The sequence below is a fragment of the uncultured Jatrophihabitans sp. genome, from assembly GCF_964252635.1.
Classification (GTDB): Bacteria; Actinomycetota; Actinomycetes; order Mycobacteriales; family Jatrophihabitantaceae; genus Jatrophihabitans.
The window spans coordinates 3617-60410 of sequence record NZ_CAXUNP010000017.1 but is presented as its reverse complement, the minus strand read 5'-3'; the positions used below and the strand labels follow the sequence as shown (position 1 = coordinate 60410).

At 70.3% G+C, this 56794-nt stretch carries 51 protein-coding genes and 4 tRNA genes (1 of these 55 only partly in view); 41 read left to right on the top strand and 14 right to left on the bottom strand.

From position 1 onward, the window contains the following. The 3 genes from ACFFCA_RS10125 to ACFFCA_RS10115 form a co-directional block, all read right to left on the bottom strand. Positions 1 to 665: the 5' portion of a UDP-glucose dehydrogenase family protein gene (locus ACFFCA_RS10125; RefSeq protein ID WP_375484353.1), read on the bottom strand. The gene continues 649 nt to the left of window position 1, outside the view; the window shows 665 of its 1314 coding nt (coding positions 1–665); its start codon is at positions 663 to 665; the stop codon falls past the left edge of the window. A gap of 98 nt (positions 666 to 763) precedes the next feature. Further along, a complete protein-coding gene (locus tag ACFFCA_RS10120) occupies positions 764 to 2278 on the bottom strand; it encodes an MFS transporter (protein ID WP_375484351.1) in 1515 nt (504 codons plus the stop codon). Positions 2279 to 2385: 107 nt separating this feature from the next. Continuing rightward, a complete protein-coding gene (locus ACFFCA_RS10115) occupies positions 2386 to 3456 on the bottom strand; it encodes a hypothetical protein (protein WP_375484349.1) in 1071 nt (356 codons plus the stop codon). Between the two features lie 1096 nt (positions 3457 to 4552). On the opposite strand from ACFFCA_RS10115, the gene ACFFCA_RS10110 reads away from it, so the two are divergent. From ACFFCA_RS10110 to ACFFCA_RS10085, 6 genes are read left to right on the top strand one after another with little or no spacing between them, the layout of a single operon-like run. After that, a complete protein-coding gene (locus ACFFCA_RS10110) occupies positions 4553 to 5380 on the top strand; it encodes a glycosyltransferase family 2 protein (RefSeq protein ID WP_375484347.1) in 828 nt (275 codons plus the stop codon). Positions 5381 to 5415: 35 nt separating this feature from the next. Then, a complete protein-coding gene (locus ACFFCA_RS10105; RefSeq protein WP_375484345.1) occupies positions 5416 to 6885 on the top strand; it encodes a lipopolysaccharide biosynthesis protein in 1470 nt (489 codons plus the stop codon). Further along, positions 6882 to 8786: a hypothetical protein gene (locus tag ACFFCA_RS10100; RefSeq protein WP_375484344.1), complete on the top strand. Its 1905-nt coding sequence runs from the start codon at positions 6882 to 6884 to the stop codon at positions 8784 to 8786. The genes ACFFCA_RS10105 and ACFFCA_RS10100 overlap by 4 nt, the downstream gene beginning before the upstream one ends. Further along, entirely contained in the window at positions 8776 to 9534 is a 759-nt protein-coding gene (locus ACFFCA_RS10095) for a hypothetical protein (protein ID WP_375484342.1), read from the top strand. Before ACFFCA_RS10100 ends, ACFFCA_RS10095 begins: the two co-directional genes overlap by 11 nt. Beyond that, positions 9531 to 10649 carry a glycosyltransferase family 4 protein gene (locus ACFFCA_RS10090; protein ID WP_375484340.1) on the top strand — a complete coding sequence of 373 codons (1119 nt, stop codon included), beginning with the start codon at positions 9531 to 9533 and terminating at the stop codon, positions 10647 to 10649. Before ACFFCA_RS10095 ends, ACFFCA_RS10090 begins: the two co-directional genes overlap by 4 nt. Beyond that, complete coding sequence (locus ACFFCA_RS10085) at positions 10646 to 11875, top strand: glycosyltransferase (RefSeq protein ID WP_375484339.1); 1230 nt, start codon at positions 10646 to 10648, stop codon at positions 11873 to 11875. The genes ACFFCA_RS10090 and ACFFCA_RS10085 overlap by 4 nt, the downstream gene beginning before the upstream one ends. Here ACFFCA_RS10085 and ACFFCA_RS10080 read toward each other — a convergent pair. From ACFFCA_RS10080 to ACFFCA_RS10070, 3 genes are all read right to left on the bottom strand, one after another. After that, complete coding sequence (locus ACFFCA_RS10080; RefSeq protein WP_375484337.1) at positions 11790 to 12941, bottom strand: glycosyltransferase family 4 protein; 1152 nt, start codon at positions 12939 to 12941, stop codon at positions 11790 to 11792. The genes ACFFCA_RS10085 and ACFFCA_RS10080 overlap by 86 nt on opposite strands. After that, positions 12941 to 14032 (bottom strand): glycosyltransferase, encoded by a 1092-nt coding sequence (locus ACFFCA_RS10075; protein ID WP_375484335.1) that lies wholly within the window; start codon positions 14030 to 14032, stop codon positions 12941 to 12943. Before ACFFCA_RS10075 ends, ACFFCA_RS10080 begins: the two co-directional genes overlap by 1 nt. 98 nt (positions 14033 to 14130) lie before the next feature. Continuing rightward, positions 14131 to 15348 carry a hypothetical protein gene (locus ACFFCA_RS10070; protein ID WP_375484333.1) on the bottom strand — a complete coding sequence of 406 codons (1218 nt, stop codon included), beginning with the start codon at positions 15346 to 15348 and terminating at the stop codon, positions 14131 to 14133. Between the two features lie 86 nt (positions 15349 to 15434). On the opposite strand from ACFFCA_RS10070, the gene ACFFCA_RS10065 reads away from it, so the two are divergent. Both ACFFCA_RS10065 and ACFFCA_RS10060 read left to right on the top strand, forming a co-directional pair. Further along, the gene (locus ACFFCA_RS10065; protein WP_375484331.1) at positions 15435 to 16583 is read left to right on the top strand and encodes a DUF2235 domain-containing protein; all 1149 of its coding nucleotides are present in this window, start codon (positions 15435 to 15437) and stop codon (positions 16581 to 16583) included. 189 nt (positions 16584 to 16772) lie between these two features. Next, the gene (locus ACFFCA_RS10060) at positions 16773 to 19889 is read left to right on the top strand and encodes a carboxypeptidase regulatory-like domain-containing protein (protein ID WP_375484323.1); all 3117 of its coding nucleotides are present in this window, start codon (positions 16773 to 16775) and stop codon (positions 19887 to 19889) included. Between the two features lie 267 nt (positions 19890 to 20156). Here ACFFCA_RS10060 and ACFFCA_RS10055 read toward each other — a convergent pair whose 3' ends face one another. The 3 genes from ACFFCA_RS10055 to ACFFCA_RS10045 form a co-directional block, all read right to left on the bottom strand. Beyond that, the gene (locus ACFFCA_RS10055; RefSeq protein WP_375484310.1) at positions 20157 to 21320 is read right to left on the bottom strand and encodes a GGDEF domain-containing protein; all 1164 of its coding nucleotides are present in this window, start codon (positions 21318 to 21320) and stop codon (positions 20157 to 20159) included. Between the two features lie 320 nt (positions 21321 to 21640). Continuing rightward, positions 21641 to 22702, bottom strand: a complete 1062-nt coding sequence (locus ACFFCA_RS10050) for a 2-oxoacid:ferredoxin oxidoreductase subunit beta (protein WP_375484308.1) — start codon at positions 22700 to 22702, stop codon at positions 21641 to 21643. 3 nt (positions 22703 to 22705) lie between these two features. Beyond that, positions 22706 to 24574 carry a 2-oxoacid:acceptor oxidoreductase subunit alpha gene (locus ACFFCA_RS10045; protein ID WP_375484306.1) on the bottom strand — a complete coding sequence of 623 codons (1869 nt, stop codon included), beginning with the start codon at positions 24572 to 24574 and terminating at the stop codon, positions 22706 to 22708. 291 nt (positions 24575 to 24865) lie between these two features. On the opposite strand from ACFFCA_RS10045, the gene ACFFCA_RS10040 reads away from it, so the two are divergent. Continuing rightward, positions 24866 to 25276, top strand: coding sequence for a hypothetical protein (locus tag ACFFCA_RS10040; protein WP_375484304.1), 411 nt, complete (start codon positions 24866 to 24868; stop codon positions 25274 to 25276). Positions 25277 to 25304: 28 nt separating this feature from the next. On the opposite strand, the gene ACFFCA_RS10035 is transcribed toward ACFFCA_RS10040, so the two are convergent. Further along, on the bottom strand, positions 25305 to 25793 hold the full coding sequence (locus ACFFCA_RS10035; RefSeq protein ID WP_375484302.1) for a beta-class carbonic anhydrase: 489 nt from the start codon (positions 25791 to 25793) through the stop codon (positions 25305 to 25307). Between the two features lie 66 nt (positions 25794 to 25859). On the opposite strand from ACFFCA_RS10035, the gene htpX reads away from it, so the two are divergent. Continuing rightward, complete coding sequence (gene htpX / locus ACFFCA_RS10030) at positions 25860 to 26720, top strand: zinc metalloprotease HtpX (RefSeq protein WP_375484300.1); 861 nt, start codon at positions 25860 to 25862, stop codon at positions 26718 to 26720. A 390-nt stretch (positions 26721 to 27110) separates the two neighbouring features. After that, positions 27111 to 28025, top strand: a complete 915-nt coding sequence (rarD, locus tag ACFFCA_RS10025; protein WP_375484298.1) for an EamA family transporter RarD — start codon at positions 27111 to 27113, stop codon at positions 28023 to 28025. Positions 28026 to 28078: 53 nt separating this feature from the next. On the opposite strand, the gene ACFFCA_RS10020 is transcribed toward rarD, so the two are convergent. After that, a complete protein-coding gene (locus ACFFCA_RS10020) occupies positions 28079 to 28570 on the bottom strand; it encodes a YajQ family cyclic di-GMP-binding protein (protein ID WP_375484296.1) in 492 nt (163 codons plus the stop codon). A gap of 110 nt (positions 28571 to 28680) precedes the next feature. On the opposite strand from ACFFCA_RS10020, the gene ACFFCA_RS10015 reads away from it, so the two are divergent. From ACFFCA_RS10015 to rplA, 15 genes are all read left to right on the top strand, one after another. Beyond that, positions 28681 to 28765: transfer RNA gene (locus tag ACFFCA_RS10015), tRNA-Tyr, on the top strand. 336 nt (positions 28766 to 29101) lie between these two features. After that, positions 29102 to 29174 (top strand) — tRNA-Thr (locus ACFFCA_RS10010). Between the two features lie 44 nt (positions 29175 to 29218). Next, a tRNA-Met gene (locus ACFFCA_RS10005) sits at positions 29219 to 29292 on the top strand. A gap of 23 nt (positions 29293 to 29315) precedes the next feature. Further along, entirely contained in the window at positions 29316 to 29495 is a 180-nt protein-coding gene (gene rpmG, locus ACFFCA_RS10000) for a 50S ribosomal protein L33 (RefSeq protein WP_375484294.1), read from the top strand. A 219-nt stretch (positions 29496 to 29714) separates the two neighbouring features. Beyond that, positions 29715 to 30425: a TetR family transcriptional regulator gene (locus ACFFCA_RS09995; protein WP_375484292.1), complete on the top strand. Its 711-nt coding sequence runs from the start codon at positions 29715 to 29717 to the stop codon at positions 30423 to 30425. Beyond that, positions 30422 to 30799, top strand: coding sequence for a DUF4873 domain-containing protein (locus ACFFCA_RS09990; RefSeq protein ID WP_375484290.1), 378 nt, complete (start codon positions 30422 to 30424; stop codon positions 30797 to 30799). The genes ACFFCA_RS09995 and ACFFCA_RS09990 overlap by 4 nt, the downstream gene beginning before the upstream one ends. 37 nt (positions 30800 to 30836) lie before the next feature. After that, positions 30837 to 31286, top strand: coding sequence for a MaoC family dehydratase N-terminal domain-containing protein (locus ACFFCA_RS09985; RefSeq protein WP_375484288.1), 450 nt, complete (start codon positions 30837 to 30839; stop codon positions 31284 to 31286). Further along, positions 31283 to 31714 (top strand): MaoC/PaaZ C-terminal domain-containing protein, encoded by a 432-nt coding sequence (locus ACFFCA_RS09980; RefSeq protein ID WP_375484286.1) that lies wholly within the window; start codon positions 31283 to 31285, stop codon positions 31712 to 31714. Before ACFFCA_RS09985 ends, ACFFCA_RS09980 begins: the two co-directional genes overlap by 4 nt. Then, entirely contained in the window at positions 31711 to 32217 is a 507-nt protein-coding gene (locus ACFFCA_RS09975; RefSeq protein ID WP_375484284.1) for a DUF2505 domain-containing protein, read from the top strand. Before ACFFCA_RS09980 ends, ACFFCA_RS09975 begins: the two co-directional genes overlap by 4 nt. Beyond that, positions 32196 to 33686 carry a peptidase M1 gene (locus ACFFCA_RS09970; protein ID WP_375484282.1) on the top strand — a complete coding sequence of 497 codons (1491 nt, stop codon included), beginning with the start codon at positions 32196 to 32198 and terminating at the stop codon, positions 33684 to 33686. The genes ACFFCA_RS09975 and ACFFCA_RS09970 overlap by 22 nt, the downstream gene beginning before the upstream one ends. 224 nt (positions 33687 to 33910) lie before the next feature. Next, positions 33911 to 33983: transfer RNA gene (locus tag ACFFCA_RS09965), tRNA-Trp, on the top strand. 111 nt (positions 33984 to 34094) lie between these two features. Further along, positions 34095 to 34328: a preprotein translocase subunit SecE gene (secE, locus tag ACFFCA_RS09960; RefSeq protein ID WP_375484280.1), complete on the top strand. Its 234-nt coding sequence runs from the start codon at positions 34095 to 34097 to the stop codon at positions 34326 to 34328. Positions 34329 to 34499: 171 nt separating this feature from the next. Continuing rightward, positions 34500 to 35438 carry a transcription termination/antitermination protein NusG gene (gene nusG, locus ACFFCA_RS09955; protein ID WP_375484365.1) on the top strand — a complete coding sequence of 313 codons (939 nt, stop codon included), beginning with the start codon at positions 34500 to 34502 and terminating at the stop codon, positions 35436 to 35438. Positions 35439 to 35474: 36 nt separating this feature from the next. Further along, the gene (gene rplK / locus ACFFCA_RS09950) at positions 35475 to 35906 is read left to right on the top strand and encodes a 50S ribosomal protein L11 (RefSeq protein WP_375484278.1); all 432 of its coding nucleotides are present in this window, start codon (positions 35475 to 35477) and stop codon (positions 35904 to 35906) included. Between the two features lie 79 nt (positions 35907 to 35985). Beyond that, the gene (rplA, locus tag ACFFCA_RS09945) at positions 35986 to 36708 is read left to right on the top strand and encodes a 50S ribosomal protein L1 (RefSeq protein ID WP_375484276.1); all 723 of its coding nucleotides are present in this window, start codon (positions 35986 to 35988) and stop codon (positions 36706 to 36708) included. A gap of 190 nt (positions 36709 to 36898) precedes the next feature. On the opposite strand, the gene ACFFCA_RS09940 is transcribed toward rplA, so the two are convergent. Next, positions 36899 to 37807 (bottom strand): T3SS effector HopA1 family protein, encoded by a 909-nt coding sequence (locus tag ACFFCA_RS09940; protein WP_375484274.1) that lies wholly within the window; start codon positions 37805 to 37807, stop codon positions 36899 to 36901. A 310-nt stretch (positions 37808 to 38117) separates the two neighbouring features. Here ACFFCA_RS09940 and ACFFCA_RS09935 point away from each other — a divergent pair, with 310 nt between their 5' ends. Together ACFFCA_RS09935 and ACFFCA_RS09930 are read left to right on the top strand one after the other, a co-directional pair. Beyond that, positions 38118 to 38747, top strand: coding sequence for an RNA polymerase sigma factor (locus ACFFCA_RS09935; protein ID WP_375484272.1), 630 nt, complete (start codon positions 38118 to 38120; stop codon positions 38745 to 38747). Further along, complete coding sequence (locus ACFFCA_RS09930; RefSeq protein ID WP_375484270.1) at positions 38744 to 39202, top strand: hypothetical protein; 459 nt, start codon at positions 38744 to 38746, stop codon at positions 39200 to 39202. Before ACFFCA_RS09935 ends, ACFFCA_RS09930 begins: the two co-directional genes overlap by 4 nt. 3 nt (positions 39203 to 39205) lie before the next feature. Here ACFFCA_RS09930 and ACFFCA_RS09925 read toward each other — a convergent pair whose 3' ends face one another. Continuing rightward, the gene (locus tag ACFFCA_RS09925) at positions 39206 to 40540 is read right to left on the bottom strand and encodes a S8 family serine peptidase (RefSeq protein ID WP_375484269.1); all 1335 of its coding nucleotides are present in this window, start codon (positions 40538 to 40540) and stop codon (positions 39206 to 39208) included. Positions 40541 to 40584: 44 nt separating this feature from the next. Here ACFFCA_RS09925 and ACFFCA_RS09920 point away from each other — a divergent pair, with 44 nt between their 5' ends. The 3 genes from ACFFCA_RS09920 to rplL all read left to right on the top strand — a co-directional run bounded on the left by ACFFCA_RS09920 (position 40585) and on the right by rplL (position 44538). Then, on the top strand, positions 40585 to 43215 hold the full coding sequence (locus ACFFCA_RS09920; protein WP_375484267.1) for a CHAT domain-containing protein: 2631 nt from the start codon (positions 40585 to 40587) through the stop codon (positions 43213 to 43215). Positions 43216 to 43441: 226 nt separating this feature from the next. After that, positions 43442 to 44086: a 50S ribosomal protein L10 gene (rplJ, locus tag ACFFCA_RS09915; RefSeq protein ID WP_375484265.1), complete on the top strand. Its 645-nt coding sequence runs from the start codon at positions 43442 to 43444 to the stop codon at positions 44084 to 44086. A 65-nt stretch (positions 44087 to 44151) separates the two neighbouring features. Further along, positions 44152 to 44538 (top strand): 50S ribosomal protein L7/L12, encoded by a 387-nt coding sequence (gene rplL, locus ACFFCA_RS09910; protein WP_375484263.1) that lies wholly within the window; start codon positions 44152 to 44154, stop codon positions 44536 to 44538. Between the two features lie 144 nt (positions 44539 to 44682). Here the strand turns inward: rplL and ACFFCA_RS09905 are convergent, their stop codons facing one another. Next, on the bottom strand, positions 44683 to 45651 hold the full coding sequence (locus tag ACFFCA_RS09905) for an asparaginase (protein WP_375484262.1): 969 nt from the start codon (positions 45649 to 45651) through the stop codon (positions 44683 to 44685). A gap of 313 nt (positions 45652 to 45964) precedes the next feature. Between ACFFCA_RS09905 and ACFFCA_RS09900 the strand changes: the two genes are divergently transcribed. The 10 genes from ACFFCA_RS09900 (at position 45965) to ACFFCA_RS09855 (ending at position 56512) form a co-directional block, all read left to right on the top strand. Then, positions 45965 to 47077, top strand: coding sequence for an ABC transporter ATP-binding protein (locus tag ACFFCA_RS09900; protein WP_375484260.1), 1113 nt, complete (start codon positions 45965 to 45967; stop codon positions 47075 to 47077). Between the two features lie 2 nt (positions 47078 to 47079). Further along, positions 47080 to 47853, top strand: a complete 774-nt coding sequence (locus ACFFCA_RS09895; protein ID WP_375484258.1) for an MlaE family ABC transporter permease — start codon at positions 47080 to 47082, stop codon at positions 47851 to 47853. Position 47854: 1 nt separating this feature from the next. Next, entirely contained in the window at positions 47855 to 48697 is an 843-nt protein-coding gene (locus tag ACFFCA_RS09890) for an MlaE family ABC transporter permease (protein ID WP_375484256.1), read from the top strand. A 1-nt stretch (position 48698) separates the two neighbouring features. Then, positions 48699 to 50000, top strand: a complete 1302-nt coding sequence (locus tag ACFFCA_RS09885; protein WP_375484254.1) for an MCE family protein — start codon at positions 48699 to 48701, stop codon at positions 49998 to 50000. Continuing rightward, complete coding sequence (locus ACFFCA_RS09880; RefSeq protein WP_375484252.1) at positions 49997 to 51046, top strand: MCE family protein; 1050 nt, start codon at positions 49997 to 49999, stop codon at positions 51044 to 51046. The genes ACFFCA_RS09885 and ACFFCA_RS09880 overlap by 4 nt, the downstream gene beginning before the upstream one ends. Further along, positions 51046 to 52110, top strand: coding sequence for an MCE family protein (locus ACFFCA_RS09875; protein ID WP_375484250.1), 1065 nt, complete (start codon positions 51046 to 51048; stop codon positions 52108 to 52110). The genes ACFFCA_RS09880 and ACFFCA_RS09875 overlap by 1 nt, the downstream gene beginning before the upstream one ends. Next, positions 52107 to 53360 (top strand): MCE family protein, encoded by a 1254-nt coding sequence (locus tag ACFFCA_RS09870; RefSeq protein WP_375484248.1) that lies wholly within the window; start codon positions 52107 to 52109, stop codon positions 53358 to 53360. The genes ACFFCA_RS09875 and ACFFCA_RS09870 overlap by 4 nt, the downstream gene beginning before the upstream one ends. Next, complete coding sequence (locus tag ACFFCA_RS09865) at positions 53357 to 54541, top strand: MCE family protein (RefSeq protein ID WP_375484246.1); 1185 nt, start codon at positions 53357 to 53359, stop codon at positions 54539 to 54541. The genes ACFFCA_RS09870 and ACFFCA_RS09865 overlap by 4 nt, the downstream gene beginning before the upstream one ends. 7 nt (positions 54542 to 54548) lie before the next feature. After that, positions 54549 to 55862 carry an MCE family protein gene (locus ACFFCA_RS09860; RefSeq protein WP_375484244.1) on the top strand — a complete coding sequence of 438 codons (1314 nt, stop codon included), beginning with the start codon at positions 54549 to 54551 and terminating at the stop codon, positions 55860 to 55862. A 122-nt stretch (positions 55863 to 55984) separates the two neighbouring features. Continuing rightward, positions 55985 to 56512 carry a hypothetical protein gene (locus ACFFCA_RS09855; protein WP_375484242.1) on the top strand — a complete coding sequence of 176 codons (528 nt, stop codon included), beginning with the start codon at positions 55985 to 55987 and terminating at the stop codon, positions 56510 to 56512. Positions 56513 to 56794 lie beyond the last annotated feature (282 nt).

Here is a 56794-nt window from a genome sequence, read left to right as displayed (position 1 = left end):
TCGGCCATCGCGTTGATAAAACTGATCTTGGTAGCGAGGAACGAGTTCGCCGCAACCTTGACCAGCTCCGCGGTGGCGTAGTCGGTGATGATGAGCGGGGTGTCGGCCGCGAAGATGGTCGCGTACGCCTCACGCATGGCCGCCAGCCCGCGCTCGCCCTGGATGCCGAGTACGACCCGATCAGGGGTGAGCGTGTCCTGCACCGCGAGGCCTTCGCGCAGAAACTCTGGGTTCCATACCAGCTCGCCGCCGACCGCCTCGACCTGCTCTGCCAGCCGGGCTGCAGTTCCGGCGGGCACCGTCGACTTGCCGACCAATACCGCGCCCGGATTGACGTGTGCGCACAGCTCGGTGAACGCGGCGTCGACGAAACTGATGTCCGCGGCGAACTCACCCTTCGTCTGCGGCGTACCGACGCAGACGTAATGCAAGTCGGCGAACTCGGCGGCCTCCTTCACCGACGTTGTGAAGCGCAAGCGGCCGCTGTCGACGTGCTTGGAGAGCAGCTCCGATAACCCCGGTTCGAAAAACGGCACCTCACCCTTGGAGAGCCGGGCGACCTTTGACTCGTCGACGTCGACGCCCACAACCTCATGACCCATCTCGGCCATGGCGGCGGCGTGCGTCGCCCCGAGGTAACCCGTCCCGATCACCGACATGCGCATGGTGCTGGTGTGCTCCCGATTCGCTGGCTGGCTTGAGCGCACCTACCGTACGCAATTCCATGCTTCGCGCATGTTGCAGGTAGTCGTCCGGCGACGGCCTACCCCTGCGACGCGACGACCTGGTCTTCGCGGAGCTCGTCGGTGATCGGTTCGACCCGGCTGCGTCGCAGCCGGTCGAACAACAGCGGTGACGGCCACGCGGGTGCGGCGCCGTTGAGGAAGGCGTCCATGTTCGGCGTGCTGGGGCGCGCGCCACCGGCGACGTAGAACAGGCCCGCCAGCGCTGTGCCACCCACGACGATGGCGAGGCTGATCCACAGTGCGTCCCGGGTCCCGGCTGCGGTCGAGCCGCCCACTGTCGCGGCGAGATGGACGAAGATCGGCGCGACCATGAAGGCCGCCACGGCGCGCAGCAGCTCGACCATCGCGAAGACCCGCTGGAGGCTCGGTGCCGGCAGCGAGAACCCGGCACCGAACAACGCCGGCGCCACCGTCGCACCCAGGCCCACACCGGTGAGCCCGGAGCCGACCAGGGCGATGGTCGGGTCGGCCGGGACCTTGACGAGAAACACCAGGATGCCCGCGGCGAGGAAGACCATGCCCACCGGCGGCAGATACTGCAGCCAGCGAGTCTCAATAACCCGGCCGAGCGCGAACGCGGTGAGCAGGGCCCCGCCGAGCTCGGGCAGGTACAGCAGGCCCGCGTGAAGCGCACCGCGCTGCTCGGCGACGAGAGTCAGAGTCAGGTCGCTGACCGATACCGACGCCGCCGCGGCGCACAACGCGATCGTGATGCCGGAGACCGGGATGGTGCTGCGCAGCAGCGGCCCCAGCGGCAGCAACGGGTTGCGGCTCCTGGTCTGGTAGACGATGAGGGCGAGGATGACGACGATCCCAGCAACCAGGGGGAGCACGGTCACCGTGGACAGGAAGTCGTGCGAGGTCAGCTCGGACACCCCGAAGAAGGCGGCGATCGAGCCGATAGCGGCCAACGAGATGGCGAGCGGGTCCTTGGGCACGTTGCGGTTGGCCGGCGGCGTGTGGTCGTAGGTGAGGACGGTCAGCAGCAGGGCCAGCACGGCGACGCCGGCCACGATCCACAGCAGCGGGCGCCACTGGTGGGCGTTGGTCTGGATGCCGCCGATGGTGGGTCCGAGCGCGACGGCGCCGAAGATGCACATGCTCATCGTCACCGACGTGTACCGCAGCTTCTCGGCGCCGAAGCCCAACGCCAGCGGGGGAACCGCGGCGATGAGGAGCAGGCTCGTGCATAGGCCCTGCAGGACGTGGCCGATGATGAACATGGCCGGGTCCTGGGCGGCGGCCAGCAACACCGAACCGACCACCGAGATGGCCGCGTAGGTCACAAGCATGATGCGCTGCGGCAGGTGCTGGGCGAACACCACCGCGAGCACGGTGCCCAGCGCGTAACCCGCGTTCGCCATCCCCAGACCGAGCGACAGGGTCTGCGGCCCCATGTGCAGGTCGGCGCTGATCAACGGTGTCAGGGGCGCCAACGCCGAGGACAGGGCGAGGTAGGGCACCAACGCCAGCAGTGCCATGGCGGCCACCGCCGGGTAGCGACCCGCGAGCGGCCCGGAAGGAATGTGCACGGCACCTTCTTCAACTGCGTGACAAGAGTGAACGCCTCACGCTGTCACACCTCAGCGGCCGGTAGGAGTCGACTAGGTGATTCGTCAGCCACTTCACACGCCGCGACTCAGTTCGTTCCGGCCACTTGCTTGGCGTAGGCCTGCAGGCGGGTAACGGCCGAGCGCTCGGTGGCGTTGGCGCCGGGGTAGTGGAACGTGTACCCGTCGTCGTGCTGTTCGGGTTGCGTTGCGCTTAGCCAGGGAAACAGCGACCACGCCAGGCCGCCGGCGACGTCGCGGTCGGTGGCCAGCGCCGTCGTCCACGACGAGTCGGTCTGGGTGGTGAGCGGGAACTCGCCCACCATGTAGGCCTTGCCGTGCGCCGCGGTGAACCGTGCGTCCGAGGTCATGGTGGCGACGCTGGTCGGGTAGAAGTGCGCGTCGATGAGGTCGACGTGCGGCGCTGCGTAGGCGGTCTCGCTGATCGCCTTGCCGGTGGCGGCGCTGCCGTCGGCCACGAGCGCGTGCGGCGCCAACGACTTGATATAGGCGGCGGTCTGCTCGGTCCAGGCCGTCGGCGCGTCCCACACCTCGTTGCCCGTCTCCCAGATGGCGATCGTCGGGTCGCTGCCCAGGCGCAGCCCGGTGTACGGGTTGACGTGGTTCAGGAGGTGCGCGACGTAGGCGTGGAAGGCGGCCACGATGCGCGGGTCGGTGTAGAACTCGGCCTCGCGCTGCCGCTGCCCGGCGTCGGTGACGCAGTTCTGGCCCGGCGCGTCGGGGTAGCCGAGCCAGTTCGTGAACGTGTGCTTGCCGCCGTGGTAGTAGTGCCACTCGTCGGTCAGCGGGATCATCAGTCGCACCCCGTACCGCCGGGCGTCGGCCACGGCGTAGTCGATGCTCGCGAAGGCCGCGTCGTTGAAGTGGCCCAGCGTCGGCTCGAGCGAGCGGGGCGATCCGACACTGACGCCGAGCGAGATCGAGCGCACGAGCCCCGCCCCGAGCGACCGGGCCGCCGAGAACCCGTTGTCGACTGCCGCATGCGTCGGGTAGGTCGGGCCCGCGGCGTCGGTGACGTTTTCGTCCAGGCCCAGCCAGTACATGTTCACCCCAGCGAAGCGCCACGGCTTGCCCGCCAGCTGCAGCTGGGAGCCCGAGCGGGTGACCCAGGCGGTAGCGGTCGACGGCGTAGCGGTCAAGGACGCCTTCGTCGGGGTGGCTGTGGTGGGGGCGACCCTGGGCGGGGCCGGCCTGACCGAGGTTGCCTTCCCAGCGGTCGCCTTGGGAGTGGGGTGCTTGGGCGGCTTGTGCTTGAGGGCGTGGCGCTTCTTCAGGTGGTGCTTCTGTGCGTGGTGTGAGTGGTTGCGGTGCGTCACGGGGTGGTGAGCTGCGGTCTTGGCCGAGGCCGACACCGCCGACGCGCCAGTCAGAGCGCAGAGAGTGATCAGGCTCACTAGGCCAATTTGACGGGAGGTTTGCCTACAAAACGGGCGCGAATGACGACACATGCTGGAAACCTTCGAGGGCGACGAGGCCGCCGAGGAGTCCGGACGGCGCGCGTGGGTGGAGGGGTGCCCCCGCACCGACGTCCGTGTCGTTCACCACCGAACGTACCCAATACTTCACACGAAGAGAACACGATCAACGCGATCAATGTTCGTTCGACCTCAAAACAAGTTCAGCGAGCGTCACGCCTCGCGCGCCACCGAGGGGTCGCCGCCGGCGTCCGGCCCGTCCGTCGGGTGATCGTCCGACCGAATGCGCAGCACCGCGCCGGGCGCTCCGTTGACATGTCGTTGCGGCCGCAACCTGTTCAAGATCACCGAGAAGCTGGAGGTCAGCGACCGATTCGGGCGGAAGCGGCCGCACTCGTCGGGCGCGCAGAGCGAGCACTCGGACCCGGGCCGATAGTGCTCGTGCGCGGTGCGGGAATGACCGCACCGGCACTGCTTCGCGTCCACCCTGGCTGCCCGCCTCGTTGTGTACCGACCCACAAGCGTGTTAGTGGGCCCAACTGTAGTTACCGACGGGTGCGCAGCACAACGTGACCACCGGGCGGGGTCGGCCTCTGTGAGACGCACGTCTTAACCGCTACATCGGAATGAACAGCGCATGGCGCACCGGTGTGATCGCAATCCACAGCGCTCTCCAGGGAACCCCATGCTCGTTTTGCCCGAACGGTAAGAGTCGGGAAATCTTGAGCCGGACGAACAACGTCCGCACCCGCACGGCCAGGATCCAACCAGCGCGTCCGGCCGCAGCAGAGCACCAGTGACCAACCAACCAGGGGATACGTTGTCACGCCTTGAAACGCACCGACCTGCCCAGCCAAGGGTCACGATCGTGATTCCGGCCAAGAACGAAGCGCGCAACCTCGAAGTCGTGCTTCCCGAACTCCCCGAGGTCCACGAGGTCATCCTCGTCGACGGCCGCTCCAGCGACGACACCGTCGCGACGGCCCGCGACCTCATGCCCTCCATCCGGGTGCTGACGCAGACCAGGCGCGGCAAGGGCAATGCCCTGGCCTGCGGGTTCGCCGCAGCCACCGGCGACGTCGTGGTCATGTTCGACGCCGACGGGTCGGCCGACGCCGGCGAAATCCCCGCGTTCGTCGAGGCCCTGACCGACGGCGCCGACTTCGCCAAAGGCAGCCGCTTCGTCGAGGGCGGTGGCAGTCACGACATCACCCGCTTCCGGTCGCTCGGCAACCGGATGCTCAACATCATCGCCAACCTGATGATGCGCACCCGCTACACCGACCTCTGCTACGGCTACAACGCGTTCTGGACCGACATCCGGCACACCCTTGAGCTGCCCAACCACGCGTTCGGCTCGGTCAACGCCGAGCGGATGATCTGGGGCGACGGGTTCGAGATCGAGACCGTGATCAACTGCCGGATCGCCTCCGCGGGCTTGACGGTCCAGGAGGTCGGCAGCGTCGAACGCCTGCGCATCCACGGCGAGAGCAACCTCAACGCGGTCAGCGACGGTTTCCGAGTTCTCAAGACCATCGTGACCGAGCGTCGCCGGCACCGCGCCCGCGCTGCCGCCCCGTCCGTCGCCGCGGGCGACGAGCGGACCGCGCGGTCGGACGTCGGGCGCGAGCTGCCCGAAAGCGCGTGACGCAGGCCCCTGACACAGGAGTGGGTGCGGCCGTCATGACGGCCGACAGCTCGGCGCTGCGTCCTGCACCGAGACCGACGCGGCCTGCTGCTGCGCCGGTCTCTGCGCCGCGAGGTGGGCGGTTCTCGCTCAAGGGCGGCGTCCGGCACGTCGCCGGCATCAGCGCCGCGCTGGTCGGCACGCAGGCCGTCACGGGGATCCTCGGCCTGCTCTACTGGGCCGTCGCGGCCCGGCTGACCAGCGTCACCGCGGTCGGTGTCGCGGGCGCGGCCACGTCGCTGATGCTGCTGCTCGGCAGCTTCGGCATGCTCGGGCTCGGCACCCTGCTGATCGCCGAGATCCCGCGCACCGACCCGGCGACCCGTCGGCTGCTCGTGCGCACCGCGCTCGTCGTGGCCGGGGTCGCCAGCACCGTGTTCGGCGCGCTCGTCGCCATCGGCGTCGGGTCGCTCGGCCTGACGGACCTGTCCAGCATCGCCACGCCATTCAACGTCGTCGACTTCGCGATCGGCACGGGCATCACCGGCCTGTGCATGGTGCTCGACCAGGCCGTGCTCGTCGTGGGGCTGAGCCGGGTGCAGCTCGAGCGGAATACGCTGGCCAGCGTCGCCAAGATCGTCATCTTGATCGGGCTCGTCTACGCCGGACGCCGCAGCGGCATGGACATCTTCCTGTCCTGGACGCTCGGCAACCTGGTGTCGCTCGGGCTCGTGGCCATGCGCACGCGTGTGCGGACCTCGGTCGTGACGGCCCGCGCCGTCGGCCGCCGCCTCGTCGACCTCGGCCTGCTGCGCCGCCTGGCCCGCTCGGCCGCCAGCCACCACGCCCTGAACCTCATGCTGCAGGCCCCGATGCTGCTGCTGTCGGTCGTCGTCGCCGCGGTGCTGTCCGCCGAGGCCAACGGCTATTTCTCGACCGCGCGCAGCATCGCCGGGTTCGTGTTCGTCCTCCCGTTCAGCATCACCATCGCCCTGTTCGCCTCGGCCCAGGGACGTGAGCGCGAGCTGGCCCAGCGGATGCGGTTCACCATCCCGTTCGGCATCGCCGCGAGCCTGGTCGCCGACGCCGTGCTGTGGCCCCTCGGCCCGACCGTGCTGTCGGCGTTCGGGCACTCCTACTCCGTCGAGGCGCTGACCACCCTGCGAGTGCTCGTGCTCGCCGGGCTGCCCTTCGTCATCAAGGACCACTTCGTCGCCCTGCGCCGCACGCAGAACCGCACCGGCAACGCCGCGGTCATCGCGCTGCTCGGGGCGGTCTTCGAGCTCGTCGCCGCGGTCATCGGCGCGAAAGTCGGCGGCACCGTCGGGCTCTGCTCCTTCTGGGTCGGCGCCCTGGCCGTCGAGGCCGTCCTGCTCACCGGGCCGATCCTGCGGGCGGCGCGCGCGCCGGCGCCCGTCGACCCGCCGCCACCCCCGGCGCTCCACCGGCGCCCGCGACCCGGCCCGCGGCACCGTCGCCCCCTGCCCGTGCCGCACGACCAGCGCGCCGTGGGGGTCGCGTCGTGACCGCCCTGCACGCCGGCCCGGCGACGTCGACCGCGGTCGTGCGTCCTCACGCCGAGCAGCGCGCCGCCCACCGCGCGCCGCTCAACCTGACCGGCCCGACCCTGCTCGCCATGAGCGTAGGGCTGCTGCTCGGCGCCTGGAGCGTCGGGCGCAGCCGCGCCGACGACCTCGGCCCCGGAACGCAATGGCTGTTCTGGCTCGGGCTGCTGCTGATCTTCCTGCCGCCGACCGCCCGCATCGTCGCCCCTCGCACGGGGCGCACCGAACGGCTGATCCTCGCCGTCGCACTGCCCGTCGTGCTGCAGGCGAGCCGCGTCGTGCTGTACCCCACGCTGTTTGTCTTCCACGACGAGTTCATCCACGCCGCGACGCTGCGATCGATCAACCGGACGCACCACCTGTTCGGCACGAACTCCCTGCTGCCCGTCAGCCCTCGCTACCCGGGCATGGAGATCGCGACCGACGCCGTCCAGTCGCTGACCGGGCTGTCCGGGCACACGTCGGCCGTCGTCGTGCTGATGCTCTCGCGGCTGGTGCTGACTCTGGCCCTGATCGGCGTCGTCCGCCGGGTCACCGGGTCGCTGCGCGCGGCGTGCGTCGCCAGCGTCGTGTACGCCGCCAACCCGCAGGCCATCTTCTTCAACGCCCAGTTCTCCTACCAGTCGTTCGCGCTGCCGTTGGCGGTCGTGACGGTGTACGCGTTCGCGGTCCGGCGCTCCCGGTCGGACACGTCGCCCTGGTGGCGGGTCGACCTGCTGCCCGTCGCGTTGCTCCTGGTCGTGGCTGTCAGCCACCACCTGACCGCGATGCTGCTCGTCCTGGCGTTCGCGGCCTGGCTGCTCGTCGACGCGACGCTCGGCCGTCGACGCGCGCGCGAGGCAGGTCCCCGCTCGCTGCGTGACCTGATGGTCATGACCGCGCTCGGGGTGTTGTTCGTGATCGGGTGGGCGGCGCTTCCGGGCAACCCCGTCCTGGGCTACCTCGACTCCATCGGCACCAGCTCGGTGACGAGCATCCAGGCGCGGTTGGACGGCGAGCAGTCGCACCAGCTGTTCACCAGCTCCGGCGGGGTCACCAGCCCGCCCTGGGAGCGCGTCGCCACCGTGCTGTCGATCCTCATCGTCTTCGTGGTCGTGCTGGCCGGCATCCCGGTCGTTCGGTCTTGGCTCCGCCGCGGACGCGCCCTGCTCGCCCTGTTCGGCCTGGTCGCGCTGGCCTACCCGGTGATCCCTGTCGGGCACCTGACCCCGGGCACCGGCGAGGTCACCGACCGCGCCTCCGGGTTCCTGTTCGTCGGGGTCGGCGTGGTCATCGCCCTCGGGCCGGCGTTCCGCTCGCGGCTGGCCGCAGCGCGGTGGGCCGCGCCGCTGACGTGCGGGCTGCTCGGCGTCGTGTTCGTCGGCGGCGTGGTGCTGGGCGCCGGTGCGACCGTCGCCCAGTTGCCCGGACCGTTCCTGGTGTCGGCCGACGCGCGCAGCATCGACGCGGCCAACCTCGCTGCGGCCCGCTGGGAGCACGCGCACCTGCCGCCCGGCAGCCGGGTCTACGCCGACCGCGACGCCGGCCTGCTCGCGGCGGCGGTCGGCGGCCAGCACACCGTGACGCACGTCGGCGACGACATCGACGCCTCCCGCGTCCTGCTTGCCCCGACGTTCACCGCGACCGACCGCGCGCTCATCCGCCGGGCCGACATCGACTACGTGATCGTCGACCTGCGGGACTCGACCAACCTGCCGAACCAGCAGGTCTATGTCGAGTCCGGCGAGTACGGCGGCGAGAACCGCACCCGCCCGGTGTCCGTGGCGGCGCTGACCAAGCTCGCGCACGTCCCCGGCGTGACCCGGGTGTACGCGAACGGCCCCCTTGTCATCTACGACGTGCGAGCGCTCCATGCTGCCTGACCTGTCCACCACCCGACGCGCCCTGACCGACCGGCGCGTCGTCGACCCCGTGCTGCGCGCGGCGCTCGTCGTCGAGGCGTCGGTCGCCGCCGTCCTCGACGCCCCGACCGCGGTGCGGGCCGTCCTCGCCGCTGCAGGTGTGCTGGCCGTCCTCGGCACCGCCGTACGTCGCCGCGGTCGCGGCCGCCTCGACGCCGCCGTGATCGGCGTGGCCGGCACCCTGGCCGGGCTCGTCCTGCTCGGCCTGGTGCTCGACCTGTTCCCGCCCGGGCTCACCCGGGTGTCCTGGGGCATCGGCGCCGGCGTGCTCGGCCTGCTTGCTGTCGCCTGGGGCGCACGCACCACCCCGTCCGGTGAGCCGGCGTTCGTTGTGCCGACGTCGACGCTGCTGCGTCAGGGCCCCTGGGTCGCCGCCGCGGCCGGCGTCACGGTCGTCGCGCTCGTCATCGCCGTGCACGCGACCAACCTGTCGAACCGGCCGCCGGTGCAGCTGTCGCTGGCCGAGCAGAGCGCCGGGTCCGTGGCGGTGCACGTCGAAGCCGTCCGAGACAGCAGCCCGTACCGAATCGTCGTCACGCAGGGGGCGACGGAGCTGAACCGCTCCGACCCGTTCCGGCTGCAGGCGGGGCGGGAGATCGCCTACCGGTTCCCGGCCAGCGACCGGCGGGTCACCGTCGAGCTGGTCGCGGTGGGTACGAGCCGCTCGACCCGGTCACTCGTGATCGACCCCGCGACGGCACGCCAGTGACCGCGCCGCTGCGCGTGCTCGAGGTAGCACCGCGATACTTCCCCGACCTCGGCGGCACCGAGAGCCACGTACACGAGGTCACCACCCGCATGGTGCATGAACCCGACCTCGAGCTGACCGTGCTCGCCACCGACCGCAGCGGCCGCCTGCCGCGCACCGAGCGGGCCGACGAGGGCTTCGACATCGTGCGCCGCCGCGCCTATCCGCAGAGCCGCGACTACTACCTTGCGCCCGGCATCGCCCGGGTGATCACGCGCGGGGACTGGGACCTCGTGCACTTCCAGGGCGTGCACACCTTCGTGCCCATCGTCGGCATGGCCGCCGCCGCACGGGCCGGCGTGCCCTACGTGCTGACCTTCCACACCGGCGGCCACTCCGCGCCCAGCCGGACGGCGATCCGCGACACCCAGTGGCGGGCGCTGACCCCGTTGCTGCGCCGGGCCCGCCGGCTGATCGCGGTGAGCCGTTACGAGCGCACCCGCTTCGAGCAGGCCACGGGCATCGACGCGTCGCACTTCACGGTCATCCGCAACGGCGGTTCGCTGCCCGAGCTGACCGAGCCGGTGTCCCCGGTGCCCGGACGCATCGTGTCCAGCGGCCGCCTCGAGCGCTACAAGGGCCACCACCGGGTCATCGAGGCCCTGCCCCTGCTCCGCCAGAGCGACCCGGACGCCCACCTCGTCATCCTCGGCGGCGGCCCGTACGAGGGCGAGCTGCGCGCGCTCGCCGACCGCTGCGGTGTGGCCGAGCACGTCCAGATCCGCCAGGTCGACCCGCGCGACCGCGGCGCCATGGCCCGTGAGCTGGCCGGCGCGCAGGTGCTGGCCGCGCTGTCGGACTACGAGGCGCACCCCGTCGCCGTCATGGAGGGCCTGACGCTCGGCGTGCCGGTCGTCGGGTTCGACGTCGCCGGTATCGGCGACCTCGTCGAGGACGGGCTGGTGACGGGCCTGCCGATCACGGCCGGCGCCGGGCAGGTCGCGGCTGCGGTCGCCACGGCCATGCGCGGCCCGCGCGGCGACAACCTGGCCGCCACGGACTTCCCGACCTGGGACGCATGCGCGCGGCAACTCTCCGAGGTCTACCGCGCCGAGGCCCGACGGCCCGGCGCATGACCGCCGAGCAGCTCGCCGTCACCCCGGCACCGCCGCAGCGCCGACGGCTGCGGGTCGTTCACGTGATCACCACGCTGACCGCCGGTGGCGCCGAACGCCAGGTCGAACTGCTGGCCGGCGACTCGCAGCACGACGTCAGCGTGATCGCGCTGTTCCGGGGCGGGATCGTCGAGCAGGGTCTGCGCGAGCGCGGCGTACCCGTCCGGGTGCTCGGCGGCATGGCCGGCGCCGGCCGGCTCACGGCCGTGCCCAGGCTCGCCCGGCTGCTGCGGACGCTGCACCCGGACGTCGTGCACACCCACCTGCTCAGCGGCCAGCTCTGGGGCATCCCCGCCGCGCACCTGGCCGGGGTGCCCGTCGTGCTCACGACCGAGCATTCGATCATGCAGGACACCATCGAGAACCGGCCGAAGACCGAACGGCTGCGACGCCTGTACCTGGCGCTGAACCGGCTCACCGCGGCGACGATCGCGGTGTCACCGGCCACCGTGCAGCGGCTGCGCGACTGGGGCGTGCCCGGCACCGACGCCATGCCCGTCATCAACCCACCGATCGACGTCGTCGCCCTGCGCGGCGGCAGCGGTGACGCGCGGGCCGAGCTCGGCATCGCGCCGGACGCCGTCGTCATCGGCGCCGTCGGCCGGCTCGAGACCGTCAAACGTTTCGGCCCGCTGCTGGCCGCGCTCGCGCCACGGCTGCAGGCCGGGGCGCACCTGCTCGTCGTCGGTGAGGGCCCGGCCCGGGCCGAGCTGCGGGCGCAGACCGAGGCGCTCGGCGTCGCGGCGACGGTGCACCTCGTCGGCGCCCGAAGCGACGTCGGTCCGCTGCTGGCCGCGATGGACGTGTTCGTGAGCCCGTCCCGCGACGAGACGTTTGGGATGGCCGCGGTCGAGGCCGCGGTGGCCGGGCTGCCCGTCGTGTACGTGCAGTGCCCGGCCTTCGACGACCTCGACCTGCCGGCCGAGCGGTTCCGCGCCGTCTCGCCCACGCTGGACGCCGCGGCGGAGCGGGCCGCGCTGGCCGCGGCGGTCGAGGACCTGCTGCCCGCGGGCCGGGACGTCGCCGCCACCCCCGTCGCATTGACCGACCGCTACGGCGCCGCGCAGACCGCGGCCCGCGTGGACGAGCTCTACCGGGTGCTCAGTGCCCGCGTCGCGCAGCGATCGCGGCGATCGCGGGCGCCATCCGCTCGACGACGTCGCTCCAGCGGAACCGCTCGGCCGTAGCCCGCTGCGCGACCGCACCGGCCCGGCGTGCGGCGTCCGGGCTCTGCACGTAGGTCAGGATCCCCTCGGCCAGCCGGTCACTGTCGCCGTCCTCGGCCAGCCACCCGCCGCCGTCGCCGAGCACGCCGTGGACGTGCGCCGCGGCGCCCCGCGACAGCACGCACGGCAGGCCGGTGCTCATCGCCTCGAGGACGACCAGCGGAGCCGGGTCGAAGCGTGACGGCAGGCAGAACACCGTGGCGCCGGCGTACAGCTCGACCATGCGTTGCCGGTCGGTCACCCGACCGAGCACCTCGACGCCGTCTGGCAGCGGCCCGTCGGGCTCGCAGCCCACGATCTGCAGCCGCACGTCCGGCCGGACCGCCCGCACGCGGGCGAAGGCGTGCAGCAGCACGTCGCCACCCTTGCGGGCGAAGTCCTTGCCGACGAACAGGACGGTCGGCGGCCCGGCGGCCGAAGGCGTCGGCGAGTGCGGCTCGGCGTAGAAGTTCACCCCTGCGCCCACGGTCGTGACCCGGCCCTCCGGCACGCCGTAGTCGTCGACCAGCGAGCTGCGGGCGGCGTCGGTGAAGGCGAACAGGTGCGCGGCCTGCCGATACAGCGTCGTCTCGTGTCGTAGCCACCGCGCCCTCGACGCTCCGCGCAGCGGGGTCCACGCGGGCCAGCCGCGCTCGGCCTGACGATAGGTGCAGTCGATGTACAGGACGGTGCGGTCGGTGACGGCCTGGAACAGGGCATGCGTCTGCACGACGACGTCGGTCCGGTCGAGCACGGGGGCGAGACCCCGCCGGGCCGCCCGGGTACGCAGCCGCGCCCCGACGTTGCTCTTCATGTACTTCTCGTCCCACGCGTCGCGGGTGGGACGCACGGTCAGCGCGCCGACCGCGGCCCGTGACAGGCCGGTCAGCTCGACGTCGACGTCGGCGGTGATCGAGTACCGCGCCGCGAGCGCCGCGTGCAGGTACGGCGTGAGCGGGTCGCCGCGCGACACCGTTGCCAGGGTGGGGCGTCGACCCGACGGTTGCCTGGCGTCCGGGTCGTGCGTCGTCCCTTGGACGTCGACCATCAGAACAGCTCGGCGATGCGGGTCGTGGTGCGAGCCCACGTGTGCGGGTCGATGTGCGGACCGGGCATGGTCGGCAGGTCGAGCAGCGCGGCCGTCAGGTCGGCGACGTCGTCGGGCCGGACGAGCCGGGCCCCGCTGTAGCCGTCGACCGATTCGATCAGGCCGCCCACGGCAGTGACCGCCACCGGGACGCCCTGACTCATCGCCATGTGCAGCGGTCCGCTGCCGGACGAGCGCAGGTAGGGCAGCACCACGGCGTCCGCGTCGCGGAAGTACCCGGCCACCTGCTCGTCCGTGACGTAGGTGTTGACGAAGTCGATCCGATCGCGGTGCGGTGACTCGGCGATGAGGGTGGCCGGCAGGTCCCAGCCCTGCCACGTCTCGCCGACGACGGTGAGCCGGAACCGGGCCGCCTGCTCATCGGTCAGCGCGTCGAACGCGCGGATGAGATTCTCCAGGCCCTTGTACGGGCGGATGGTGCCGAAGTAGAGCAGCGAGAACACACCGTCGTGCTGCGGCCGTTCAGCCTGCCATCGACGGGCGTCGGTGGTGATCTCCTGTGGCCCCATCGGGACGGCGACGACGGGTTTGTTGCGCAGGCCGGGGAAGCGCTGCCGCACCGCGTCGACGTCGCCGGTGGAGTGCACGACGGCTGCAGACGTCATGGCGATCAGCGGGCGGCTACCGGTACTGACGTAGCGGTCGAACGCCGGCATGGCGGACTCGGCGGTGTCGAGAGTCTCGTGGAACTCGATGACCACTCGGGCACCGCTGAGCCGGGCCAGCGCGGCCAGCAGCAGGAACGTGTGCAGCACCGTGCCCGACCACCACTGCATCAGCAGCACGTCCGGTCGCTCGCGCCGCAGGAACCGGATCGCGCGGATGATGCTGGGCACCCAGTAGTAGTCGACGCCGTCGAACACCGAGACGTCGTTGCGGTACCGCAGGGTGGTGAGCTGGGCGCCGACGCGGTCGCGCCCCGGATACAGCCGCCGCGGGATCAGCTTGCGCATGAGCAGCGCGCTGGTGCGGTGCCGGCCGTCGGCGAGCGCGTTGGCCAGCATGCAGGTGTGCGTGCTGATGCCGCTCATGAAGTGAAAGCTGGAGCCGACGACACACACCGATTGTGGGCCGGCCTCCGGCCCGGGTGCGCGCGTCATGATTCGAGTGACTTACCCACGAGGGCGGCTCATCCTGCGTTCATCGCCCGGGCGTGCACGATGACCGCGCGGTCCTGGGCCTTCTCGGCGTCGTTGGCACCCGGGTAGTGGAAGGTGTAGCCGTCGGCGTGCGGTTCGGGTTCCCCCGCCGCACCGCGCGGCAGCAGCGACCAGGCCAGGTCGCCGCTCACGGAGGGATTGGCCGCCAGGCCCGACATCCAGTCCGTGAGTCCGGACCCGCTCAGCGGGTACTCGCCGACGACGAAGACCTTGCCGTTGTCGGTGGCAAGCTTCGCGTCCGAGCGGGCCTTGTCCACCTGCCGTGGGTAGTAGTGCGCGTCGATGATGTCGACGTGCGGCAGGTCGGCGCGAGCGTTTCCGTCGACCTGCGCGCCCGAGGCGACGCTGCCGTCGGCGACGAGCGCGTGCGGCGCCTTGGTCTTGATGAACGCCGCGGTCTGTTCGGTCCAGGCCGGCGGGGCGTCCCACAGCTCGTTGCCGGTTTCCCAGACGGCGATCGTGGGGTCGTCGCCGAGGCGGAGCCCGGTCAGTGGGTTCTTGTGGTCGAGCAGCACCGAGATGTAGCGGTGGAAGTCCGCGATGACGGTGGGGTCGGTGTAGAACGCGGACTCGATCTGACGCTGCTCGCCGCTGGTCGACACGGTCTGCCCAGGCAGGTCGGCGTGCCCGCGCCACGCGGTGAAGGTGTGCTTGCCGCCCTCGTAGTACTGCCACTGGTCGGTGAGCGGGATCATCAACCGCAGGCCACGCTGCCGGGCCGCCGACACCGCGTAGTCGATCGAGTCGAACGCGGCCTGATTGATGTGGCCCAGGGACGGCTCGACGCTGCGCGGCGAGCCGACGCTCACCCCCAGCGTCGTCGCCCGCACCACGCGCGAGCCCAGCGCGACCGCGGAGTCCAGGCCGCTGTCCACCGCCGCGTGGGTCGGGTAGGTCGGTCCGTGCGCGTCGCGAACGTTGTCGTCAAGCCCCAGCCAGTACATGTTGACGCCGGTGAAGCGCCACGGCGCCCCGGCCAGCCGCAGCGACGACCCCGACTTGGTGACCCATTGGCTGTCGGTGGACGGCGAGGCGCCGGCCACCCGCGGCGGCGCCGTACCCCCGTCGTGCTGGCGACCCCACGCGACGAGCGCGGTGACGGCCAGCACCACGATGGCGACCGCCGCAGCGATGCGGGTGGCGAGAACGGGCACGTGCGACATCCGGCGCGTTCTCGACCTGCTCATCCAACGAGTGTCCCCGCCCTGACGCGGCACACGGGCCTGTCGTGAAGCCGGTCACGGGTGGGTCCGCTCGACATTCTGGTGTCGACGTGACGAGAGGGACGACGATGACGGCCCTGGGCGGCATGATGGCCCCCGAGGAGGGTGCGATGCCGAAGCGTCTGGTGGTGTGTTGCGACGGCACGTGGAACCGGCCCGACCAGGTCACCAGCGCCGCTCCGCCCGGCGGCGGTGCGAAGGTCACCGTCTCTGCGCCGACGAACGTTGCCAAGCTGGCTCTCGTTGTCCGTCCGCAGGACGCGTCCGGAATGCGGCAGTGCATGTACTACCACCCGGGGGTGGGCACGACCCGCGGCGAGCGGTTGCGGGGCGGCGCGTTCGGGCTGGGTCTGGCCCGCAACGTTCGCGACGCCTACCGCTATCTGGTCGACTGCTACGAGCCGGGCGACGAGCTGTTCTTCTTCGGGTTCAGTCGCGGTGCGTTCACCGCGCGCAGCGTGGCCGGCTTCGTCCGCAATGCGGGCATCCTGCGCCCCGAGCACGCGCACCGGCTCGGGGACGCCTATGCGCTGTACCGCAGCCGCGGCGCGCACCCGGTCAGCACCGAGGCCCGGCTGTTCCGTGCCTCGTACTCCTACGAGCCACGCATCCGGTTCGTCGGGGTGTGGGACACCGTCGGCGCCCTCGGTATCCCGCTCGACGGGTTCCCCTGGCTGAACAGGCGCAATCAGTTCCATGATGTCGCGCTCAGCTCGATCGTCGACGCGGCCTACCAGGCCCTGGCGATCGACGAGCGCCGACGGCCGTTCCGGCCGGCCGTGTGGGCGCCCTCGACCACGCCCGGGCAGATCCTGCAGCAGGTCTGGTTCTCCGGCGTGCATTGCGACGTCGGCGGCGGCAACGCCGGGCACGGGCTGTCCGATATCGCTCTTGCCTGGCTTGCCGCGAGGGCGGGCGAGTGCGGCCTGGACCTCGACCACGACGCGCTGCTGGGCGGAACCTGGGACGAACGCTTCCCCGGCGGCGGGCTCGAGCCCGACCCGCTGGCCAAGGCCGGCACGTCCTACAAGAGCTTCTACCGGCTCACCCGGCCGTGGCGCCGCCCGATCGGCGTCTCGTCACCGGATGCCGAGTCGGCTGCGTCGAGCGCCGCGCTACGGCGAGAACAACTGCTCCAGTACCGCGCACCGAATCTCGACCAGTATCTCGAAAGCGGCGGCAGCGTCACGCAGGTCTGAGCCCCGAGGAGGCGGCCGCGAAAGTGACTTTGACGGGCTTTGCGACAAGGCGCGCGAATGCCTCATCTCGCGCTTGACGTGCAGTAAGCCGAAAGTGAAGATTCGTCGTCACACATAGCTGATCTTGCTCCTGGACGACCGAGGCCAGCGGCACGCAACGTGACCCGGCCCGTCCCTGGAGTAACAGTGATGCACTTACGCCGCCCGCTTGCCCTGGTGTCCGCCGGCGCTCTCACGCTGGCCGGGTTCTGGGGCCTCGCCCCGTCTGCCACTGCCTCGACTGCATTGCCGCCGGTGCGTTCCGCGACCGCGAAGCAGGTCGCCGACGGTTCTGTCGCGCTGGCCTGGACCAATCCTGCCAAGGCGACCGCCACCGTCGTGCGCATGGCTCGCGGCGGGACCGCCCCGCGGACCGCGCGATCGGGTACGTCCGTCGCCACCGTCCGGACGCCGCACCGTTCGGTCTCGGTGCGGCACCTCGCGCTCGAGACCACCTACTCGTTCGCGCTGTTCTCGACCCGCGGGCACGGGACGTACAGCAAGGCGTCCGTTGTCCGGGTCATCACCCGTCCGGCCGGCGTCTACGCCGTCCACGTCACGAGCACCGAGAACTCGTTGTCGCTGCACTGGACGAACCCGGCCGCCTCGATGATCAGCGGAATCGTCGTGCGGTACGCCGCGGGCCGTGTCGTGCCTGCAGGTCCCACGTCGGGAAAAAGCGCAGCCCTGTCATCGAAGGCGTCCTCGGTCACCATCGCCGGCCTGACGCCCGGCATGGCCTACGCGGTAGGCATCTGGGTGCGCGACAGCCACGGCCATTACTCGGCGCCGGCCGGCGTTCGCGGGTCCACGGTGCCGCTGCCCGGTGCGGTCAGCGAGCTGACGCAATCGATCAAGGCACCGTCGGCCGTGCTGCGGTGGCGTAACCCGACGACAGCGAGCTTCACGGGGGTCCGTGTCTGCCGCACCGACGGGGTGACGACCACCGCCCCGAACCCGGCGTCCTGCGTCGTGACGGGGACGGACGGCACCGAGCTGGGGAAGGTGACCACCTACCACGACCCGACGATCGCCGTCGAAGGCGTGTACACCTACTGGGTCTTCGCCCACGACGACCTCGGGCACTACGCGTCGGGCGCGTCGGTCTCCGTGACCGGGCCGCCGGCCGCGGTGTCAAGTGCGGGCGCACGGAAGTACAGCGCGACGTCCGCCCTGGTGACCTGGACCGCCCCGCACGGAACCGACGTCCGGATCTGCCGGGTGGACAGCGGCGTCACCGCTCCGGACCCGGACGCGTGTGGCGCCACCCAGAGCCACGACGGCTCCACCACCGGTTCGACGAGCGGGCTGTTCGTCGACGGCACGGCCCTGCCCGGCCGCAGTTACGACTACTACGTGTTCGTCCGCGACGGGTCCGGCGTGTACTCGGTGCCGGTCGAAGCAGGCCTCACCATGCCGACGCCCGCCGGCGCGACCGTCGAGGGGACCGTGTCCGGTACGGGCTCAGCCGGGGTTGCCGGCGTCACCGTCTACCTCATCGCCCCGAACGGGCGCCCGGTCGCCGATACCGACGAGGACGGTGTGCCGGATTCGGACGTCATCGCGCACACGACCACGCACCTCGACGGCACCTACGCGTTCACGTCCGGCGCCACGAACACGGACGGCCTCGCGCCGAACAACGTCGGCGCGTACGTGTGTGTCGACGCGACCGGTTCGGACAGTGACGAGCAGACCGGGTACGCCTCCGGGTGTCATGGATCCTCAACGGCGTGGGGCACCGACCCCGAACGTCCGATCGGAGGGCGAGTGCCGTTGGCCAACGGCGTCATCGACACCGCGGACGTCGCCCTGACCGCAGGCGGGGCGATCGCGGGAACGGTGCTCGCGAGCAGCGACCACAAGCCGGCCGCGGCCGAGGTCGACGTCTTCTCCACGACGACCGCCCAGGAGTCCGACGTGCCCGTGGGCCCCACCGGTTCCTACAGCGCGTCCGGGCTCAACCCGGGAACCTACGTCGTCTGCTACTACGGCGAGGCCTCCAAGGCCGCCCCCACCGGTTACGCCCCGCAGTGCTATCGCAGTGCGCTGGTCGGTACGTCCACCCGGCCCACGACGGTGCAGGTCAGGGCCGGTGTCGTCACCAAGGGTGTGAGCGACGCAGTGACCACGGGCGCGCAACTCTTCGGCCAGGCCTTCGACGCCAGCACCAAGACCGCGCTGGGCGACGTCGACGTCTACGTGTTCGACAGCAACAACGAGCTGGTCGCCGCCGACACCACGGCAGCGAACGGTGCGTACTCGATGGCCGGCCTGCCGGTCGGGCTCCCGCTCACCGTCTGCGTGGACGGCGAGTACTCCACCGCGAACTCGTCCGGTCCAGGCTACGACGCCGAGTGCCATTCGGGTGTCCCGTGGGACGTCGTGGACGCTCCCGGTCCGGCGGCACCGGTGACGCTGACCGCGGGCCTGAACTCGCTGAACTTCGACCTTGCGCACACCGGCGCGGTCAGTGGCACCGTGACGAACGCGAATGGCTTCGGGGTCGGCAACGTCGGCGTGACCGTCTTCGGTTCGACCACCGACGCGGCAGGCCGGCCGCTGGAATGGGACGGGGTCACCGACTCCTCCGGCGCCTACCTCGTCGGCGGGCTGCCCGCGGGGAGCTACCGAGTCTGCTTCGACGCGCGCCACACCGACTCACCGACGACGCACGGCCCCGGCTACGCCTCCCGGTGCAACGGGGTGCCGACCTGGAATGGCGCGGGCCCCGTTGGCGACCCGGTATCGGTCACCGTCGACTCGACGACACCGTTGGCCGCAAGCCTTGAGCGAGCGGGCGGCATCGACGGTGTGGCACGAGACGGGAACGGTGCGCCGCTCACCGACGTCGCCGTGACCGTCTTCGACGCGACGGGCGCGACGGCAGGAACCGTCCGCACCGGCGACGACGGCAGCTATTGGATCCCCGGTCTGACCGCTGGGTCGTACCGCGTGTGCTGGTCCGGCGCGGGTTCGATCTCGGTCGACACGACGGCGCCGGTTGGCTACTCGTCGGGGTGCCAGGGCTCAAGCACCAGCTGGGACGGCGGGGCTCCGGCTGCCGGTGCAGCCCAGGTCGACGTCGCCACTGATCAGGCAAACCAGCAGGATCTCGCCTTGACGCCGCTCGTGGCCAGCGCACCGCGGGCCGCTCTCCGCACGACGCGCGTCGCAACCGCGCAGGTCGCGTCGAGCGGGCGATCGATGGCGATCAGGGCGACCGAGCGGCTCGCCGGCCGTGTGATGCACCGACCGGCGCGGTAGCGGCCGCGGTCAGCTCACCATTGCGGTCAGCTCACCATTGCGGGCAGCGTTGCGGTGTCTGACCGCGGTGCGACCACCATCGTCTGATCACCACAGAAGCAACGCGCACGGGGACCCTCCCAAGTCCGAACTATCCCCCGTGAAATACGCGTAAAGCCTAACTTGAATTCGCTACGCAGGGAAGTGGGCTGAGGTGAACGGCGCGTGGCCGGCAAATGTGCAGCCGGCAGCGCGAGGCCGGGCTGAGGTGACGGCGGTGCGATTGGGTCAGACGTGGGCGGCGACGTCGACCTTGTTTCGGCCGGCGTTCTTGGCGCGGTAGACGCCCGCGTCGGCACTGGCCAGCAGCGTGTCGAGCGCGATGGCGTCGTGCCCCGTGGACGAGGCGGCACCGACCGAGACGGTGACCCTGACCGGGCCGGCGTCGGTGTCGATCGGCTCGTCGGCGATCGCAGCGCGCAGCCGCTCGGCGATGATCTGGGCCGTAGCTGCGTCGGCGTCGGGGAGCCAGACGGCGAACTCCTCGCCGCCCCAGCGCGCCAGCTCGTCCTGCTCCCGGAGCTGCCGGCGCAGCCGGGCCGTGACCTCGAGGATCACCTGGTCGCCCACCAGGTGCCCGTGGGTGTCGTTGACCTTCTTGAACCGGTCGATGTCGACGATCAGGACCGCGCCGGTGCCGTGAGCTGCCGCAGACGTGACCGCGGCCCAGCCGCGCGAGTTCAGCAACCCGGTCTTCGGATCGGTGCGGGCGGCGGTGGCCAGCTCCTCCGTCAGGCAGGCCCGCTGCAGGAAGGCAGTGAGCCCGAGGACGAGCGGGGTCAGCACCAGAGCGTGGGTGGCCAGCAGGGCCAACATGAGGCCGATGGTCAGGGCGCCGAGTTCAAGGCCGACGCTGCTGGCCGGCGGCACGACCGCGCGCCAGGGTCGCGGGGTGCCCGAAGGCGTCCGGAGCCGCATCGCAGTCAGCCCGACCGCGAGCGCCGTCGTCGTGTAGACCAGCAGCTGGACGACCAGCCCGGCCTGGGCCAGCCAACCGGGTGCCGATTCCGGGATCAGCTGGCCGACGAGATGCGCGGCGCCGGCGGCCATGATCGTGGCCGCCAGCGAGAAGGCGTAACGGAACAACGGCTCGGTGCGGTCGAGACGGGTGTAGTACCAGCGGTGGCCGTACACGGCCAGGACGGCCAGGCACGCCCACCCCCACGGCAGCACCAGGACCGCGGCGGCCGTCCAGACCGACGTCTGGTCGCTCCAGGTCGGCCCGTCGGCATGCAAGAATCGGCGCAGGGTCGCCGGGCGGCGCGACAGCTCCGTGTACGCGATGCTCAATCCGACGATCACAGTTGCTCGAAGCGCGGTCGAGCCGGTAATACTCAGACCGGCGAGAGCCAGGACCACCAGGGCAGCTGCGGCGACCTCGGCGGTCGCCATGTACAGAGAAACTGGATTCAAACGGACATTGCGCCGTCTGAGTACTAGCCCTAGCAACCCCGCACCGCCCATCATGGAGTGGTCCCGTTCGCCGCGGGACCCAAATGTCCGACTCAGCAAGCCGGAAGTCGAGCGTGGAGGGAGACGACATGTCGAACTGGCACTTCTAAATCGCCCGAAGCAAAAATTAGGTGAGATCCGGCGCGAGCGCAACACCTTGACCGCGCGTCGGCGTTTCGCCGTACCCGTAAATGCTCAGGTGGGGACGGTCGTTCCACAGGGACGACCGTCCGGTGGTGGGATCAGCAGCCAGGGACCGCTCAGGCCGTTACGGTCCAGGTGTCGGCGCCGGCGATGAGCTTCTGCAGCGCCGCGGCGTCGCCGGGCTGCGCGGCGGCGGCCTGGTCGAGCTGGTCGGCCATCATGGTGTCGTAGACCGGGCGGGACACGTCGCGGAAGACGCCCATCGGGGCGTAGGCACCACCGTCAGCCGCACCGAGCGTGCCGGACGACAGCCGCGACAGCGCGAACGCGTAGCTCGGGTCCTCCCGGTTGGCGTCGTGCACCACCACCCGCCGCCCGTCCTGCAGCTCGACAGCGCCTGCCGGCACGTCAGTGGCGACGGCCAGCGCGCCGTACTCGTCGCGGACGACCGCCTTGGAGCCGTCGGCCCCGAACCGCAGCGGCTGGCCGTGCTCCATGCGGATCGTCCAGTCGTCGCGGGTCTCGGAGTCCTTGAGGACGTCGAACGCGCCATCGTTGAAGATGTTGCAGTTCTGGTAGATCTCGACCAGCGCCGTGCCCTCGTGCTCGGCGGCTGCGCGCAGCACACCCTGCACGTGCTTACGGTCGGAGTCCAGGGTCCGCGCCACGAACGTGGCCTCGGCGCCGAGGGCGACCGACACCGGGTTGAACGGCGCGTCGATCGAGCCCATCGGCGAGGACTTGGTGATCTTGCCGAGCTCGGACGCGGGTGAGTACTGGCCCTTGGTCAGCCCGTAGATCCGGTTGTTGAACAGCAAGATCTTGAGGTTGACGTTGCGGCGCAGAGCGTGGATCAGGTGGTTGCCGCCGATCGACAGCGCATCGCCGTCGCCGGTGACGACCCAGACCGACAGGTCGGGCCGCGAGGACGACAGGCCCGTCGCGATCGCCGGCGCACGGCCGTGGATCGAGTGCATCCCGTAGGTGTTCATGTAGTACGGGAACCGGCTCGAGCAGCCGATCCCGGACACGAAGACGATGTCCTCCTTGGGGACCCCGAGCTCGGGCATGAAGCCCTGCACCGCGGCCAGGATCGCGTAGTCACCGCAGCCGGGGCACCAACGAACCTCCTGGTCGGTCTTGAAGTCCTTGGCCTTGAGACCCAGGTCGTTTGCCATCGGTTATTCGGCTCCAATCGCGGCGAGCAGCATCTCGGCCAGCTCGTCGGCCTTGAACGGCAACCCTCGCACCTGGGTCACGCTGATCGCGTCGATCAGGTAGCGGGCGCGGATGAGGGTGGCCAGTTGCCCGAGGTTCATCTCGGGGATGACGACCTTGTCGTAGCGGGCGAGGATTTCGCCCAGGTCGTCGGGGAACGGGTTCAGGTGACGCAGGTGGGCCTGGGCGATCGACGCGCCGGCGGCCCGCACCTGGCGGCACGCGGCGCCGATCGGGCCGTAGGTGGAGCCCCAGCCCAGCACGAGCACCCGCGCGTCACCGGACGGGTCCTCGACCTCCATCGGCGGCAGCGACCGGGCGATGCCGTCGACCTTGGCCTGGCGGGTGCGGGTCATGAAGTCGTGGTTGTCCGGGTCGTAGCTGATGTTGCCGGTGCGGTCGGCCTTCTCGATGCCGCCGATGCGGTGTTCCAGCCCCGGGGTGCCCGGCACCGCCCACGGCCGGGCGAGGGTCTCGACGTCACGCAGGTAGGGCAGGTACTCGCCCTCGCCGCCGTTGGCCTCGGGGTCACCGTTGCGCTCGGTCTGGAACTCGACGTGCAGGTCGGGCAGGTCGTCGACGGACGGCACCACCCACGGCTCGGAGCCGTTGGCGAGGTAGCCGTCGGAGAGCAGGAACACCGGGGTGCGGTAGGTCAGCGCGATCCGCGCGGCCTCGAGGGCGGCGTCGAAGCAGTCGCCGGGGGAGCGCGGCGCGACGATCGGGACCGGCGCCTCGCCGTTGCGCCCGTACATGGCCTGCATCAGGTCCGACTGCTCGGTCTTGGTCGGCAGCCCGGTGGACGGGCCGCCGCGCTGGATGTCGCACACGATCAGCGGCAGCTCCAGGCTCACCGCCAGCCCGATGGTCTCGCCCTTGAGCGCGATGCCCGGGCCGGAGGACGTGGTGATGGCCAGCGCCCCGCCGAAGGCCGCACCGAGCGCCGCGCCGATGCCGGCGATCTCGTCCTCGGCCTGGAAGGTGCGCACGCCGAAGCGCTTGTGCTTGGACAGCTCGTGCAGGATGTCGCTGGCCGGGGTGATCGGGTAGGCGCCCAGGAACACCGGCAGCCCGCTGCGCTGACCCGCCGCGACCAGCCCGTAGGCCAGGGCCAGGTTGCCGCTGATGTTGCGGTAGGTGCCCGGCTCGACGCGGGCCGGCTTGACCTCGTAGGAGACGCCGAACGCCTCCGTCGTCTCCCCGAAGTTGTAGCCGGCCTTGAACGCCGCGACGTTGGCCTCGGCGATGTCGGGCTTGGTCGCGAACTTGGTCCGCACGAAGTTCAACGTGCCCTCGGTCGGGCGCGAGTACATCCAGCTCAGCAGCCCCAGGGCGAACATGTTCTTGCTGCGCCCGGCGTCCTTGCGCGACAGCTCGCTGCCCTCCAGGGCATCCAGTGTCAGCTGCGTCAGGTCGACCGCATGCACCTGGAACCCGTCCAGCGTGCCGTCCTCGAGCGGATTGCTTGACCAACCCACCCGGGCCAGCGCGCGGGTCGTGAAGTCGCGGGTGTCGACGATCAGGGTGCCGCCCTTGGGCATGTCGCCCAGGTTCGCCTTGAGCGCGGCCGGGTTCATCGCCACCAGCACATCCGGCCGGTCGCCCGGGGTGAGGATGTCGTGGTCGGCGAAGTGCACCTGGAAGGACGAGACACCGGCCAGCGTGCCCTGCGGCGCACGGATCTCGGCCGGGAAGTTCGGGAACGTCGCCAGGTCGTTGCCGAACACCGCGGTCTCCTGGGTGAACCGGTCACCCGTCAGCTGCATGCCGTCACCCGAGTCCCCGGCGATGCGAATGACGACCTGGTCGAGCTGTTCGACGTTCTTGGCCATGCTGTGCACTGCCTCCGGGCATCGAGTTCGCGGGTCGCGATCAATGCTTATCAGGAAGCGGCATCGCAACCACGTCAGTCTACTTACAGGTTTGTCCGGTTGTGTCGTGTGGCGCGTCACTGCCAGGCAGGTTCGTGCCACTCCCGCGGTCGGCACAGACGCTGAGAAATCGGGATGATGGGCGGGTTCACCCGGGACGTAAGGCCTTGTCCGAATGGTCCGCGTCGTGATCGACCCCTGGTTGCGGGGTACACCCCAGCCACGCTCGACAGCCCCCCGAAGGAGTCCGCCATGGCCGACCTGGTTCTTCCGGCATTCGAGATGGACTGCCGTGACTGGATGGTGGTCAGCCCCGACGAGGCCGGCCTGCCGGACGAGGCCGAGGGCGCGCCTCTGCTGGCCGTGCTCAGCACCATGGTCGTCGAGGAGGACATCCGCGAGGCCACCGGTGCGCTCACCGTCGGCATCATCGAGGACGAGGACGACCTGGACACCCGCGCGGTCGCGCCGGGCTCGGTCGCCCACCAGCTCCTCGACGTCGACCCCGAGCCGGGCACCCGCCGCTACGTCATGCCCGCACCGGGCACCCAGCGCCTGGCCCTGCTCGCCGAGTTCGTGGTCGAGGCCGACTGCGAGGACGAGCTGGACCACCGCGTCGAGCGCCTCATGGCGTCCTTCCGCTGGCAGGAAGACGTCGCCTGACGCTCGACCCGCCTGACCCGACGACGGGTCAACTCGCCTCGGCGAGCAGTCCCGTCTCGACGTCGAACACGAAGGCCCGGACGGAGTCCCGGTGCGGGAGCCACGCACAGGTGCGTGCCCTCGCCAGCGAGCGTCTGGCCTGCTCCTGGACATCGGTGAAACCCGGGACGTCCCACTCCGGGCGCTCGCCGGTCTCGTCCGCGAGACCTGACCGGAACGCCTCGTCGTCGAAGCGGTCCATGCCGCAGTTGGTGTGGTGCACGATCGCGATCTCGCGCGTCCCCAGGTTGCGCTGGCTGATGGCCAGCGACCGCAACATGTCGTCGGTGAGCAGGCCTCCTGCGTTGCGCAGCAGGTGCGCGTCACCGATGGCGAGACCGAACGCGCCGAACAGGTCCAGCCGCGAGTCCATGCAGCTGACGACCGCCAGCCGCAGCTTGGGCTTGAGGGGCCGGGGGCCCGGGAAGGTCTCCGCGTAGCGGCGGTTCTCGAAGACAAGGTGGTCGGTCGCGCTCATTTCCCGAGCTTCTCATCCGGCGGACGCGCAGGGAACGCGGACGGGTACCTCGCGCGTTTCACCGACATGCATCGCTTCCAGAACGGCCTGAAGACGGCCGTGCTGTTCGGGTTGCTCGGGGGGCTGCTCGTCGTCGTCGGCGGGGCGCTCGGCGGTCGCAACGGCTTGGTCATCGGACTGCTCCTGGCCCTGGGCATCAACGCCTACAGCTACTTCAACTCCGACAAGATCGCCCTGCGCTCCATGGGGGCGCGGCCGGTCAGCGAGGTCGAGCAGCCGGCGATGTACCGGATCGTCGGTGAGCTCGCGAACTCCGCGCGCCAGCCCATGCCGCGGCTCTACGTCTCGCCGACCGCCCAGCCCAACGCCTTCGCCACCGGCCGCAACCCGCGGCACGCCGCCGTCTGCGCCACCGCCGGGATCCTGCAGATCCTCGACGAGCGCGAGCTGCGGGCGGTGCTCGGCCACGAGCTCAGCCACGTCTACAACCGCGACATCCTCATCTCCTCCGTGGCCGGCGCCTTCGGGGCGGGCATCACGATGATCGCCAACTTCGCGATCTTCTTCGGCGGGGGTGGCGACCGCGATCGCAACCCGTTCGTCGAGCTGCTGATGCTGTTCCTCGGCCCGCTGGCGGCGTCGATCATCCAGCTGTCGATCTCCCGGTCCCGGGAGTACCAGGCCGATCAGAGCGGCGCGGAGCTGTCCAACGACCCGCTGGCCCTGGCCTCGGCCCTGCGCAAGCTCGAGGCGGGCACGGCGGCCGTCCCGCTGGTGAAGACGCCGCGGCTGCAGACCGCGTCGCACATGATGATCGCCAACCCGTTCGGCAACATCCGCTCGCTGTTCTCGACGCACCCGCCGATGGACAAGCGGATCGCCCGGCTGGAGCAGATGGCCCGCTCGGACCCGCGCTACCAGCGCTGAGCCGCTCGAACCCGCCCTACCGGTGCTGACTCAGGCGGGCTGACTCAGGCGGGCCGATTACGCCGTGCCGACTCAGGCGTGTCTGGTCAGGCGATGGTGCAGTGCTGCCTGCAGCAGCGTGGTCATGGTCGACCGGCGACGCCGGTGACGGATGGTCGGGACGTGGGCCGGCAGGTCGGGGCTGAAGGTCCTCGGCATGTCGTCGCGCCACTCGGGGGAAGTCCGCGTCGAATACATGCACCGACAGTGACACACGAGGGTCTTTCGGTCACTACTTGGAGCTTTAATTTCTGTTAAATCTTGGGCTTAATGTCCGGATGGGGTGGAAGCGGCCCGGCAGGCGCGAGAGCGGCCCGGCACCGCATGCCGCGCGGTTCGTACGCTGGCCGGGTGGAGGACGAGCGGCGTGGCCTGATCTACGGCGCGTCCGCCTACATCCTGTGGGGCATCTTCCCGCTGTACTTCCCGCTGCTCGAGCCCGCCGGGACGATCGAGATCCTCGCCATGCGGATGATCTTCTCGCTGGTCGTGATGGCCGTCGTCGTCGGCGTCGGCCGCAACGGGGCCGGGGTCCGGGCCATCCTGCGCGACCGGCGCCAGTTCGGCCTGCTGGCCGCGGCCGCCGTGCTGGTCAGCGTCAACTGGGGCACCTACATCTACGGCGTCAACAGCGGCCACGTCGTGGAGACCAGCCTCGGCTACTTCATCAACCCGCTGATCACCATCGTGCTGGCGGTCCTGTTCCTGCGGGAACGGCTGCGTCCGGCGCAGTGGACGGCGGTCGCGATCGGCGTCGTCGCGGTCGCCGTCATCACCGTCGACTACGGCCGGCTGCCCTGGATCGCACTCGTGCTCGCGTTCTCCTTCGGGCTGTACGGGTTCTGCAAGAAGCAGGCGCACGCCGGGGCCGTCGAGTCGATGGCCGTTGAGACCGGGGTGCAGCTCGTCCCCGCCCTGATCGCGGTCGGCGTCATCGCCGGCCAGGGCGACCTGGTGTTCGGCAGCCGCGTCCCGACGTCGTTCCTGCTCGCCGGCACGGGCCTGATCACCGCCGTGCCGCTGCTGCTGTTCGCGGCCGGCACCCGTCGCCTGCCGCTGTCGACGATCGGGTTGCTGCAGTACCTCGCCCCGGTGCTGCAGTTCGCGGTGGGCGTCGGCATCCGGCACGAGCACGTGCCGGTCACCGAGCTCATCGGCTTCTGCCTGGTGTGGGTGGCGCTGGTCGTGCTCAGCGTCGACGGCGTGCGCCACCAGCGGGCCTCGCGCCGGCTGGCCCGGGCGGCCGCCGACGCCGTCGCCGCCTGACCGGTTGCCCGGCGGTCGACGAACCGCGTTCAGCGGTAGTTGGCGAACTGCGCTCAGCGGTAGTTGGCGAACTGGACGGGGAAGTCGAAGTTGGCCTCGCGCAGCAGCGCCTGCACGTCCTGTAGGGCGTCCTTCTTCTTGCCCGACACCCGGACCTGGTCGTCCTGGATCGCGGCCTGCACACCCTTGGGCCCGTCGTCCTTGATCAGCTTGACGATCTTGCGGGCGTTGTCCTTGTCGATGCCCTGGCGCAGCGTGCCGGTGATCGCGTAGCCCTTGCCCGAGGAGTGCGGGTCGCCGGCGTCGAAGGCCTTCATCGAGATCGAGCGCTTGACCAACTTCTCCTTGAAGACGTCCAGGGCCGCCCGGACGCGCTCCTCGGTGTCGGCCTTGATCGTGACGCCGAGCTCGCCGGCCCACTCGATCGAGGCGTTGACACCCCGGAAGTCGAAACGCTGGGCCAGTTCCTTGGCGGCCTGGTTGAGCGCGTTGTCGACCTCCTGGCGGTCGACCTTGCTGACGACGTCGAAGGACGGATCGGCCATGACGTTGCGACCTCCTGTTGTTCGGCCCGGGGCGGCGCTCGGGTAGTCTCTGTGGCTGTTACACCCCAGTTCCACCCAGTACGACAGATCCACTGTTCATGCTCTACCGCGGCGGGTTGCCCGAGTGGTCAAAGGGAGCGGTCTGTAAAACCGCCGGCTCAGCCTACGTTGGTTCAAACCCAACACCCGCCACCAGTTCACGTCCCGGCCCCGGCTTGCGAGCCGGGGCCTCGTACGTTCCGCGCCCGGCGCTCGCCGGCTGCCGCAGGTGTGCTGCCGATCCGTCCGGCGCGGGGCGTTGGTGCCGTCCGTGCTCGCCATTGGTCCCGCCGTTGGTCCCGCAGATTGCGACAAATCGGGCAAAGGCGGGGGTACTGCTTGCACCCGGGCGTAGGTGCTGCATACTGATTGGCGTCAGGCCGCCGACCCCCCCGTTCGGCGGCCTGACTCATGTCCGCAGCAGGTGGACCGCGGGCAGGCCGATCGCGCCGGTCGTGTAGGCTGGCTCGCTGGCGCGAGGGTAGCGCCGAGGCCCCCTTAGCTCAGTCGGCAGAGCGTCTCCATGGTAAGGAGAAGGTCTACGGTTCGATTCCGTAAGGGGGCTCTGCGCGGGCCGGGAATTGCCGGTTCCGCGTTGCAGTTCCACCAGGCGGGGTAGCTCAGGCTGGTAGAGCAAACGGCTCATAATCGTTGTGTCGCGGGTTCAAGTCCCGCCCTCGCTACATCCTCGTGCACGTATCACTGAATGAAAGGCCTGCTCGTGGCAGCCACCGACGTTCGTCCGAAGATCACCCTGGCGTGCCAGGTGTGCAAGCACCGCAACTACATCACCGTCAAGAACCGTCGTAACGACCCCGACCGGCTGGCGATGCAGAAGTTCTGCCCGAACTGCGGCAAGCACACCGAGCACCGCGAGACGCGCTGACCCAGCTGCGTCGCAGTTCCAGGCCTCGTCCGATCCGGACGGGGCCTGTCTGCTGTCCGGGGCTCTTCGCGCCTACGTCGTTGCGGCGACAACCTCGGTAGCGGGCAATCACCTGACGTGACAGGATGTCACGGATACTTGACCGTACAGTGGGGCGTGTCGCACATATCCGACGAAGCCTCCGCAGCCGGTGCGGTGTCTCGTCGGAGAGGAGGCGTTATGTCCAGAACCATCATCCGCGAGTCCGCTCCCACCGACGGCCGGCGCCTGCGCTGGACGCAGCACCGTGCCGAACGGCGCGCCGCCTTCGTCGAGGCCGGGGTACGGGCCATCGACGTGTACGGCGCCGGGGCGTCGGCCGAACAGATCGCCGAGGCGGCCAACGTCAGCCGCACCGTCCTCTACCGCTACTTCCGCGACCGCGAGGACCTGCGCCAGGCCATCGCCGAGTGTGCGGTGCAGCAGGTGCTCGACAGCGTCATGCCCAAGCTGCGGCTGACCTCGGACAGCACCCCGCACCAGGTCATCCACGCCACGGTCAGCGTCATCGTCGGCTGGCTCGACGAGCACCCGAACCTCTACTACTTCCTGCGCAACCGCACCGACGTCTCCTCCCTGGAGTCGGTCGAGAAGACGCTGGCCGACACCGTGGCCTCGCTGCTCAAGCTGGTCATGGTCTTCTTCGGCATGAGCAGCGACGTCGCCGAGCCCGGCGCGTACGGCATCGTCGGCTTCGTCGAGGCCAGCGGCGGCTGGTGGCTGCAGCACCGGACGATGTCGCGCGACGCGTTCACCGAGATCGTCTGCACCGGGGTCTGGCACATGCTCTCCGGCGCCGCCCGCGACGCGGGCGTCGACCTCAGCTACGACGAGCCGCTGCCGCTCGGCGCGCTCACCCAGACACCCCAGACCGCGGAGGTCACCACGTGAACGATGCCGGCTCCGACGCCCACGACGACGGGTACCGCGGCCCCGCCGAGCTGATCGTGGGCGACGGCGACGTCGTTGCCGTCGACGTCGTGCTCGCCGGCCATTTCGACCCGATCAGCGGCCACTACAGCTGGTACGGACGGGTGGCGGCCGCACCGGCCGTCACCGCCCTGATCGAGCGGGGGGTGCGCGCAGTCACGCTGCGCACGCCGCACGCCAGCGTGCAGACCAAGCTGTCCGACGTCGACCCGTGGGGTCGGCCGCGCGTCGAGGGCTTCGGCGACACCCCGTTCGAGGTGCTCGACACGGTTCTCGACGACACGGTTCTCGACGACACCGTGCCCGCCAACACGGTGCCTGCCGATCCGCGCTGAACGCGCCCGTCCGCAGCGCATCCTCTAGCCTGCGCTCATGCCCGTCGACCCGTCCTTCGTCGGACGCACCTACCCGCCGAGCGAGCCGTACCGGGTGAGCCGCGAGAAGATCCGCGAGTTCGCCGACGCGATCGGCGACCCGAACCCCGCCTACCGCTCCGTCGAGGCCGCGCGCGCCCTCGGGCACGCCGATGTCGTGGCGCCGCCGACCTTCGCCATCGTGCTCACCCTCAAGGCCGGCGAGGCGTTCCTGTTCGACCCCGCCGCGGGGGTCGACTACAGCCGCGTCGTGCACGGCGACCAGCGCTTCGTGCACGAGCGCCCGCTCGTCGCCGGCGACGAGATCACCACCGCGCTGACCGTCGACACCATCCGCTCCGCCGGGGGCAACGAGATCATCGGCAACAGCACCGAGGTGCGGACCACCGACGGCGAGCTGGTCGCCACCGCGTACGCCACCATCGTCGTGCGCGGGGAGTCGTCATGACGGCCCCGTTCGCGGTCGGCGACGCGCTGCCCGCGCAGGACTTCCCGATCCACCGGGTAGACCTCGTCCGCTACGCCGGTGCGTCGGGCGACTTCAACGTCATCCATTGGAACGAGCGCGTCGCGACGTCGGTGGGGCTGCCGAACGTCATCGCCCACGGGATGTTCACCATGGCCGCGGCCGTCCGGGTCGTCACGGACTGGACCGGCGACCCGGGCAGCGTCGTCGAGTACGGCGTGCGGTTCACCCGGCCCGTCGCCGTGCCCGACCCCGACGGCACCGTGCTGCACGTCGAGGCGGCGGTCCGCGCCGTCCGTGACGACGGCCTGCTGGAGATCGACCTCACCGCCACCGTCGACGGGCAGACCGTCCTGGCCAAGTCCCGCGCGGTGACCCGACCGCCCCGCCCCGCGAACGGAGCAGCATGAAGATCGAACGCACCTTCGGCTACGACATCTCGACCGACGAGGCCGTGGCCATGTCGTGCGACCCGGCGTTCCAGGAGCGCAAGTGCGCCGACGCGGGTGCGCTGAGCTGGACGGTGCACATCGACACCCGTGACGACGGCTCGACCGCGATCAGCACCCGCCGCAAGCTGCCCACCGCCGGCTTCCCGTCGATGCTGCGCAAGTTCCTGCCCGAGGGCATGACCTCGACCGAGCTCATCACGTGGGCGCCGGCCACCGAGGTCGGCGGCACGCGGACGGCCACGCTGTCCGTCGACTTCCACGGGGCGCCGACCTCGATGCACGGCACCATCGAGGTTCGTCCGACGCCCGCGGGCGGATCCGCGATCCGTCTACGGGCCGAGTTCAAGGCGTCGGTGCCGCTGATCGGCGGCAAGGTGGAGAAGCTGGCCTCGCCGATCATTCTCGAGGTCATCGACTCCGAGCAGCGGACCGGCACGGCGTGGCTGGCCGCAGCCGCCTGACCCGCACCGCGGCGCTGGTCGCGGGCGTGGCCACCGCGACGCTGGCGGCGGCGACGCTGGCGGCGTGCACGTCGACCACCGCCGGCCGGGGATCCACCGGCTCCCCGCGTGCCGACGGTGCGTCCCGGCGGGCGTCGGGCCCGGCCGCGCCGTCCGCCTCGCCGTCCCGCACGGCCCCGTCGTCCGGAGCGTCGTCGTGCCCGGCGCGGTACCCGTCGCCGGACCCGAACCGCCCCCGGATGCGCCTGTCCTTCACCGTCTCCGACGACCTCACCACCGTCACCGGGCGCGAGCAGATCGCGTTCACCCCCGACCGCCGGATCACCGAGCTCGTCTTCCGGCTCACCGCGAACACCAGGCCCACCGTGCAGCAGGGCAACCGCATCGTCGTCCGCTCGGCCACCGCCGACCACGGTGGCGGCCGCTTCACCGTCAGCCCCGCCAACGCCGCCCCGTCCACGCAGGGCGGGCTGCTGCACATCCCGTTCGCGTCGCCGGTCGCGGCGGGCACCACGGTGAACGCGTCGATCGCGTTCACGGTGACGCTCGGGCAGATGTCCTTCGACCGCTTCGGACGCACCGACGGCTACGCCTGGTTCGCCTCGGCGCAGCCGCTGCTCGCCTGGCAGCGTGGCTACGGCTGGCACACCGAGGACCTCATCGACGTCACGGCCGAGAGCGCGACCAGCGAGGCGATGGACGTCGACCTCACCGTCACCGCCCCCGGCCGCGACACCGTGATCGCGTCGGGCGACCCCGCCGACCCGTCGGCCTCGAGCAGCCCACGGACCTGGCACTCGCACCTGGACTCGGCCCGCGACGTGAGCGTCTCCGTCGGGCCGTTCTCGGTCTCGGACACCACCGTCGGCGGGGTGAAGCTGCGGCTGGGCGCGTTCAGCCCGGCCATCCGGGACTCCCTCGTCCTGGAGTTCACCCGCGCCATCCGGTCCCTGGTCGCGCTGCTCGGGCCGTTCCCGTTCCCGTCGCTGTCCGTGGCGCGGTTGCCGGCCGGCGGCGGCGGGATCGAGTACCCGAGCTCGATCCTCATGCTCGACGGCTCCCGGCTCGTCGCCGTCCACGAGACCGCCCACCAGTACTTCTACGCGATGGTCGGCGACTCGCAGTCGCTGCACCCCTGGCTGGACGAGGCCTTCGCGCAGTACACCGAGGAACGCATCGACGGCGACGCCCCGAACGACCGGGCGATCGACGCCCCGGGCCGGGTCGACAGCTCGGTCGAGTCCTACGGCGCCGACTCCGACCGGTACTACTTCACGACCTACAACAAGGGCGCCGCCGCCCTGCACGCCGCAGAGCGTGCCGCCGGCACCGGACCGTGGGACCGGGCGCTGCGCTGCTACGTCGCCGCCAACGCCTGGCGCATCGTGGTGCCGGCCGACTTCCAGCGGGCGATCCGCACGTTGCCCGCGTCGATCGCCGTCCTGCGCAAGGCCGGCGCCCTGCCCTGACCGGGTCACCGACGGTATGCAGACGCGCGGGCCGGGACCCGCGCGTCGGCATACCGTCGGCCGAAGGCTGCCGGCTTGGAGTCGGGTGGCCCGGACCCGTAGACTGGCGCGTCGGGGTCCGATGTGGCCTTGCGTCAGCATGCTCACCGACCAGCCCACCAGCGGTCCGCGAGCGGCCGGGGCGAGGCGACGGGGCCCCGGCAGCAGGCTCTTCGCACCATCGGAGGGGCGTGGCTCAATTGGTAGAGCACCGGTCTCCAAAACCGGCGGTTGCAGGTTCAAGTCCTGTCGCCCCTGCGCACGTCAGCACCAGTTCGTCCGTACCACCGCACCACTCAGTTCCACCGCACCACCACCCGTAACGCACCGACGATGACCGATCGGTCATCCCGACGCAGGAGGTAGCTCGTGACCGCCACGCGCACCGAGTCACCCGCCGCCCGCCCCTCCCGGGGCCGTGGCGGCAAGCCGACTCGTTTCGTCCGCGAGAGCGTGTCCGAGATGCGCAAGGTCCTGTGGCCGTCGCGCAGCGAGCTGGTCACCTACGCCGCCGTCGTCATCGTCTTCGTCGTGATCATGGTGGCGCTCGTGTCGGGCCTCGACATCGGCTTCGCGAAGCTGGTGGTGCTGCTGTTCGGCTAGCCCGGACGCGCGCCACCCGCAGCACGACCGTCACACCAGAGAAGAGAGACAGTGTCCACCTCCCCGTCCGACGAGACGCCCGACGAGACCTCCGAGGAGCTCGGCCCCATCAGCAGCGAATCGGCCGAGGCCGCTGAGTCCGGCCCGGCCGACCTGTCCGCCGCCGCACGCATGCTCGGCGCCGACGACGACGAGCCCACCGAGGACGCGGCCGACGACGGCGAGTCCTTCGATGCCGACGCGAACGCCGACGCCGAGCCCGACCTCTCCGCCGAGCCGAACCTCGACGACCTGGGCACGGCGGAAGCGGCCGACAGTGTCGAGGACGCCGCGGTCGAGGCGCCCGCCGCCGACGACGCCGAGACGGCCGTCGTCGAGGGCTCGGACACCCCGGCAGGCGCCGAGGACACGGTCGCCGAGGACACGGTTGCTGTGGACACGGTTGCTGTGGACACGGTTGCTGTGGACACGGTTGCTGTGGACACCGTCGACGAGGACGAGGACCCGGTCGAGGCGCTGCGCCGCGAGCTGGCGTCGTCGTTCGGCGAGTGGTACGTCGTCCACTCCTACGCGGGTTATGAGAACAAGGTGAAGACCAACCTCGAGAGCCGCATCCAGAGCCTGGACATGGAGGACTACATCTACCAGGTCGAGGTGCCCACCGAGGACGTCGTCGAGATCAAGAACGGCAAGCGCCAGCAGGTGCAGCGCAAGGTCTTCCCCGGCTACATCCTCGTGCGCATGGACCTCAACGACGAGTCCTGGGGCGCCGTGCGCAACACCCCCGGTGTCACCGGCTTCGTCGGCGCCACCTCCCGGCCCTCGCCGCTGACCCTGGACGAGGTGCTCAAGATCCTCGCCCCGGCCACCCAGCGCGCCGAGAAGCTGGCCCAGCCCGGCAAGACCGGCACGGCCGTGGCCGACAAGCCGGAGATCCAGGTCGACTACACGGTCGGCGAGTCGGTCACCGTCATGGACGGCCCGTTCGCCACCCTGCCGGCCACCATCAGCGAGATCGACGCCATGCACCAGAAGCTGCACGTGCTGGTGTCGATCTTCGGACGCGAGACTCCCGTCGAGCTCTCGTTCAGCCAGGTCTCCAAGATCTGAACCACGAACACCCACCGTCGATAACGAAGAGAAGTCATGCCACCCAAGAAGAAACTCACCGCGATCATCAAGCTGCAGATCTCGGCCGGTGCGGCCAACCCCGCGCCGCCGGTCGGCCCCGCGCTCGGCCAGCACGGCGTCAACATCATGGAGTTCTGCAAGGCCTACAACGCGGCCACCGAGAGCCAGCGCGGCCAGATCGTGCCCGTCGAGATCTCGGTCTACGAGGACCGCTCGTTCACCTTCGTCACCAAGACGCCGCCGGCTGCGCGCCTGCTTCTCAAGGCCGCGGGCGTCGACAAGGGCAGCGGCGAGCCGCACACCAAGAAGGTCGCGAAGGTCAGCATGGCCCAGGTCCGCGAGATCGCGGAGTCCAAGATGGAAGACCTGAACGCCAACGACATCGACCAGGCCGCGAAGATCATCGCCGGCACCGCCCGCTCCATGGGCATCACCGTCGAGGGCTGATCACAGCCCCCGCACCACCGCACGTGTGGGAGGCAACGCACCCGTTGCCGCCTGACCACTGACAGAGAGAAGAACAGCCATGGCTCAGCACAGCAAGGCCTACCGCAAGGCCGCGGAACTCATCGAGGACGGCAAGCTCTACTCGCCGCTCGAGGCCGCCACCCTCGCCGCCCAGGCGTCCCCGACCAAGTTCGACGGCACGGTCGAGGTCGCGATGCGGCTCGGCGTCGACCCCCGCAAGGCCGACCAGATGGTCCGCGGCACGGTCAGCCTGCCCAACGGCACCGGCAAGACCGCCCGCGTCATCGTGTTCGCCACCGGCGACAAGGCCGAGGCCGCCCTCGCCGCAGGTGCCGACAAGGTGGGCAGCGACGACCTCATCCAGGAGATCACCGACGGGTTCCTGGATTTCGACGCCGCGATCGCCACCCCGGACCAGATGGCCAAGGTCGGGCGCATCGCGCGTGTCCTCGGCCCCCGCGGCCTCATGCCCAACCCGAAGACGGGCACGGTGACCCCGGACGTCGCCAAGGCCGTCAGCGACATCAAGGGCGGCAAGATCAGCTTCCGCGTCGACAAGCAGGCCAACCTGCACCTCGTCATCGGCAAGGCGTCGTTCACGCCCCAGCAGCTGGTCGAGAACTACGCGGCCGCGCTGGACGAGATCCTGCGCGCGAAGCCGTCGGCGGCCAAGGGCAAGTACCTGAAGAAGGTCACCTTCGCCACGACGATGGGCCCCGGCATCCCGGTGGACTCCAACCGCACCCGCAACCTGCTCGAGACGGCCGACGCGACCGCCTGAGCACCCGCACCATCCGCTGGAGCCCGGCGCTCTTCGTGGGCGCCGGGCTCTCGCACGTCCGGGCCGCCTGGTCTGATCAGGTCTTCCTTCCGAGTTGCCGGTTGCCGGCCCGAGTCCGGCAACTCGGGAGGAAGACCTGATCGACGGGACGGTGCGCCACGGTGTCGTCAGCGGCTGCGCCACTATTCCGTCAGCGGCTGCGCCATGGTGCAGCCGGGTGCACCCCGTGCGCGGTGAACACCGACGCGATGGCGCCCAGCGGGTCGTCGGCCGCGGCCGGCTGCCGCAGGGCCAGCGCGATCAGGTGGCACCGGTGCTCGCCGAACGTCATCCCGTTGGTCGGCGCGATCGTCAGCGCGGCGCCGGGCCGCAACGGCGCGGACAGCGGTGAGGCGACCGGGTTCAGCAGCCCGGACACCTCGTCGAGCAGGTTGTCGGGCAGCGCGTCGAGGTCCGGCAGGATCAGCACCGCCCCGCCCACCCGCCGCATGCGGCCCGCGCTGACGGCGCAGCCCAGCAGCCAGGACTCCGACGAGTCGAGCAGGGCCGACGTGATCACCCGCACGAAGGCGCCCAGCCGGGCCGGACGCGGGCTGAAGGCGATGCTCATCGACCGGGCACGGTCGCGCGGGGGCGTCCACGACTCGCCCCACGTGCGCCACCAGCCGTCGGTGGCGACGACGTCGTGACGGGCCAGCACGCTGAGCCCCGAGCTCGTCCGGCGCACGTCCGCGCCGGCGTGGGCGGCCCGGTAGACGCCGGCCAGCGGGCGCACCGTCGGCCGCGCCGTCGACGTGCGGCCGGCGAACCGGGGAACGAACCAGTCCCGGTGCAGCAGGGTCGCGACGTTGGTGCCGTGCGGGGCCGACCGCGCTAGGAGCACCGCGGCCTCGAGCTGGCTGCGTGCCCAGTCGGGCCACGGGTCCGTGCGCCGTGGTGTCCCGGAGACGGCCGCGGCGCCCCCCGTGTGCGCTGCCGCGGCCGCCCCCCGGACGGCGGTCGGCGTCGGCGGCGCGCTGCGGCGTCCGGCCAGGTCCTGTCGCGGCGTGTCGTCCCCCCGAGCGAACGCCGTCCCGACCGGTGCCTGCCGCTGCGCCATGTCCCCACCTCTCGTCGACCGTCACGTCACAGGAGCCGGGTCGGCGGCGCGCTGATACCTCCCACCGGACATCGACATCCGGAAATCCGACGGGGCCGGCATGTATCAAGGGCTCGGTGTCACGCTCCGTCTCACCATGAACACCGTGACCACCGGAGTGGCGGCGGCAACGCGCGCGAGGAGCGGTGTCTCGCCGCGCGGGCTGCGATGCACGGTCCGCGTCCGGCGTGACGGCACGCCCCCGCGGCCCGGCATCGCTACATTGGTGCCCGCAGCCGACCCCGGGGCTACGTCGACGGGAGGAGAGCCGGTGACCGACGACGCCTCGGTCGAGGAACTGGTGCAGGCCGCCGTGGACGGCAGCGCCGCAGCGTGGGACGCGATCGTGGACCGCTTCGGCCCGCTCGTGTGGAGCATCTGCCGGCGGTACCGACTGTCCCGCGCCGACGCGGCCGACGTGAGCCAGACCGTCTGGCTGCGGTTGACCGAGCGGCTGGACACCCTGCGCGAACCGGCCGCGCTGCCGGGCTGGATGGCCACGACCACCCGCCGGGAATGCCTGCGCACGATCGCTCGCAAGGACGGCGAGGTCCTGTCGCCGCTGGACATCGACCTCGCGGCCGACAGCGAGCAGACCGATCCGGCGCGGCCGCTGATGGAGGGCGAGCGACACGACGCGCTGCTCGCCGCCCTGGGTGAGCTCCCCGAGCAGGCGCGCCGCCTGCTGTTGCTGCTCATGGCCGACCCGCCGATCCCCTACAAGGCCATCAGCGCGGAACTGGGGATCCCGATCGGCAGCATCGGGCCGACACGGGCCCGCCACCTGCAGAAGCTGCGGCAGTCACCGGCCCTGGCCGGGTTCGTCGCGACGGTGTCGACGGCGGGCGGGTCGAGAGGCACGACGATGTCGGGCGAGACGACGGGAGGCGATCAGCGATGACGTCACGATGGGCCGACGACGAGCTGTTGATGCAGGACCTCACCGACGCCGTCCGCGCAGCCGGCGCGGTTCCCCCGGACGTCGTCGCCGCGGCCAAGGCGGTGTACGCCATGCGCGGCCTCGACGAGGAGCTCGCGCAACTGACCTACGACTCGCGCCACGACGCCGAGCTCGCCGGCGCGCTGCGGTCGGACAAGCTGTCGGTACGCACGCTCGTGTTCGGGCTGGGCGAGCTCAGCCTGGACGTCGACGTGCTGCCCGGGACGCTCGTCGGCCAGGTCGCGCCGGCGCACGCGGGTCAGGTCGTGGTGGAGGCCCGCGACGGGCGCCGCGCCGAGGCCGACGTCGACGACCTCGGCATGTTCAGCGTCGGCTGGGGGATCACCGGCGAGATCCGGATCCGCGTCGCCCTCGACGACCACCCGGCGTTCGTCACCGAGTGGACGCGCATCTGAGGCTCACGGGAACAGCCGCGGTCCGACCCCGGGACGGAACTGCGCCCGTGCGGCCGCCAGCACGGCCTGCGCCGCCTGCCGACCGTTCTCCCCGGTGCGGGACATGCGCGCGGCGACGAGTCCGGCGACGACCGGCGTCGCGAACGAGGTCCCGCTCCACCGCGCGAGCCCGGCCGACGTCCGGCGCCGCTCGTGCGGCGGGTTCACGGTCTCGTAGTCGAGCCGCGCGTACACGTTGACGATGTCCTCGCCCGGCGCGTACGCGTCGACCCACGAGCCGTGGTTGGTGAACCACGAGCGCTGCTGACCGTCGCGCGTCATCGAGCCGACGCCGACGGCCCAGTCGAAGGCCGCCGGCCAGAAGGGCCGGTTCGTCGCGTCGTTGCCGGCGGCCGCGACCAGGACGACGCCGCCCTGCTGGGCGAACCGCTGGCGGTACAGGAGCTGCAGGCCGATCGGCGGGTCGTCGTTGCGGGTGTGCCCACCGGCCGAGAGGCTGACGATGTCGGGGGACCGCGACAGCGCCTGCCGGATCTGGGTGATCATGCTCGTCTCCGCGACGAACCCGGAGGGCCCGATCAGGCGCTCGTTGACGATCTCGGCGCCCGGCGCCACGCACCGGATCACCCCCGAGATGAACGAGCCGTGCGCCGCGTAGGGGTCGGCGAACCCGTCCGCGTTCGGTTGGTGGGTGATGACGTCGTAAGCATCCGCGGGATCGATGTCGTCGGGCGCGCTTCCCGGCACCACGCCGGTCAACCACGGCGCCCAGTCGGCGACGTGGTCGAGCAGCCCGGTGTCCACGACGGACACGAGGACCCCGGTACCGGCGTCGCCGTCACTGGGCGGCGGCCACAGGTGGGCGGCCAGGTCGGACGTCCCCGGGGGCACCGCCTCCAGGGGCTCGGTCGCCGGGCAGTGCACGTACGTCACCTCGAACGCGTGCTCGTGGGACGCGACACCGGGGCCGAGGCGGCGCTCGAGCTCGTCGACGACGCCGGGCGTCGGGTCCGAGTCGTGACCGAAGTCCTGCGCGCCCGGCAGCCGGAACCGGGCCAGCCCGTCGGTGGGACGGTCGAGGGCGACCTCACCGGTGCCCGACCGGTCCGACGTCGCGGCCAGCGGACCGGGCAGGTCGCGCAGCGCCTCGGCGACCCGGGGCACGTCCTCCTCGCGGGTGAGGACCGACCCCGAGACGTAGAAGTAGGCGACGTCCTCGCGGTCGCGCCAGTCCGGCGGCCACGCCCGGATCGGGAAGTCGGCGAGGGCCATCGCGGCCGTGACCTCGGGGACCATCCGGTCGCGTGCTGCGGCTCGGTGCTGCTCAGGCGTCGTCATGGAACGTCCTCCGGCAAGGGCTCTACGACATCTAGGCTTCGAGCGTGGCACAGGTGCGTGCGGTGGGGAATGGTGCGCATCCACCCGCGTCCGAGCTGCCGATCGCCGCGCTGTCCAACCCCCGCGCGACCCTGGCCCTCGCCGACGCCGTGCTGGCCCGTTCCCGCGAACCCGTCGAGCTGTCCTACGCCGGGCAGGCGCGCGGCATCGCCCTGCGGGAGGCCGGTGACGTCCGCGCCGCCCTCCGCCAGCTGCGGCGTGCCCACCGGGACGCGTCGGGCGCGGGCCCGTCGCGCGAGGCCGACGTGGCCGCCACCCTGGCCGTGACGCTGGCGCTCGCCGGACGGGGCGACGAGGGCCTGGCGCGGATGAAATCGGCGCTGCGCCTCGTCCGCGGGGCCGAGGCCGCACGGATCCAGGTGCGCCTGGGCTCGATGCTCGGCGAGCTCGGGATGTTCGCCGAGGCCGGGCACCAGCTGCGCGACGCCGCGCGGGTGCTGCGCCGCGTCGGCGACGACGTCTGGGAGGCGCGGGCCCTGCTCAACCTCGCGATGGCAGCCATCGAGCTCGGTGACACGCGACGGGCCGAGCAGGCGCTGGCGCGGGTTGACGAGCTGCTGGGCGGTGCCCCGACGCTGCGCTACGAGGCCGCGGTGTCGTCCGAGTACCACGGGCTCGCCGCGGTTCTGGAGGGCCGGATCCCGGCCGCGCTGCGCTACTACGACCGTGCGCGGCAGTCCTACGCCGAGGCCGGGACGCAGGCCTGGGAGGTCGCGTCCTCGCAGTCTGCGGCGCTGCTGTCGGTCGGGCTGGTCGAGGACGCGCTGGTCAGCGCCGAGCAGTCGGTAGCCATGCTGCGCGGGCCGAACTCGTCGCGGCTGTACCGGGGTCGGGCCCTGCTGCGCGCGTGCGACGCGGCGCTGGCGTGCGGGCAGGGCGAGCTCGGCGGTCGCTACGCGCGCGAGGCGTTGACGCTGTTCCGGGGGCTGCGCAGCGGCCGCCGCGAGCTGCTGGCGCGGGCGGCGCTCACCCGCGCCCGCTGGCAGGCGGGGGAGCGCTCACCGCGCCTGCTGCGCGACGCGGTGCAGATCGCCGACGAGGCCGGCCGGCTGCACATGCCGGAGGCGGTCGAGGTCAACCTGCTGGTCGGCGAGCTCGCGCTGCACCGGGCCGACCGGCCGACGGCCCGCCGGCACCTCGCCCGGGCCCGCCGCGCGCGCACCGGTCACTCCGACATGTCGCGCGTCGCCGGGTGGCGGGCCACGGCGCTCGCCGCCCAGGACGCCGGGCGCCCCGGGGCGGTGCTGGACGCGTGCGACCACGGTCTGGCCGTCCTCGAGGGCCACCTCGCCACCCTGGGAGCCATCGAGACCCGGGCGACCGCGACGTCGCACGGCCTCCCGCTGGCGTCCCTCGCGGTCGCCACCGCGGTCGGCACCGGTGACCCGGCCCTGATGCTGCGCTGGGTGGAGCGGTGGCGCTCGGCCACCCTGCGGTTGCCGCCGGTCGCGGGTTCCGGCGACACGCATCTGGCCGCCGACCTGGCCCGGCTCCGGCTGCTGCGGATGAGGCTGGCGGACCGGACGGCGCCGCAGCAGCGCAACGACCGTCTCGAGCGCGAGGTGGCACGGCTCGAGAGCTCCGTCCGCGACCGCACCCACCGCGCGTCGGCCACGGGCGCAATCGGCCGGGCCGACGTCGATGCAGCCCTCGAGGTGGCTCTGCAGGCGGCCGGCGGCACGACCCTCGTCGAGATCTTCCTGGCCGGTGACACCGTGCACGTGCTCGTCGCCGACCGCGCCGGCCTACGCCACCACGAGGCCGGTCAGCACGCCGACGCGCTCAGAGCGGTCGAGTTCGCCCGGTTCAGCCTGCGCCGGATGACGAACCGGCGGGTCGCCGCGCGCGCCCGCGAGATCCTCCCGGCGCAGGCGCAGGCCCTCCAGGACGCCGTCCTGGGCGAGGCCGCCGCCGAGCTCGGCGACGGCCCGGTCGTGATCGTCCCGCCCGCCTCGCTGACGTCCGCGCCCTGGGGGGTGCTGCCCGCCCTGCGCGAGCGGACGCTGCACATCGCGGCCTCGGTCGATTCGTGGTCCACGGCCCGCGCGGCCACGCCGCCCGCCGGCGCGCACACGGCGCTGATCGCCGGGCCGGACCTGCCGCAGGCCGTCGCCGAGGTGGACGTCCTGGCCGATATGTACCCGGCGGCCCGCGTCGTCCGGACGGGCTCGGCCGGGGCCGAGCAGGTGCTCGCGACGCTGGAGGGGGCGGCGCTGGCGCACGTCGCCGCCCACGGCAGCTTCCGCAGCGACAACCCGATGTTCTCGGCCCTGCACCTCGACGACGGGCCGCTCACCGTCTACGACCTGCAGACGTTGCGGCGAGCGCCGCACCGTCTCGTCCTGTCCTGCTGCGACAGCGGGACGGTGTCGCCGGCCGGCGCGGACGAGGCGCTCGGGCTGGCCAGCGCGCTGGTTCCCCTCGGCATGGCCGGGATGATCGCCGCCGCCGTGCCGGTGTCGGACCTGGCCGCGGTGCCGTTCGCGCAACGGCTGCACACCGGGCTGCGGGCCGGTGCGAGCACCGCCGAGGCCCTGCGCGACGCGCGGTTGGACGCGGACCAGCCGTTGTCGTACGCGATCGCCCATTCCTTCGTGGCCTACGGCGCCGGCTGATTTGGCCGACGCTCGCCGCGCTGCGTACAGTGGGCGTCAGTTCCACCCGAAGACCGCTGGTTGTCGCGTGCGCACACGTGACCAAAGCTCCGAAGCGTCGGAGCGGCCCGCGCAGGATGGCACCGGATCGGCTTGCCGCCGCCCCGTGCGCCCTGCGCCGGGGCGTTTCTCGTCTCTGAGCCCGCGCCGCACGGCGACCGGCTCGAAGCATGAGAGGAGGCAGTAGATGCCGAGTTCCGAGAAGTTCAGTGCCGTCGACGAGATCACCGAGCACTTCACCAGCTCGTCGGCCGCGGTCGTCACCGAGTACCGCGGGCTCACCGTCAAGCAGATCAGTGACCTGCGCCGTGCCCTGGGCCGCGACACGACCTACGCGGTCGTCAAGAACACCCTGACCAAGCGTGCCGCGACCGACGCCGGGGTTCCGCTCGACCAGTCCCTGCTCGTCGGCCCGACGGCGATCGCATTCGTCAAGGGCGACGCCGTCGAGGCGGCCAAGGGTCTGCGTGACTTCGCGAAGACCAACCCGCTGCTCGTGATCAAGGGCGGCGTGCTCGACGGCAAGGCGCTCGATGCCACCGAGATCGGCAAGATCGCCGACCTCGAGTCGCGTGAGGTCCTGCTCGCCAAGCTGGCCGGTGGCCTCAAGGCCCTCCCGACCCGTGCAGCCGGTCTGTTCCAGGCCCCGCTGTCGCAGATGGCACGCCTGGCCAAGGCCCTGGAAGAGAAGAAGCCCGGCGACGCCGGTACCGCCGAGGCCGCTGTGGCCGAGACCGGTTCCGCCGACGCCGCCGCTGAGGCGGTCGACGCCGAGGCACCCGCTGCGTCGGACGACGCAGCACCCGAAACCCCCGCCGAGCCGGCGGAGTAACCGCGCTCGTTCACGAGCGCATCCATCCACGCCGGCTCATCCGGCACCACAGAAAGGACGCCATCATGGCGAAGCTCAGCACCGACGAGCTGCTCGACTCCTTCAAGGAGATGACCCTCCTGGAGCTCAGCGAGTTCGTGAAGCAGTTCGAGGAGACCTTCGACGTCACCGCTGCCGCGCCCGTCGCGGTCGCGGCTGCCGGCGGCGGCGCCGCCGCTCCGGCCGAGGCCGAGGCGGAGCAGGACGAGTTCGACGTCATCCTCGAGGCTGCCGGCGACAAGAAGATCCAGGTCATCAAGGAGGTGCGCACGCTCACGAGCCTCGGCCTGAAGGAGGCCAAGGACCTCGTCGACGGCGCACCGAAGCCGCTGCTGGAGAAGGTCAACAAGGAGGCCGCCGACAAGGCCAAGGAGGCCCTCGAGGGCGCCGGCGCCACGGTGACCGTCAAGTAAGACCTGTTCACCGGCAACACCGCACTATCCGCCGAGGGCGGTCCGCGCACGTCGCGGGCCGCCCTCGCGGCGTCTGCGGCCAGACGACCGCCGCGGCATCCGTCTCACTCGGCCGAGACGGTGGCGGAACGGCATGTGTCGACGTCAGGCCGAGGCGAGCAGGGCGCGCAGTTGCGGGGCGGCGCGCACGTCGCCGACGGGCCGCCCGCCGCCGAGCACCGGCACCGCGGCCCAGCTACGCACCGCAGGGCCGTCGAACCCCCAGGCCTCGAGCACGGTGGCGAGCAGCGGCCCGAGCGCGCGCGATGCGCCGTCGTCGACCTTGGCCGCGAACGCCCGCCCGTCCGGCAGGGCCGCCGCCCACACGCCCTCGGCGCCGTCCTTGCACACCAGGCCGTCGACCTCGGCCATCAGCTCGCTGACCGGACGGCCGGTGCCGCCGACCAAGTGCGGTTGGGCCCGCATGGCCGCGCACACCCGGCCGGCCGCGGAGTCTGCCGGTGCCCCGGCCAGGGAGGCGAACGCCGTCGCCAATGCGGTCAGCGACACGGCGTGCGCCGGCGCGCCGCAGCCGTCGACGCTGGTCGCGGCAATGGCCGCACCGGTACGGCGCTCGATCTCGGCGGCGATCGCGACCTGCAGCGGGTGGTCGCGCAGCAGGTAGTCGCCCACCGGCCACCCGGCGCCCGCGCAGGTGGCGACCATGGCCGCGTGCTTGCCCGAGCAGTTGTGGCACACGGGTGCCGCGGTTGCGCCCGACCGCAGGTACGCGGCGAGCGCCGCCGGCTCGCTGGGGAGCGCCGGCGGGCACTGGAGATCCGCCTCGACGAGCCCGGCGCCGGCCAGGATGCGCCGCACGCCGCGCAGGTGCACGTCCTCGCCGCTGTGGCTCGCGGCGGCGAGGGCGAGCTCGGCCGGGGCGGGCACGAAACCCGCGGCAGCGAGGGCAGTCGCCTGCAGCGGTTTGAGCGCCGACCGCGCGTAGACCGGCGTGTGGACATCGCCGAGGGTGAGCACGCGCTCCCCATGCAGCACGACGACGCGGCCGCGGTGCCATGACTCCACGACATCGCCACGTGTACTGACGACCAACTGGGCGTCCGGTGCGGTCATCTGTCTCCCTGCGGTCTCGAGCGGCGCGTCGTCGCCTCGATACTGGACCGGCGAGCACACACCGCTGCCGACCAGCCTCGGCTGCGGTGCCGCACAGGCTCCACCTGGGTCCCGGACCAGGCGTTGATGATCTTGATAAATTCGATACCCGCCGTAACCGATCGCGTAAGAACTTTGACGAGCGTCACAGGGAAAAATGTGCGACGCTGGGTCGCGACACTTGCGTTACCGGCGAGTAGACATGCGGTTTCGAACCGGGCAAATGCATCTGTCGTGCGTCGTGACCGGGGTGCACCAAGCGGAGGGCTTGCTCGTGGGAGTTGAAGTCGCAGTCCACGAACTGACGAAGAAGTTCGGGCGCCAGACCATCTGGGGCGACGTCACGCTCACCCTGCCGCCGGGTGAGGTCAGTGCCTTGCTCGGCCCGTCCGGCACCGGCAAGTCGGTGTTCCTGAAATCCCTCATCGGGCTGCTCAAGCCGGACAAGGGTTCCATCTTCATCCGCGACGTCGACATCGCGCACTGCAAGGAAAGCCAGCTCTACGACATTCGCAAGCTGTTCGGTGTGCTGTTCCAGGACGGCGCGCTGTTCGGCTCCATGAGCCTCTACGACAACGTCGCGTTCCCGCTGCGCGAGCACACCAAGAAGAGCGAGAGCGACATCCGTGACATCGTCATGGAGAAGATGGACATGGTCGGCCTGGCCGGGGCCGAGGGCAAGCTGCCGGGCGAGATCTCCGGTGGTATGCGCAAGCGTGCCGGGCTGGCCCGGGCTCTGGTGCTCAACCCGGAGATCATCCTCGTGGACGAGCCCGACTCCGGCCTGGATCCGGTTCGCACGACCTACATCGCCCAGCTGTTCCTCGACATCAACGCGCAGACCGACGCCACGTTCCTCATCGTCACGCACAACATCAACATGGCGCGGTCCGTGCCGGACAACCTGGGCATGCTCTTTCGCCGCGAGCTGGTGATGTTCGGCCCCCGCGAGGTGCTGCTGACCAGCGAGGAGCCGGTCATCAAGCAGTTCCTCAACGGCAACATGAACGGCCCGATCGGCATGAGCGAGGAGAAGGACGCCGCGCAGATGGCCGCCGAGCAGGCCATGTTCGAGCAGGGCATGCGCGACGGCGGCGAGGAAGTCTCCGGCGTCCCGCTGCAGATGACCTGCTCGCCCGGTGTGCCCGAGCGCAAGGCCGTCGCGCGCCGCCGCCAGCGGGTGCTGGACAACATGCACACGCTGCCCGAGCAAGCGCAGGACGCGATCAAGCGGCTGATGGCCGAAGAGGACCGCGAGGCCGAGAAGATGAAGAAGCTGCAGAAGGAACACCAGAACGACAACGCCGACGACAACGACGACAGCGACAACGGACGGGACGGCCAGCAGACCCGCGAGCGGGAGACCGCGGGGTCCGGTAACAGCTGATGGTGTCCTTATCGCCCGTCGGCGGCGTGAAGCAGGCAGGCAGCCTCTTCGCGATGTTCCTGGACGTCGGCCGGTACACGTTCAAGCGGCCCTTCCAGGTACGGGAGTTCATCCAGCAGGCGTGGTTCATCGCCAGCGTGACGATCTTCCCGACGATGATGGTCGCGATCCCGTTCGGCGCGGTCATCGCCCTCGAACTCGGCACGCTCGCCGAGCAGATCGGCGCGCAGTCGTTCACCGGTTCGGCGTCGGTGCTCGCCATCATCCGCGAGGCCAGCCCGATCGTGTGCGCGCTGCTCATCTCCGGTGCCGGCGGCTCGGCCATCTGCGCCGACCTCGGCAGCCGCAAGATCCGCGACGAGATCGACGCGATGGAGGTGCTGGGCATCTCGCCGGTCCAGCGGCTCGTGGTCCCGCGCGTGCTGTCCTGCATGATGATCTCGGTCTTCCTGAACGGCCTGGTGTGTGTCGTCGGCGTCGCCGGCGGTTACTTCTTCAACGTCGTCCTGCAGGGCGGTACGCCCGGTGCCTATCTCGCGAGCTTCTCCGCGCTCGCGCAGCTGCCCGACCTCTACACCGGCGAGATCAAGGCGCTGATCTTCGGCCTGCTCGCCGGCGTCGTCGCCTCCTACAAGGGATTGAACGCCGGTGGCGGCCCCAAGGGCGTGGGTGACGCCGTCAACCAGTCCGTGGTCATCACGTTCATGCTGCTGTTCGCGGTGAACTTCGTGATCACCGCGGTGTACTTCGAAGTCGTACCGGCGAAGGGGTCGTGACATGGCAACCGACCTGATCGCGAACGCGAAGAAGGCTTTCACCGTTCCGCTGGGCGTGCTCGACGACTTCGGCGAGCAGATGTCGTTCTACGGGCGCGCCATCGCGTGGACGCCGCGCACGATCACGCGCTACAAGAAGGAGACGATGCGCCTGCTGTCCGAGGTGGTCTTCGGCAGCGGGTCACTGGCGATCATCGGCGGCACGGTCGGGGTCATCGGCTTCCTGTCGTTCTTCACCGGCACCGAGGTCGGCCTGCAGGGTTACCAGGCGCTGCAGGTGCTCGGCGTCGAGTCCTACTCGGGGTTCATCACCGCGTTCTTCAACACCCGCGAGATCGCGCCGCTGGTCGCCGGCCTTGCACTCTCGGCCACCGTCGGCTGCGGATTCACCGCACAGCTCGGCGCCATGCGCATCAGCGAAGAGGTTGACGCCCTCGAGGTCATGGCGGTGCCCAGCCTGCCCTTCCTCGTCACCACCCGGATGATCGCGGGCTTCATCGCCGTCATCCCGCTCTACGTCATCGGGCTGCTGACGTCCTACCTCGCGTCGTACGCGATCGTCGTCTACTACTACGGCGATTCGGCGGGCACCTACTCGCACTACTTCCACCTGTTCCTGCCGCCCGAGGACGTCATCTGGTCCTTCTTCAAGGTGCTCGTCTTCGCGTTCGTGATCATCCTGACGCACTGCTACTTCGGCTACACGGCCTCCGGCGGACCGGCCGGCGTGGGTGTGGCGGTCGGTCGGGCTGTCCGCCTCGCGATCGTCGCGACGACGATCATCGACTTCTTCCTGTCCTTCGCGATCTGGGGTTCGACGACCAGCGTCAGGTTGGCGGGCTGACATGGCCGGCGAGTCGTTCGGTGCGGTCGTAAAGAGACGTCTGCTCGGCCTGACCTTCATCGTGGTCGTGATCGGGTTGATCTCGCTGTCCATCGCGATCTACAACAAGGCGTTCACCAGCTTCACCGATGTCACGCTGAAGTCCGACTTCACCGGCAACGAGCTGCAGAAGGACTCCGACGTCAAGCTGGACGGGCTCATCGTCGGGTCGGTCGCCACCATCGACTCGTCCGGCAGCGGCGCGATCGTCAAGATGAAACTGGACCCGGACAAGGCGAAGCAGATCCCGGCCGACGTCACGGCCCGGATCCTGCCGAAGACCTTGTTCGGTGAGCAGTACGTCGCGCTGTCGTCGCCGAAGGGCCTGGTCGGGCCCAGCAACCCGGCGATCAAGAACGGCGGCACCATCGCCCAGGACCGTTCCAAGGGCGCGCTCGAGGCGCAGAAGGTGCTCAGCGACTTCTACCCGCTGCTGACCGCCGTGCATCCCGAACAGCTGGACGCGACGCTGACGGCGCTGGCCACGGCGCTGCGCGGGCGGGGCAACGAACTCGGCGAGACGCTCGTCAACTTCGACAAGTACCTCAAGGTGATGAACCCGCACACGAAGCAGCTCGTCGCGGATCTCAAGAGCCTGGGGCAGGTCGCGCTGGAGTACCACAACGTGCTGCCCGACGTGTACTCGACCCTGCAGAACTTCGAGACGGGCGCACGCACCGTCGTTGAGAAGCAGGCGCAACTCTCATCGCTGTTGACCAGCGGCGCGCAGACGTCCGACGTCCTGCGCGGTTTCCTCGCCGAGAACGAGCAGCGCATCATCGCGGTGTCCGACCAGACCAACAAGATCTTCCCGCTCCTGCAGCGGTACTCGCCCGAATTCAGCTGTCTGGCCACCGGCATCAACAATCTGTACAAGGGCGCGGTCAAAGCGATCTACAACCACCAGATCCACCTGTTCATCACGGTGGCCAACCCCAACGACCGCAAGCCCTATACGCAGGGCCAGGAGCCGCGCAATGTCACGGGGTACGGAGCGAACTGCTTCGGCCTGCCCACCCCGCAGAAGCCGTTCCAGATCCCCGGGAAATATCGGTGCCTGAACGACGGCGCGCCGCTGACCAACGACGCGTGTGCCCAGCGCGGTAGCGATGCCGACGACAAGGCGCTCAATTCGAGCGCCGAGAACGCCTACGTCTCGACGCTGATCTCCGGTTCGATGCACACGACCCCGAACAAGGTGCCGGGCGTTGCGACCTACTTGGCGGGTCCGCTCCTGCGCGGTCAGCAGGTGGTGGCCAAGTGAGAGGACTGCTCTCCCCACTGATCAAGCTGGTGGCGTTCCTCGTCGTCACGGCGGTGGCCACCTATGTGCTGGCGGCGACCATCAGCAACACGTCCTACGGCAGCGCGAAGACCTACCACGCCGAGTTCACCGATGTGTCCGGACTTGAGCTCGGTGACGACGTGCGCATCGCGGGTGTGCGGGTCGGCACCGTCGACAACATCGCCCTCGAGCGCGGCAAGCACGGCAAGGACAGCTTCGCCGAGGTGGCGTTCACGGTGCAGGAGTCCTCGGCCTTCGGGCCGTCGAAGACGCTGCCGGCCAACGTCCAGGCGTACCTGCGTTATCGCAACCTCGTCGGTCAGCGGTATCTCGACATCGAGCAGGGTCCGCCCACCACCAAAACGTTGACCAAGACGTTGCCGATCAAGCAGACGCATCCGGCCGTCGACCTCACCACCCTGTTCAACGGATTCCAGCCTTTGACGCAGGGGCTCGCTCCCAATGCCTTGAACCAGCTCTCGTTGGAGATCGTGCAGACGCTGCAGGGCGAGGGCGGCGCTTTCGAACAGCTCCTGTCCAACGTCGCGTCCCTGACCAACGCGTTGGCCGACAAGGACGCCGTCATCGGCGACGTCATCAAGAACCTGTCGGGCGTGCTCGGCGCGATCGCCGGTCGGGACACCGAGCTGAGCGCGTTGATCAGCAATCTCGCGAGCTTCCTGCACGGTCTGGCCAACGACCGAAACACGATCGGCAACGCCATCGACGGCGTCAACGATCTGACCACGTCCACGGCAGGGTTGCTGACGAGGATCCGGCCGCCGCTCGCGGCCGACATCAAGAGCACCACCGGGCTGCTCGCGCTGCTCAACCGCAACACCGGGACCGTCAAGTACGTCCTGCAGCAGTTCGCGCCCACCGTCGGCGCGTTGATCAGGACCGCCAGCTACGGGTCGTGGTTCAACTTCTACATCTGCTCGCTGACCGGCAAGCTGACCCTCGGCACTCAGACCAGTGACGTCAACCTCGCCAACACCGGCGGCGCCGGAAGCCGGTGTAAGTGATGAGCAACGAGACGCAGGCCGACCAGGGCACGCAGAGTTCGGGGACCGAGCCGCTGACCACGCGCAAGTCGCCGCGCATCGGTAAGTCGTTCTCCTCACGCAACCCGCTGCCGATCGGCATCATCGGACTCGTCTTCCTGCTGGTACTGCTGATCGCGGCCTTCAACGCGGCGTCGCTGCCGCTGATCGGAGGCGGCACGTCCTACACCGCCTATTTCACCGATTCGGCGAACCTCAAGCCTGACGACGACGTGCGCATCGCCGGGGTGAAGGCGGGCAAGGTCACCGACGTCACGCTCGACGGCGACAAGGTCAAGGTGCAGTTCGACGTCAAGCAGGGCTGGGTGGGCGACCGCAGCACGATCGACCTGAAGCTGAAAACATTGCTCGGGCAGAAGTACCTGAGCATCAACTCGACCGGTTCGAAGGCGCAGCCGACCGGAGACGCGATCGGCACGAGTCGGACCACGACGCCGTTCGACGTGTACCCGGCGTTCACGAAGCTCACCGACACCGTCCAGGGGCTCAACACGCCGGAGTTGCAGAAGTCGCTGCGCACCCTCGCGTCGGACTTCTCCGGCACGCCCAGCGATGTGCGTCCCGTCGTCACCGGGCTGTCCCGGCTCTCGCAGACCATCTCGTCTCGCGACGCGCAGATCACCACCTTGCTGACAAGTGCCAACACGGTCACGCACACCCTGGCGCAACGTGACCAGCAGGTCGCACAGCTGCTGAAGGACGGCAGCCTGCTGCTGGCGGAGCTGAATTCCCGCCGCGACGCCATCCACTCGCTGCTGCTCAACACCGCGACGGTCAGTGCTCAGCTGCGTGGCCTGGTGAGCGACAACCAGAAGACGATGGGACCACTGCTGAACCAGCTTGACGACGTGCTGAAGACGCTGCAGTCGAATCAGGACAGCCTCGATCGCGGCTTGTCGCTGCTCGGCCCGTTCTACCGGGTCTTCAACAACGTCGTCGGCAACGGCAACTGGTTCGACAACTACATCCAGAACCTCAGCCCCACCGGTGTGCTGGGCCTGGTCGGGATCGGTGAGTCGAAGTGATCGCCACCCTGCGCAAGAACATGTCGCGCGTGATCACCATCGCGGTGGTGCTCGCGGTCGTCGCCGGCGGCATCTGGTACTTCGTCCTGCGCGACGCCGGCCAGAAAACGGCCACCGCCGACTTCTCGGCCGCCGTCGGCATCTACAAGGGCACACCCGTCAAGATCCTCGGTGTGCAGGTCGGGGACGTCACCGCGGTCACGCCGAAGGCCGGGTACGTCGAAGTCAAGATGGAGTACAGCAGTAGTTACAAAGTGCCGGCGAACGGCGGCGCCGTCACCGTCGCCAACTCACTGGTCAGCGACCGGTACGTCCAGCTCGCGCCCGTCTACAAGTCCGGCCCGGTGATGAAATCGGGAGCCGTCATCCCGGTCAAGCGCACTGCGGCACCGGCCGAGCTCGACGAGATCTACTCGGCGCTGAACAAGTTGTCGGTCGCGCTCGGCCCGGCCGGCGTGAACAAGGGCGGCACCAAGCAGCAGGGTGCACTGAGCGCCTTGGTCGACGTCTCGGCGGCCAACCTCAAGGGCAACGGCGCGGCGCTGGGAAACAGCATCCACCAAATGTCTGAGGCCGCGCGCACTCTTTCGGACAACCGTGGCAACCTGTTCGCCACGGTCCGCAACCTGCAGCAGTTCACCACCACGCTGAAGAACAACGACAAGTACGTGCGGGACTTCAACAACCAACTCGCCCAAGCCGCCAGCGACCTCGCAGGTGAACGTGGTGACCTCGGTACCGCATTGCACGACCTCGGTCTCGCCCTCGACGCGGTCAACGGTTTCGTCAAGGACAACGCCGCGAAGTTCCATACCGACTTCAAGGGCCTGGCCTCCATCACGAACACCGTCGTCAAGCAGAAGGCGTCGGTCAACGAGGCGCTCTCGGTAGCGCCCATCGCGCTCGCCAACATCACGCACGCCTACTACCCGACCGCCAACTACGGCGCGCTGGCCACCCGCAGCAACATCGCCTCGCTGAGCAACCTGTCGCTGTCGACGCTCGTGGGTCAGGTGTGCACCACGCTGTCGAAGGTGACCGGCGGTCTGCCCGTTCTCGGCGGCAACGTGTCCAAGACCTGCAGCACCGTTGCCGGTCTCGCACCGAACTCGACCTCGCTGCCCAGCACGACCATGCCGACCGTGCCCGGGTCAGGGAGCGCGCCGACCGTGCCGTCGGTGCCCAGCGGCACGACCGGCGGGTCGGGGTTGCCGATGATCCCGGGTGCCGTCTCGGGGAGCGGATCATGAACGCGCGCAAGCTGTTCCTCGTCCTGCTGGCCGGGTGCCTGATGCTCTCCGGCTGCGGATTCACCGGGTTGTACAGCGCCACCTGGCTGCCCGGCGGCGCGAGCACCGGCGACCACCCGTACACGGTGAACATCCAGTTCAGCGACGTCCTCGACCTCGTGCCGCAGTCGGCGGTCAAGGTCAACGACGTCCCGGTCGGCAAGGTGAACACGGTCAAGCTCACGGCCACGAAGGTGAACGGGCAGCGCAAGTGGGTCGCAGCCGTCACGGTGGTCGTCCGCGGCACCGTGCACCTGCCCGGTAACGCCCGAGCCGACATCGCACAGACCTCGCTGCTCGGCGAGAAGTACGTCTCCCTCTCGCCGCAGCCGGGGGTGGCGCCGAAGGGGAAGCTGGGCAACCACAGCAGCATCCCGCTGTCGCGGACCAGCTCCGCCTACGAGGCCGAGCAAGTACTCGGGGCGCTGTCGCTGCTGCTCAACGACGGCGGTCTGACACAGCTGCAGACCATCGCCCACGAGTTGAACAATGCGCTCGGCACGACGCAACGCCAGCAAGCCACCCGGGATCTGCTGCACCAGCTGACGACATTCACCGGCACGCTGAACGCCGGCCGCAACGACATCACCACGGCGCTGGAGAACATCGACAAGCTCGCGGCCTCGCTGAACAAGAACCAGAAGGTCATCACCGACGCGCTCGACACCTATCCGCAGGCGCTGAGTGTGCTGTCCAAGGACGAGCCGAAACTGGTCACCCTGCTGACGAGCCTGTCCAAGTTCGGCGTCGTAGCCACCCATGTCGTCAACGCGTCGCAGACCCAGCTCACCGCCGCGCTCAAAGCCCTCAACCCGGTGCTGCTCAAGCTGACGGGTGCGGGCAACGACCTGCCCGGCGCGCTGCGCATCGCGGGCACCTTCCCGTTCCCGTTGGGCAACACTCGCCAGTTCGTGCGCGGCGACTACGCCAACATGAACACCATCGTGGACCTGAACCTCAACACCGAGCTGTGCGGGCTGATCAACGTGTGCATCGGCAGCACGAAGGTGCCGACCGTCGGTGGCCTGCAGGCCGGGCGGTCGGCCGGGAGTACTCCGGTCAAGCCGTCGACCACGTCCACTACCAAGAAGAGCACCTCCGCGGAGTCGGTCATGCCGCTCGTGCCCGGAGCGGGGAAGTGACCGGGTCATGCTGAGACGATCCACCAAGATCCAGTTGCTGCTCTTCGTCGTCATCACGCTGCTCGGCGTGTCCTACGTGAGCGCCGAGTACGTCGGGCTGTCCAAGTACGTCACCGGCGACAACGGCTGCACGATCACCGCGGACTTCCCGGATTCGGGCGGCATCTTCTCCAACGCCGAGGTCACCTACCGCGGCGTCACGGTGGGCAAGGTCGGCGCCCTGAAACTGATCAAGAACGGCGTGCGCGTCAACCTGCAACTCGACAACTGCGAGTCGCCGAAGATCCCGGCCAGCAGCAGCGCGACCATTGCCAACCGGTCCGTGGTCGGCGAGCAGTACGTCAACCTGGTGCCGCCCGGCAAGGGCGCCGGGTCCGATGTCCGTGCCGGCTCGAACATCCCGATGAGCCGCAACCACATCCCGCTCGCGACCCAGACCCTGCTGGGCAACCTGGACTCGCTGGTCAAGTCGGTCAATCTCAACAACCTGCGCACGACGGTCACGGAACTCGGTAAGGCGGTGGGCGGCCGCGGACCGGACCTGGGTCGGTTGCTGGACGCCACGAACAGCCTGCTGCAGACCGCGACCCAGTCGCAGAACGAGAACGCCGCCATCGCCCTGATCAATGACTCGGCACCGGTGTTGCAGACCCAATTGGACGAGACCGGCGCGCTGGACAGTTGGACGAAGAACCTGAAGCTGCTGTCCGGCCAGCTCAAGCAGAGCGACCCGGACATCCGGCGGCTGCTCGACAACGGCCCGACCGACCTCAACACCGTGAAGAACTTCGTACAGGCGAACCGCACGGACATCGGGGTCGTGCTCGACAACCTGTCGACCCTGGGCAACATGTTCGTCGCGCACCTGCCCGGGGTCGAAGAGGTGCTCGAGCTCTACCCGGCACTGGCCGCGGGCGGCGCGTCCGTGATCAACCCCGACCAGAACAACCCGGGTCACAACACCGTGCGGCTGGCCGATGTGTTGCAGCTGAGCCAGACCCCGGAGGACTGCGGCGACCCCAAGCAGAACAAGCAGGGCTACAACACTGTGCGGCGCGGCCCGGGTGACTTGTCGCCCATCGCGCCGAACACCGCGGCGCGCTGCACGGCACCCGCCTCGAGCGGCACGAACATCCGCGGCTCGGCACACGTGCCCGGAGGCGACCCGGTGAGCGTGAGCGGTGGCGACCAGTCCTACCCGCGGGTCGTCACGAACAACCTGAAGGTCGGGCAGCCGGTGACGATCGGGACGTCGCTGATCCACCCGGCGCACCTCGGTGACGCGTCCTGGCTGGCACTCGTGACCGACGGGTTGCATTGACGCTCAGCGGCGACCCAGCAGCACGGCCTATCTTCTCGTTGGCCGGCGGTGCGCCCGCGTAGGGTCTGGGCCCATCGAGCACGGCGCACGCGACACGACGATCTCAGGAGACGCACGTAGTCATGGCAACTCGCAGAACGGGCGCAGTCCCGTGGCTCGTCGCGGGCGTCGCCGGAGTTGCTCTCGCGGCTTTGCTACTTATCTACTTCGCCTTCCTGCTGCCGGACAAGAGCAACGCGAGCGACCGTGCCGACCTCACCGCGACCGAGCGGTCCGCGGTCACCGGCGCCCAGATGCGCGCGCTCAACCTGGTGAGCTTCCGAGTGGCGCACTTCGACGCCGACTGGGCGCGGGCGGTTGCCGGGACGACCGGCACCCTGCGCAAGGAGTTGGACACCGCGGCCCAGAAATCCAGCACGCAGAAGATGCTCGCCGCGGCGAAGTCGGACGCCTCCGCGACGATCGACCACGCATCACTCGAGGGGCCGGCCGGCAAGGGCGGGGGCTACGTCGTGCTCGTCTCGCTCGACGGCTTCCACACGAACGCGAAGACCCAGACGGTGCCGACCGATCTCGAGCTCACCGTCGTGCCCAAGGGCAAGACATGGCTGGTATCGGACGTGCAAAGCCTGGACGGGGTGTCCTCATGACCTGCGGCACAGCAGCTGCGCCGAGGTGTGACCGCGAGGCGCGCGATGGCTGACGAACCGCGCCCGACCACGCCGGAGGCCGACGCGCCGACCCGCACCGACGACACCGAGGTCACGTCCGACGGCGCGGGCGCTCGGCGCGCGCCGCGTCCCGGGGTGAACGCGGCCAGTCGCGCGCGCCGGATCGGCGGTCGGCCGCAACGCGCCGCCGCGGACACCGCGGATGGCGATGCGCCGGACAATGCGCCGGCACGCGCCGGGACGACCGTGGCGACCGAGAAG

Excerpts from the sequence above, each read along its gene's own strand:
- ACFFCA_RS10105 (WP_375484345.1), top strand. The coding sequence starts at position 5,416 with ATGACGGCCGACAGCTCGGCGCTGCGTCCTGCACCGAGACCGACGCGG.
- ACFFCA_RS10095 (WP_375484342.1), top strand. The coding sequence starts at position 8,776 with ATGCTGCCTGACCTGTCCACCACCCGACGCGCCCTGACCGACCGGCGC.
- ACFFCA_RS10085 (WP_375484339.1), top strand. The coding sequence starts at position 10,646 with ATGACCGCCGAGCAGCTCGCCGTCACCCCGGCACCGCCGCAGCGCCGA.
- ACFFCA_RS10080 (WP_375484337.1), bottom strand. The coding sequence starts at position 12,941 with ATGGTCGACGTCCAAGGGACGACGCACGACCCGGACGCCAGGCAACCG.
- ACFFCA_RS10075 (WP_375484335.1), bottom strand. The coding sequence starts at position 14,032 with ATGAGCGGCATCAGCACGCACACCTGCATGCTGGCCAACGCGCTCGCC.
- ACFFCA_RS10070 (WP_375484333.1), bottom strand. The coding sequence starts at position 15,348 with ATGAGCAGGTCGAGAACGCGCCGGATGTCGCACGTGCCCGTTCTCGCC.
- ACFFCA_RS10060 (WP_375484323.1), top strand. The coding sequence starts at position 16,773 with ATGCACTTACGCCGCCCGCTTGCCCTGGTGTCCGCCGGCGCTCTCACG.
- ACFFCA_RS10055 (WP_375484310.1), bottom strand. The coding sequence starts at position 21,320 with ATGGCGACCGCCGAGGTCGCCGCAGCTGCCCTGGTGGTCCTGGCTCTC.
- ACFFCA_RS10050 (WP_375484308.1), bottom strand. The coding sequence starts at position 22,702 with ATGGCAAACGACCTGGGTCTCAAGGCCAAGGACTTCAAGACCGACCAG.
- ACFFCA_RS10045 (WP_375484306.1), bottom strand. The coding sequence starts at position 24,574 with ATGGCCAAGAACGTCGAACAGCTCGACCAGGTCGTCATTCGCATCGCC.
- ACFFCA_RS10040 (WP_375484304.1), top strand. The coding sequence starts at position 24,866 with ATGGCCGACCTGGTTCTTCCGGCATTCGAGATGGACTGCCGTGACTGG.
- ACFFCA_RS10035 (WP_375484302.1), bottom strand. The coding sequence starts at position 25,793 with ATGAGCGCGACCGACCACCTTGTCTTCGAGAACCGCCGCTACGCGGAG.
- htpX (WP_375484300.1), top strand. The coding sequence starts at position 25,860 with ATGCATCGCTTCCAGAACGGCCTGAAGACGGCCGTGCTGTTCGGGTTG.
- ACFFCA_RS10020 (WP_375484296.1), bottom strand. The coding sequence starts at position 28,570 with ATGGCCGATCCGTCCTTCGACGTCGTCAGCAAGGTCGACCGCCAGGAG.
- rpmG (WP_375484294.1), top strand. The coding sequence starts at position 29,316 with ATGAAAGGCCTGCTCGTGGCAGCCACCGACGTTCGTCCGAAGATCACC.
- ACFFCA_RS09995 (WP_375484292.1), top strand. The coding sequence starts at position 29,715 with ATGTCCAGAACCATCATCCGCGAGTCCGCTCCCACCGACGGCCGGCGC.
- ACFFCA_RS09985 (WP_375484288.1), top strand. The coding sequence starts at position 30,837 with ATGCCCGTCGACCCGTCCTTCGTCGGACGCACCTACCCGCCGAGCGAG.
- ACFFCA_RS09980 (WP_375484286.1), top strand. The coding sequence starts at position 31,283 with ATGACGGCCCCGTTCGCGGTCGGCGACGCGCTGCCCGCGCAGGACTTC.
- ACFFCA_RS09975 (WP_375484284.1), top strand. The coding sequence starts at position 31,711 with ATGAAGATCGAACGCACCTTCGGCTACGACATCTCGACCGACGAGGCC.
- nusG (WP_375484365.1), top strand. The coding sequence starts at position 34,500 with ATGCTCGGCGCCGACGACGACGAGCCCACCGAGGACGCGGCCGACGAC.
- rplK (WP_375484278.1), top strand. The coding sequence starts at position 35,475 with ATGCCACCCAAGAAGAAACTCACCGCGATCATCAAGCTGCAGATCTCG.
- rplA (WP_375484276.1), top strand. The coding sequence starts at position 35,986 with ATGGCTCAGCACAGCAAGGCCTACCGCAAGGCCGCGGAACTCATCGAG.
- ACFFCA_RS09940 (WP_375484274.1), bottom strand. The coding sequence starts at position 37,807 with ATGGCGCAGCGGCAGGCACCGGTCGGGACGGCGTTCGCTCGGGGGGAC.
- ACFFCA_RS09930 (WP_375484270.1), top strand. The coding sequence starts at position 38,744 with ATGACGTCACGATGGGCCGACGACGAGCTGTTGATGCAGGACCTCACC.
- ACFFCA_RS09925 (WP_375484269.1), bottom strand. The coding sequence starts at position 40,540 with ATGACGACGCCTGAGCAGCACCGAGCCGCAGCACGCGACCGGATGGTC.
- rplJ (WP_375484265.1), top strand. The coding sequence starts at position 43,442 with ATGCCGAGTTCCGAGAAGTTCAGTGCCGTCGACGAGATCACCGAGCAC.
- rplL (WP_375484263.1), top strand. The coding sequence starts at position 44,152 with ATGGCGAAGCTCAGCACCGACGAGCTGCTCGACTCCTTCAAGGAGATG.
- ACFFCA_RS09905 (WP_375484262.1), bottom strand. The coding sequence starts at position 45,651 with ATGACCGCACCGGACGCCCAGTTGGTCGTCAGTACACGTGGCGATGTC.
- ACFFCA_RS09890 (WP_375484256.1), top strand. The coding sequence starts at position 47,855 with ATGGCAACCGACCTGATCGCGAACGCGAAGAAGGCTTTCACCGTTCCG.
- ACFFCA_RS09885 (WP_375484254.1), top strand. The coding sequence starts at position 48,699 with ATGGCCGGCGAGTCGTTCGGTGCGGTCGTAAAGAGACGTCTGCTCGGC.
- ACFFCA_RS09875 (WP_375484250.1), top strand. The coding sequence starts at position 51,046 with ATGAGCAACGAGACGCAGGCCGACCAGGGCACGCAGAGTTCGGGGACC.
- ACFFCA_RS09865 (WP_375484246.1), top strand. The coding sequence starts at position 53,357 with ATGAACGCGCGCAAGCTGTTCCTCGTCCTGCTGGCCGGGTGCCTGATG.
- ACFFCA_RS09860 (WP_375484244.1), top strand. The coding sequence starts at position 54,549 with ATGCTGAGACGATCCACCAAGATCCAGTTGCTGCTCTTCGTCGTCATC.
- ACFFCA_RS09855 (WP_375484242.1), top strand. The coding sequence starts at position 55,985 with ATGGCAACTCGCAGAACGGGCGCAGTCCCGTGGCTCGTCGCGGGCGTC.